The following is a 57,671-nucleotide window of genomic DNA, read 5'->3' as shown; positions in this document are numbered from 1 at the left end:
GGACTTCCTGGGCCTGAAAACTCTGACCATCATCGTGGACGCCCTGCGCCTGATCGAGCGCAACCACGGCGTGAAGATCGACATCGACGACATCCCCCTCGACGACGAGAAAACCTATGCCCTCTACCAGCGCGGCGACACCATCGGCACCTTCCAGTTTGAATCGGAAGGCATGCGCCAATACCTGAAGGACCTCAAGCCGACGAACATCGAAGACTTGATTGCCATGAACGCCTTGTACCGGCCGGGCCCCATGCAGTTCATCCCGAACTTCATCAACCGCAAGCACGGGCGCGAGGAAATAGAATACCCGCACGAGCTGCTGAAACCCATCCTGGAATACAGCCAGGGGATTATGGTGTACCAGGAGCAAATTATGCAGACGGCGCAGATCCTGGCCGGCTACTCGCTCGGCGGCGCCGACCTGCTGCGCCGGGCCATGGGCAAGAAGGACATGAAAAAGATGGCCCTCGAGCGCGAGAAGTTCATCGAAGGCGCCAAGAAGCTGCACGGCATCGCGCCGAAGAAGGCCAACGAGGTGTTCGACGTGATGGAGAAGTTCGCTGAATACGGGTTTAACCGCTCCCATTCCGCCGCTTATTCCGTGGTGGCCTACCAGACCGGCTACCTCAAGGCCAACTACCCGGCTGAGTACATGGCCGCCGTGCTCACCAACAACATGGGCGACATCAAGAAGGTGACCTTCTTCATTGAGGAAGCCCGGAAGCAGGGGGTGCCCGTGCTCGGGCCCGACGTGAACGAAAGCCTGCTGAAGTTCAACGTGAACCAGGAGGGCGCCATCCGCTTTGGCATGGGCGCCGTGAAAGGGGCGGGTGAACTCGCGGTGGAAAGCATGGTGGAGGAGCGGGAGAAAAACGGCGAGTACACCGATATTTTCGACTTCGCCAAGCGGGTGAGCCTGCGCACGGTGAACAAGAAAACCTTCGAAAGTCTGGCCCAGGCCGGGGCCTTCGACAACTTCGGCAAGCACCGCCGCTTATATCTCGATGCCCCGGCCGGCGACCAAAACCTCATCGAAAAGGCCATGAAAATGGGCCAGCAGCACCAGGCGGCGAAGGAATCGGCCCAGCACAGCCTGTTCGGTGCCGGCGCCTTCGGGGCGGTGGCCGCGCCGCTGCCCAAGATCCACGACCTGGAGCCCTGGAGTAAAACCGAGCAGCTGCGCCGCGAAAAGGAGGTGGTGGGCTTCTACCTGTCGGGGCACCCCCTCGATAGCTACAAGCTGGAGCTCGATGCTTACTGCACCTGCGGCCTCGACAAGGTGGACGAAATCAAGAACAAGGAAATAGCGGTGGCGGGCCTCATCACCAACGTCTTGTTTAAGACCACCAAAAACGGCCAGCCCTTCTGCACCTTCACCCTGGAAGACTACGAGACCAGCATCAACCCGGCGCTGTTTCGCGACGACTACACCAAGTTTGCCCCGCTCATCAACCCGCGCAACTACCCCAACGAGCAGGTGCCGCCCATGTACGTACGCCTCAAGCAGGAGCTGCGCCGCCATACCCAGGACCAGTGGGACCTGCGCATCCTCTCGATGCAACCCCTGGCCGACGTGGCCGAGAAGATGAGCAAAGGGGTGCGCGTGCGCCTGGACCTGCGCACCGTCACGGGCCCCATGCTCGACCGGCTGCAGGATGCCATCGACCACGCCCCGGGGGGCAAGCGTCTCGAAATCCAGTTCGTGGAGCCGCACGAGCATCTGTCGGTCGACATGTTCTCGCGCAAGTTTCAGATTGAGCCGAAAGGGTTTATCGAGAAAATGCGCGAGCTGGAACTGGAAGTGTGCACCCTGATTTAATGGTCAGCTTACGTAAACAAAGCCAACTGCATTCCTGAAGCAGCTGGCTTTGTTTGGTGCAGTTCACATTTTGGTCGGCTTCACCTCCCGAGTGGGCTCGCCTGACAGCCGCAAGGCCTATCTGGCATTAATTGAGGGGGCATAAACGCGCTTCAAAATCTGCCGGCCGACATGGGGGCGGTAGTGAGATTCTTCGTAATAGTTACCCACGAACGCGGTAAATTCATTCACGCCGCTAAAGTCATGAATTCGGTTGGCGCCAAAGGTGCGCTGTAGGATAGTCAGATCAGCGGGATTCAACTGCTGCTGTTGGTAAAGGGGACTAATTACAAAATGGAAATTGGTGCGATGCCGCTTGAAGATATTGCAGATGGCAATCAGTTCACGTAGCTGAGCCGCGCCGATGACTGCATGGGCAACACCGGGTTTACGGCCACGTAGCCGGGTGTTGTGGGCGTAGAATCCAAGCGAGTCGCGTTTGATTTCCGCATTAATGTCAGGCAAAGTCAAATCGTTGGTCACCGGGTCGTAGTCTATACGACGGTTTCCGAGCGCGTCGCCCATTTCGGGAACAAACTTGCCCGTAATACGGTAGCGGAGATATTTGTAAAAAAACAGGTCGGACAAATAGGCCTTTAGGAATGATAACTGAAAACTGAGGGGAAATTCGCCGGTAGTCCGGGGGTCCTTACGGAATATATGACCTTCTTCATCGCTCACTTTCTCTAGTAATTGATGGTCGACTACGAGTAGCACGTTCTTCAGAGTGGAGCCATGCTGCTCTAAAAAGAGCAGCTTGCGCCAGATTCCGTATAAAGACTCACCGGAGGCATCATAGTGAAAGGCCAGCGTGTCACCTATATAGGGTGTCCAGTCTCGAATCATAAAGCTCATCGTGCGCGAGTTGCCAAGGATGAAACTGCTATAAGGACGCTGCTTATAGGTGTTCAGGTACATCTGGGTGCTGATGTAATCCCGGTTGGGAATAACTATAAAGGGCTCATCAAACTTCTGGTAGCTGTACAATACGCGGAAGGGATCGAAGACAATATAGGTAGCAAGGACGGGGAGAAATGGTAAGCTAAGCAGTAGGGCCTTGATAAGTAGTCGACTACTGCCCCTATTTTGGGATAATGAGTTCATGCTAGAATTGGAAGTAGATGAACTGGACATGCTTGAACGCTCCTAGGAAGGCTGTATATAAAATGATACCGTAATAAATGGCCCAACGCACCGGGGTAGCTTGTTGCACCAGCCAAGTATTGATCGCAATACGATATTGAGCCTTTTCTATTAAGAATAGCAAAGCCAAGGCGCCGGAGAGGGCCAGCCATTCATGGGGCATGTAGAATACTTTAACGGTGGACAAGCCAGTATAGGTATTATTTTGCCAGGTAGACGAACTGCCTTCGAAGAGGTGCGTGATGACGTAGAGCGCATCATGCAGCGTATTTGCGCGGAAGAAAATCCAGGCAAAAGCTGCTAGTATGCAGGTAAAGGCAACGTTGAGGAGAGGACTGTTCAGAAAGTGCATATGTGTGCGCTCAATGAAGCTGTCGCGGCTTTTCCTGGTAAGCATCCCAATTACCAGATACAGGCCATGGATGGCGCCCCAAGCAATAAAAGTCCAATTAGCGCCATGCCACAGACCACTCACCAGGAATACAAAAAATAGGTTGAAACACGCCCGGGGCAGCGCTACCCGGTTGCCCCCCAGGCTGATGTACAAATAGTCCTTAAACCAAGTAGAGAGGGAAATGTGCCAGCGGCGCCAGAACTCGGAAATGCTCCGGGAAAAGTAAGGTCGATCAAAGTTTTTCATCAGCTCAAATCCCATCACCCGAGCTGCGCCAAGAGCCATATCGGAGTAGCCGGAGAAGTCACAGTAAATCTGGACGGAGAAGAAGATAGTGGCTACTAGTAGCGGCAGGCCATGAAAGTCATGCGGCTTGGTATACACCTCGTTCACCAGATAAGCCATCCGGTCGGCTATCACAACTTTTTTGAATAAGCCCCAGGCCATCAGACGAAGGCCGCTGGTTACCTGGTCGTAGCTGAACGACTTCTTTTCGTGAAACTGGTGAAGCACATTTTGAGGCCTTTCAATCGGTCCGGCTACCAGTTGGGGATAAAACATCACATACAGGGCATAAATCCCGAAATGGCGTTCAGCAGCCTGATTACGACGATATACCTCAATGGTATAGCTCATCGCTTGAAACGTGTGGAACGAGAGGCCGATGGGTAGAATAATGTTAAGGAGAGGTAGCGAGGCAGTTGGGCTACTGAGGTGGAGCAGGGTATTGACGTTATCTATAAAAAAATTATAATATTTAAAAACGGCAAGCACTCCAATATTGGCAACCAAGCTCATGGCCAGGTAAAGTTTGCGTTGGCTGCCAACGGCACTCTCAATGAGGATGCCCGCGTAGTAGTCGATTACAATAGTCAGGAATAGAATTAAAATGTAAACAGGAATGAAAGCCATGTAGAAGACGCAACTAGCTACCAATAAATGAAGCCAGCGGAACCGGTGAGGTAACAGGTAGAAGAGGACTGTTACGACCGGGAAAAAAATGAGGAACTCAAGAGAGTTGAATAGCATAAAGCGGGCTAAAATGAGATGCAAAACTAGCATCTACTGACCTTGTAGAAGTCAGTAGACGGCTCCGCAGGCCCTACGCGGTGACCCTCGACTCGACGGCTTGCACCCCATTACTGGCGTTATTACCTCAAACCTTTGGCAGAGTATTTTAAGGCGCTCGGATAGGGTGATGCGCTATTCACCGCAAGGATGCCTTGCCTAAACCATCCAACTGAACTTTCCCCTGGCCACTATGTTAACCATCCAATCTGCTACCTTGCGACCCCATTGGCCGTATACGCCAGACCATCATTAACCCAACCCAAATTGAAATGGGACACAAAGCAATTGAAATAACTGACGCCAACTTTGATGAGATCATCAACGGCGAGAAGCCCGTACTAGTCGATTTTTGGGCCGAATGGTGCGGCCCCTGTCGCATGGTGGGCCCCGTAGTGGAAGAACTCGCCGGCGAATACGAAGGCAAAGTAGTGGTGGGCAAAGTTGATGTTGACGCCAACCCCCAAACTTCGATGAAGTTCGGTATCCGCAGCATCCCAACCCTGCTCGTGTTCAAGAACGGCCAAATTGTCGACAAGCAAGTAGGCGCCGTGCCCAAGCACGTGCTCGCTCAAAAACTCGAAGCTCAGGTGACGGCTTAATTCTGTTACTGTTCCTGTGTAAAAGCCCCGGGCCAATGCGGCCCGGGGCTTTTTCGTGCCTGCTGAGCGGACCTGCCTGGTTGGCCTGCACTCGCTACGGGCCTTGGAATACGGCGCGAAGTCACGACCAAGAGCAGGATGCAGGCAATGCAATTCCTTCATTCATCAGCGAAGCCTCGGCCAGTGCTGGGCTTCGCTGATGAATGAAGGAAGTAGCCATTCGGTTAGGTCGGCTAAGTGTTATAGTGTTATAAGGTAGCGTGTACTAGCCTGGCGCCGATGCGTCAGGGGCCACTGGGCTTACACCTCACCTATCTCTTCCCTGCGCGGACTCGCAGAGTCCACGCTACAGGCTGCGGCTATTGGCTTTACTGTCCGCTTTCCACCCCAACGGTTGCCTGCCTAACTTGCGCCTCCCATCTCAACCCCACCCTCCGCATGCGCTACACTCCCCTGGCTCCCGAGCTTTTTGTTGAAAACCGCCGCCGCTTCCGCGAGCAACTGCCGCCGGCTTCGCTGGCCATTTTTCAGTCCAATGACGTGATGCCGACCAATGCCGACGGCACCCTGGCTTTTCGGCAAAACAATGATTTGTTCTACCTCAGCGGGGTCGATCAGGAGGAAAGCATCCTCGTTATTTTCCCGGATGCCCGCCTGCCGCAGCACCGCGAAATACTGTTTCTGAAGGAAACCTCCGAGCACATTCTCATTTGGGAAGGCTACAAGCTCACCAAAGACCAGGCGCGCACCAACTCCGGTGTACAAACCATTATGTGGCTCGATAGCTTCAAAACCGTGCTGCCTGCCCTCATGAACGAGGCCGAAAACGTGTATTTGAACTCCAACGAGCACATTCGGGCGGTGGTGGAAGTGGAAACCCGTGATGCCCGCTTCATCAAATCTTTGCAGAGCCAATACCCGCTGCACACCTACCGCCGCGCTGCACCCTTGCTGCACCACCTGCGCGCCATTAAGAGCCCCGAGGAAATCCGGGTGATGCGCGAGGCCTGCAACATCACCGAAAAAGCGTTTCGGCGGCTGCTGGGCTTCGTGAAGCCCGGCGTGTGGGAGTTCGAGATTGAGGCCGAGATTGTGCACGAGTTCATGCGCAACCGCAGCCGCGGGCCCGCCTTCGGCAGCATCGTGGCCAGCGGCAAAAATGCCTGCGTGCTGCACTACACCACTATCGACAACCAGTGCCAGGCCGGCGACGTACTTCTGCTCGATTTTGGGGCCGAATACGCCAACTATGCCGCCGACCTTTCCCGCAGCATCCCGGTCAACGGTAAGTTCAGCCCCCGCCAGCGCCAGGTGTACGAGGCCGTGCTGGCGGTAATGACCTTTGCCAAAACGCAGCTCGTGCCCGGCGGCGAAATCGAAGCCTACCACCGGGCCGTGGGCGAGTGCATGGAGCGGGAGCTCATCAAGCTGGACCTGCTCAACGCGGCTGACGTTCAACACCAGGACCCGGCCGCCCCACTCTACAAAAAGTATTTCATGCACGGCACCAGCCACTACCTCGGCCTCGACGTGCACGATGTGGGCTCCAAATACCGCACCTTCGAAGCGGGCATGGTGTACACCTGCGAGCCGGGCATCTACATTCCGGAGGAGGGCCTGGGGATTCGGTTGGAAAACGACATCCTCCTGACGGCCAACGGCAATGAGGACTTGATGGCCAACATCCCGCTGCAAGCCGATGACATTGAGGCGCTGATGAAGAAATAGGTAGGGGCCAGCCTTTGCTGCGGGTCACTCGTGCCATAGCGGCTGGTTCTACCAGTTGAGGCGGCCCGCAGCAAAGGCGGCGCTCTACCTACTTACTCGTGGCCTGCACGATTTGTGGCAGGTATTTAGCAAATGCTTGCACTTGCGAGCGAGTGAAATTGCCATCGACGGCCACCAGCACGAAGGAGTCGGCTACGTCGGGCAGTTGGCCAATGGCGGCAAACTCCGAAACCTTGTCGCCGGATGCGCGCACCGAGACTTGATAATCGTTGCCCAGGGCCGAACCCGCCGAAATAGGCTCGTACTTGTTGCCCTGCAAAATGCCCGTGGCTTCCTGGCGCAGGCCCTGACTGGCTAGCTCGCGCGCGCCACCCGTGGTAGGAGCAAAACTAATGACCTTGGCCGCGCGGATGCTCGTAATGGCATCGGTTAGCTCGGAGCCGCCGAGGAGCTTGGCGGCTTTCACCAGGGCGAGGCGTTGGAGCAAGCCGGCCGACCACTCGGTCGTTTTGAAGCCCGGGCGGCCTTCGTACTTAGAGAAAAAGGAGCCTACGGTGCGGGCGGGCGTGCCGGGACCACCGGCGCGGCAACTCACCAACAACAAAAACAAGAAGAGGGCGGGGAAACGGAGTTTTAATATCATGGGGCAAAGTTGGCAAGAATCAAGAATTATAGCTGCCTTGTACGCAGCTACGTCTTGCCGTAGTTACTTGCCCCGTGGCCAAACCCAATAGGCCCACATGCTTCGGCTCGCTAAAAAACCACTGAATTAAGAAAAAAGACCTCGCGGTTGGGGCCGTGCTCCACCCGCACCCGCTGATAGCCCGTGGCCACAAATCGGCTGCCATACCACGGCAATAAGTCGGCCTGAGACGTTTCAATAGGGCGTTCCGCGTCGGTGTCGGCGGCCGACAGCACGGTCTGAATAGGTATTTCGTGATCGTTGGGCGACGACTCGGCGCGATTTATCAGCTTGTAGCGGAGCTTGTGTTCGTCGAGGTAGGCCAGCACGAGGCGGCCATCCGGAAGGGTTTGCAGGCGTACGGCTTCTTCCAGCTCGGACCGGCGCAGGTTCTCCACCACGAAGGTATTGTCCCAGACCAGGTTACCCGAGCGGTCAAAGCCGCACACCAGAGCGTGGGTGGTCTGGTAGCCGTCGAAGATGCGCGAGTTGATGGTGCCGGGGTAGCCGTATTGGTTGCCCAGGCTATTGAAGGGGCCGATGTAGCTGCCGTAGTTGTTGTAGCGGTAGTGGGGGTGATACACTTCGGCCACCAGCACGTAGCCGCCATCGGGCTGCGGCAGCAGTTCGTGCAGCAGCAGGCGGTAGTGCCAGCGCAGAGGGGGCACCGAGCGGGCAATCCGCCGCTCGGTCCGCAGCCGGAGCCGGGCCTGACGGGAAGGCTTAAGGTAATCAAAAAAGTGCTTCAGCCGCAGAAAATCGTAGAACCGCAGCGGCGGCTTGGTGCCGACCTCGGTCGTAGAGCGCAGGTTGGTAGCGAACAAGCCCTGGGCATAGTTCGCGTCGCGCAGCGAATAGGTGCCCATAAGCAGGCGAGCCGCCGTGTCCTGCGGCGGGGTAAGCTGGGCCGTAATCAGGCTGCGGTCGCTTTCGGCTTGCACAAACTCCGCACTGACCAGCTGGCCGCGGTCGGTGAGCTGCTTAAGCAGCAGGCGCGACTTGCGGCCGTTGGTCTGGCTCAGCACATATTCGGCGCGGCGGGTAGCGGCGTCGGCTACGAAGGTAAGCTGGGTGGGCAGCGGCTCGTAAATGGAAGAGATGTATTGCATTTGGCCGGTCGCCACGTCAAGAATCAGAGCCGTGACGTGAAGCTGGTCGTTCAGCAGCACGGTGGCAAACAGGCGCCCATCCAGGGCCTTTAGCTCCACAATTTCACGGCTCAGGCGGGTTTCGAACTGTTGGGTACGCACCTGGCCCAGGCGGCCGTTGTACGCCGCCACGTACAGCCGACCTGGTGTGCTGCCCGACGAGAACAAGGCGTACACCGTGGTGCCTTCCGCGCACATCCGCATAAAGCTGAACTCATCGGGTATTTCCAGCGGGTGCTCATTGCGCCGCTGCAAGGCGTGGTCGTACTGCTGAAAGGTAAAGGCGACCTTGTTGGAAAGGGGCCGTTCGCGGCCTACCAGCAGCACAACCGTACTATCGGCGGGTAAGGCTTGCACGTGTACTTCGCTGTTGGCCGCAGTCAGCGGCAGCTCGGTCCGGGCAGTTTGCACGGGGGCATTGGCGGGCGGGGGAGACTTACGGGGCTTCTGTGCGTGCGCCGCTGGCGCGTTGGCCAGTACCCCGAACGAGAGCAGCAGAGAAAGGTAGCGAATGTTCATGGCCTTACGCCGTTAATAGCAACTGAGACTGATTAGCCCCATGAGCGGTGGCTATTCGAAAGTTACACCAAAACCACGCGTTTCGTGCGGCCAAAGACCATTTTATTTAGGGCTGACTCAACGACAGGACGACGTCGAACTCTTCGGGCCGTACGGGCAGCACCGACAAGCGCGACTGGCGCAGCAGGGCCAGCTCGCTCAGGCGTGCGTCGGCTTTGAGCTGGGCCAGGCTCACGGGCCGGGGCAGGGCCTGTACGGGGCGCAGGGCCACTGCCACCCAGGGCGAGCCAGCTTCGGCGGTGGGGTCGGGTATGGCCTGGGCTGTTACTTCAGCCACGCCCACCACGGCCTTTTCGCTCACGCTGTGGTAAAACAGCACCAGGTCACCGGGCTGCATCAGATTCAGGTTGTTGCGGGCCTGGTAGTTGCGTACGCCGGTCCAGGCCGTACCGTCTTCCCGCACAAAAGTGGCCCAAGAGTATGCTTCCGGTTCTGATTTAACAAGCCAGTGCTTCATGTCGCGGAGTGATGAAGGAGAGCACAACAATGTTATAAAGTCCTGCAAACCTACTTCCGACCGCAGTATAACCTCAACCGCCGCCCCTGATCAAAGCCCAAACCCTAAATCGAAGCTTACGATATTGGCCGTGAGGTCGGTGCTGCGCTGGTAGTGGGCGTAGCGCAAGTCCACGGATTTGAAGCGCAGGAGGTGAGCCCGCCCTAACTGGTCGTGGCCCGGCACGTGCAAGCGGCCAATGCCGTACACGGGTGAGTAGCGCACGCCCAGGCCCAGTTTATGGGCCGTGAAGCCTGATAAGTCGTAGTCGGAGGTGTAATACTCCTCAGCCACGGAGTGGGCCAGATAGGGCGCGAAGTAGCGGGCCGCTGTCTGCTGATGGTAGCGATAGAAAGGGTAGAGCACGAAAAACGGCGTCACCTTGACCGGCAGCTCTACCTCCAGCGTGTGCGCTTGAATGCCAAAGTTGTCGTTGTAAAAGCGGTAGTACGTCCGGAGCTGCACCAAATCTGAAGCGTAGTAGCTAAGCCGCAGGCCCACCGGGTATTTGAAGCGAGAGCCCGGCAGTTTTTCTTGTTTGGGAGCCGATGGTGCCAGCTGAGAAAAGTCTTTCTCTACGGCGGTCACGGGGTTGGGGGTAGAGTTATCGAAAAAATAAACTCGGTGAAACGGCGTGCTCAGCAAGCCGTTTTGCTGCACCAGCTCCATGCTGAAGGCCATTTGCAGCCGCTTAGAAACCACTTGCGAATACGTAGCGCCGAAGTTGTAGCTCTGGCGGCGGGCCGTACCATAGGCCGACTTGTTGGGGCGGTTAAGGCTTCCACTAACGAACCCAGGCCGCAATTCGACGGGTGTAATGAGCGTCACTTGGTCCAGAAACACTTGCCCGGTGAGGCCCAGTTGCCGGTTGCCGTCTTTCGAGGTTTTAGCGAAAGAGCCCACCACGTTGGAAGAAAAGTAATCATATTCCTTCGACACGCCCGCTCCCAGGCCCCACTGGGTGCCACGGGCTTTTTGCGCGCGGGAGTAGCCAAAATCGGCGTGCAGGCGCTTGTCGTGGCTCGAAGGAGAGGAGAGCGCAAAGTCAATCCGGTCGGTGGAGGCGGAGGCGTAAAAGTCAGCCCCGATGTTGGCCGAGAGTCGGCTTGCGGTGTCCAGCGGAATGTTGATGATGATGGTGGGCGTAACGTCGGTGAGGAGCTCGGTGCCCCGGCCACCTTCTACCGCGCCGTGGGTGCCATCCTGCTGGTAATAGCTACCCAGGATGTCGATGGTGGTTTCATCGGCGGCGCGGTTTACGGGCACGGTCGCACCTACCGGCGCGCCGTAGCCATCTACCCGGTTGGGCAGCAGGGGAGTACTGACGGGTTGGGTTTGGGCCCGCGCCGGCGCGGCGGCAGCGAGGAGAAGAAGCAGGTAAAATTTCACGGCAATCGAGTTGAGATAGCATCTGAGGTATGAACCGGAGCGTACCTCCGGTGGGTACACCGGGCTCTCCCTTCCGGTAAAGGGCCGCCAGACGACTGCTGAAGCTGTTAGAATGCCTCGCTCCGGTAAGGAACGGGGAAGAACCCTAGTTGCAGCCGCAGCCGCCGCCTACTTTGCCGCTGTTGGCCCCGCCGGCGCCCTCGCGGTAGCTCTCGAAATTGGTTTCGGGAGTTTCCACGGTTTTACTGCTCAGCTTCATGTCCTCGTCGTTGAGGTATACTTTCTGGTAAGCCGCCACCGATACGCAACCGGGCAGCGCGGCCCCCAGCGGCAGCAGCCCCAGCACGAGGCGAGGGCCGAAGAAAAGCAAGTATTTTTTCACGGGTATTTTACGGTAATCAAGGGTGGGGGGCGGCCGCGCCGTGGTAATAATTCAATTTCATGCCTCGCGATGCGAGCATGCGATTATCGTCGGTGATGAGGGTGCAGTCAACCCCTTTTAGACCATTGATAAACGCTAAGCCGGCGCTAGGCCCTTTCACAAACACAACTTCGTCCAGGCCGTCGGCCAGTTCTACATCGGCGCACACAATGGTAACCGAGCGCAGCCCAACGGACGGGTAGCCGGTGTGGGGGTTGATGATGTGGCCGTACACTTGCCCGCCCACCGTAAAGTACTGCTCGTAGTTGCCGGCCGTGACCACGGCCACATCGGTTACGTCGATCCAGGCGGCTACGCTGTGCGGGTGGTCGGGGTCGCCGATGGCTACGCGCCAGAGCGAGCCGTCGGCCTGCCGACCCCAGCAATAGATGTCGCCCGAGCCATTTAATAGCCCACCCCGGATGCCCAGGCCGTCCAGCACCTGCTTGGCCCGTCGAATACCGTAGCCTTGCAGAATGCCCGCCAAGTTGATGCGCATACCTTTCTCGGGTAAGAAAACCGTGTGTTGCGCGGCATCGAGCTTCATTTTTTGCCAGCCGATACGGCGCACGGAAGCGCGCACAGAGGCCGAATCGGGTAGGCTGGGGTGAGCCTGGTGGTCAAACTTGTAGAGCTTGTCGGCGCTGGCAAAGGTGATGTCAAAAGCGCCGTCGCTGAGCTGAGAAAGGCGCAGCGTGCGACTGATCAGGTCAAAGGTCTCGGCTGATATCGCCACGGGCCGCACGCCAGCCAGCCGGTTGATGCGCACCACTTCCGATGTGGAGTCCCAGAACGACATGAGTCGGTCGATGCGCCGCACCTCGCCCAGGCCCGCCCGCAGGGCTCGTTGGCCCGTCGAATCGTCGGCCGCGACCACCGTGAAGGTGAAGGTTGAACCCATCAGGTGGGCGCTGCGCGTGAAGGTGTGGCGCTGGGTAGCTGGTGCAGGTTGGGCCGGACCGGGTAGCACCAAGCCCAAGAGGGGCAGCAAAAGCCAGCAGACCAGCGCAGGTTTCCGAGGTATTTTCATCCACTTGACACTCTTCGAGGCCGTCTTATCCGTTTACCAGCACTCCGCCTATTATTACCTAAAGCGTCGGCACTACTTTTTTCAGGTAGGCTTCGAAGGCGGCGGGCCCTCCGGAAATGTAGCCAGTTTTGGCCAGTACCCGGCCGTCGGGCGCAATCACAACGGCTAGTGGGAAGTCGCCTTCGCGGTTAAGCAGGGCCGCCGCTGTTTCGTTACGCTTCACCTGGGCGGCAGTGGGCTGGTTGCGTTTCTGGCGCGGAAAGTCGAAATGAGCCAGCACCAGCCGGTCTTTCGCGTAAGCCGCAAATTCGGGCCTGGCGAATACTTCCTGCTCGTACATGATGCAAGGCTTGCACCAGTCCGAACCCGAGAAAACGGCCAGAATGGGTCGGTTGGTAGCTTTAGCCTGCGCCTGGGCCACACTTAGATCGCTGAGCCAGCCCCCCAGCTCATCGGCCGGTGCCGACGCTACGGGCGCAGTAGGCGACGAAATCTGGGCTGATGTGGTCACCGCTCTGCTCCCACCCGTGCCGCTGGCTGCCCGGGGAAGGTTGGTTTTAACCGCCCCTTGTTGCGCGAGCGACGAGCCGGCGCTACCCAAAAACAGGCCAAGAACGAGCGGCCGTACGAAGCGGCCGGAACTTGCGAATGACATTCGAAGCAGGATAAGATAGGAGACCTCGCTAACGCAACTTAGAGCCAGCAGGTTCTAAGAAGCTGTTTAAGTTAATGTTTTGCTGCCACTCAGATTCTTACAACTTCATTTACCACTTTTTGGCGCGTTTGACGGCAAGCTGAATCGTTGTTTCAGCGCACGGCTAGGCTGAAAAGGGGGGCTAAGCGCCGGAAGAAGAAATAACTTAAACAGCTTCTAAGCGCTGATTCAAGCAGCCGGCAGCGCCACGCTCCGCCGATGACCATGTTACACTACCGAAATCAGTTGACTTGCCTCAGGGCTGCCGCCGTACCTTCAGAATTTTTGGGCCCTGGCTCAGGGAGAGGATTTCCAGGGTGTAATCGGGCTCCTGGCCTTCGGTGAGGTGGATGCGCAGGCGGGTGTTGCCGTCGGCCGTCCAGGTACCAGGGTGGCCGGCCAGACCATCGGTAGGGGCGATGTCGAACTGCTCGAAGCGGCCGGCAGGCCCAATAGCAAAGCCCGTGCGGCCCCGCGAGGGCGGAAATTTGTACGTGTTGGGCCGATATACGAGCGTGTCGCCGCTGTTCTCCTCGCGCGACACGAGCCAGGTGCCTTCTAACTGTTTCATCGAGGTGGGCATGAGAGCTGCGTTGGGGGCGTGCTGCTGGCAGGTGGCACCTAACAAGAGCACCGAGAGCGGCAGCAGCCGGGCGACAGCATATAACATAAGGTTTGGTTTGTCCAAAATTGAAAGGAACCGAAAGGTAAGATGAATCAATCAGCCCGGGCCCGGAACGGGGTTGGCCATTCGCTGCCCGGCCGCGTAAGCACTGATGTACGCTACATTCGTTCCCCAATAAAACTCTTACCGTGGATAACCGCGCCCTGACCCGTGCCTTCAAGCTGGCCGCCCAGCTCATGGAACTGCACGACGAGAATCCTTTTAAAATTCGCGCCCTCGAAGGCACGGCCAATGCCCTGGATGCCCTCAGCTTCCCGGTATCGGAAGTGGAACGGTCCGGCCTTCCCGACCGCACCGGGCTGAGCAAGACGGCCGCCGCCAAAGTAGCCGAGCTGCTCGACACCGGTACGTTTTCCGACTTGCAGCGCCTGCTCGACGTCACCCCGCCCGGGGTAGTCGAGATGCTCAAAATCAAAGGCATTGGTCCGAAAAAAATCCGCAGCCTGTGGCACGAACTCGGCCTCGAAAGCATTGAGCAGTTGCGCGAAGCCGCCGAAAGCGACCAGGTTAGCAAGCTGAAAGGCTTCGGCAAGAAGACCCAGGAAGCTATTCTGGAAGCTCTGGAGTTTGCTGGCCAGAGCAAAGGCAAGCTGCTGTACCCCCAGGCCGAAGCGCTGGGCGAGCAGCTTGCCCGGCTGCTGCGCGAAGCGCTCAAAACCGATAAAGTAGCCCTGGCTGGTGAGGTCCGCCGCCGCCTCGAAATCGTGGAAACGGTGCGCGTGGTGGCCGCCACCGACCAGCCCCTCAAAGCCCACGAAGTGCTCAATGCCCAGGGCGGCCTCACGGCGGACCCGCGCCGCTCCGGGCCGTTTGCCTGGCGAGGCACGGCCACCGAATCGGGCGTGCAAGTAGAGGTACTGCTAACCACGGCCGAAGATTTTGTGACCGAGCTGTTCCTGAACTCGGCGGCGGAAAACCACCTGACCGAGGACTTGCTCGGGGTCACCAGCTACGGGCCCCCTACCAGCCTGCGCCAGTGGGCCCGCCGCGAAAAATTCCAGCAAGAAGAAGCCCTCTACGAAAAAGCGGGCCTGCAATTCATCGTGCCTGAGTTGCGCGAGGGCCTGGGCGAAATTGCCTTGGCAGCTGAGAAAAAGCTGCCCCGCCTGCTCGAAGACGGCGACCTACGCGGCTCCCTGCACAACCATAGCACTTACTCCGACGGCAACCACAGCCTGCGCGAGATGGCGACCTGGCTGCGCGACCACCACTACGAGTACCTCGGGATCTGCGACCACAGCCAGGCGGCCCACTACGCCAATGGCCTCGGGCCCGAACGGGTGCGCCAGCAGCACGAGGAAATCGACAAGCTCAACGCGGAGCTCGCGCCTTTCCGCATCTTCAAGGGCATTGAGAGCGACATCCTCGGCGACGGCGCCCTGGACTACGCGCCCGACGTGCTGGCCAGCTTTGACTTCATCGTGGCCTCGGTGCATTCCAACCTGAAAATGGATGAGCGCAAGGCCACCGACCGTCTGCTGCGGGCCATCCAGAACCCTTATACTACCATGCTGGGCCACCCCACGGGCCGCTTGCTGCTGCGCCGCCAGGGCTACCCCATCGATTACAAGGCTGTTATCGACGCCTGCGCCCAGCACCAGGTCATCATCGAAATCAACGCTAATCCCTGGCGCCTCGACCTGGATTGGCGCTGGGTCCGCTACGCCCTCGACCAGGGCGTAATGCTCAGCATCAACCCCGACGCCCACCACACCGATGGCTACGCCGACATGCACTACGGCGTACTGATGGGTCGTAAGGGGCTTTTGACAAAAGAAATGACGTTCAACACCAAATCGGTGGAGGAAGCGGCGGCTTATTTCGAAAAGCGCAAAGCCGGTATCACCCCGCCACTGGAATACAAAAAGTCACTGTTTGAATGAGCGGCGGGCGGTTGCAGAGCTGGCAGCGGAACTGCGGAACTGGCCGCAGTCTGAAGCTGTCGCAGACTGCGCGACTGCGTGCCACGGGTACGGGGGCAGTCTCCGGACTGCCGTTGCGGGGTGATGGTTCCAGCAGTCTGGAGACTGCCTCCATGCCCGTGGCGCGCAGTCACGGTCGCTTCGCTCCCTTAAGACTGCGGCCAGGTAGGTAGCTTGGTATTGGTTATGAAAATTCTGGTTCTCCGCTTCTCCTCCATCGGCGATATCGTCCTCACCACGCCCGTGGTGCGGGCGCTAGCGCAGCAGGTGCCAGGCGCCGAAGTGCATTTTGCCACCAAGGCCGCCTACCGCAGCTTGCTGGAGCCTAATCCTTACGTGACCAGGGTGCATTGCCTCACCGGCCGCCTTCGCGACCTGGTGGAGGCGCTGAAAGCGGAACAGTTCGACTACATTATCGACCTGCACAATAACCTGCGCACGCGGATAATCAAGCTGCGCCTGGGCGTGAAATCAAGCAGCTTCGACAAGCTAAACTGGCAGAAATGGCTGCTGGTCAATTTTAAGCTTGATAAGCTGCCGCGGGTGCACATTGTGCAGCGCTACCTGGAAGCGGCCGCTCCGCTCGGCATCAAGGACGACGGGCGCGGGCTGGATTATTTCATTCCGGAGGGTCAGGAGGTCGACTTGGCCAGTTTGCCGCTGGCTTTCCAGCAGGGCTACGTAGCCATCGCCATTGGGGCGCAGCACGCCACCAAGCGCCTGCCGGTAGAAAAGCTGATAGCGCTGTGCGCGAAGCTGGCCCGCCCCGTGGTGCTGCTCGGCGGGCCCGAAGACGAGAGCATTGGGCACGTCATCGAGCAGGCTTTTGAGACGCATACCGCGACGGTCGAATCACCCGTCCCGTCGATTCCCGATAGCCCGTATTATTTCCCGGCCACGGCGGTAAGTACCCCAGCTCCCCAGGCCCTGATTCACAACGGCTGCGGGCGGTACTCGCTACACCAATCGGCCTCGCTGCTGCGGCAGGCGCAGTTTGTGGTAAGCCACGATACTGGCCTCATGCACATCGCGGCCGCCTTTGGCAAGGAGATTTTCAGCGTGTGGGGCAACACCGTGCCCGCGTTCGGCATGTACCCCTACCGCACCGAGTTCCAGGTGCTGGAAGTGCCCGGGCTGCCCTGCCGGCCATGTTCTAAAATCGGCTATGCCAAGTGTCCGCAGGGCCACTTCAAGTGCATGCGCGACCAAGCGCTGGACTTAGACCTGCCCCCGGCGCGCGATGGCCGCTAATACTAATCTGAGACGCCAAACGCGCATTCTGCCCACCCGAATCGCAGCAGACCTCAACGCTGCTCACCCAGGACCTGATACTGATGGTCAAAGATTTGGGTTTGGCATGGGAAAACCAGCCGCTATAGCTCCCGGTAGTGGTATCCCCTTTGGCGGATATACAATTTATGATGGTACGCGAGGAGAATAGGTACTCATTACTGTTTTGTAGAAGAAACCTGGTTCTAGTTCATCCACACCCTACTCCGGTTGCTTCAGCCGCTTTGAGAGCACTATCTCATCCGACAGTTCGGCAACTTTGTAGCCGTATTTATTTAGAGAGAAAGCATGGATAATTTAACAGTCGCTGGTATTTCGCTAGTGCTAATCCCCACATCTGAAGGTCCCCAGTTGAGTAGTAGGCAGCATCCAGATTTAAAGCCGCTAGCTTTGGTTGTCAATGCCGCAGCTACTGGTACATTCCGGGAACTGGCTGAAAGGTTGGAACGGGGGGAGGATGCGGGTAATCAGGCTTGGTATGCTGTTCGACCCGAGCCAGGTGATGATGTTACCGAAGAAAGCAATCGCTGGCGAGAACTGACAGGCTCAGATCCCGGTGAAGATAGCTATCTAGTGGGTACAACTTTCACTCGTTCTGCAATTCTCGTCCCGCGCAAGGCACTTCAGGAACTGATTTCTGCATTGCAGGTGCTGCGACAGCAAGGCACTGTTGTATCACCTGCACCTGAAGCTGGTACTCAAAGCGAACCTGGTAACAACAACGCTTCGCCAGACGCACAGTTACCTCAACCAACCCTAGATCCCCAAGTTGACGAAATCCTTTTGCGGGAACTGGAGGAACGTGCTGTTGCTCTAGATGCTTTGGAACAAGGCGAGCAGACGCTGGAAGTAGCTGCTACCATATCAGCCAAGCGTAGGTTTTTGCTGCTAGAATTAAACGAGGCAGGCTTGTTTGATGCCTCTAAAGCGCCGGATCGATGTTCACAGCTAGAGCGCTTGCAACTGCCAAACCTGCTTGCTTACCACACAGCCGCGATGGAACTCCAGTCCTACCTAGCAAGTCCTGCTAGAAAGCGGCTTTTCCCAGACTCGGGTTCGGAGTCAGTAATAGGTGCCTCTGTTTCCATCGACTGGTTTCGCCTGCACGAACCAACCCCTGAAAAATATCAGCCTTATGACTGGCTGGCGTTTTGCGAGTCAATCCTTCGTAAAGGTAACAATGGTGTCGCAGGCTCAGGTGAAATCTTTTCTCGTATCGGACAGCAGTGGTATGGGCTGTGTTGGAGAAGAGATGACGGCGTGACCCCTGCACTCGTTTCAGCAAGACCATATAGCACTGCTTCTTAATAATCCTCTACTGGAAGCTGTGTTTAAAAAGGCAGGCTAGGAGAGAGGTCTGGAAAAGGATAAGGTTGGCAATGCCCACCTTAATTACCAAAGAAAGAGGACGGTATTTTCAGTGCAACGATTGTAAAGCACAGAACCTTACTCAATCCGCTCAAACCCGCAATAATCCTGCAGCAACAGCGGCAGGTCGATGCCCGTGCTGGTTTGGTTGTTCTCCAGCAAAGCGGCTACAATGCGGGGCAGCGCCAGGGCCGAGCCATTGAGCGTGTGCAGCAGTTGAGTTTTGCCCCCGTCGGCGCGGTAGCGGCACTTGAGGCGGTTGGCCTGGTAGGTTTCGAAGTTAGACACCGAGCTTACTTCCAGCCAGCGGCCCTGCGCGGCACTCCACACTTCGAGGTCATAAGTAAGCGCGGCGGTGAAGCTCATGTCGCCGCCGCAGAGGCGCAGCACCCGGTAGGGGAGGCCTAGCTGCTGCAACAGGCTTTCGACGTGGGCCAGCATGGCGGCCAGGGCGTCGTAGCTGGCTTCGGGCGGCGTAATTTGCACGATTTCAACTTTATCAAACTGGTGCAGGCGATTGAGGCCCCGCACGTCGGCTCCCCAGGAGCCAGCCTCGCGGCGGAAGCAGGGCGTGTAGCCGGCCAAGCGCACGGGCAGCTTCTCCAACGGTACAATCTCGTCGCGGTAAATATTGGTCAGGGGGACCTCGGCCGTGGGAATGAGGTACAGGTTGTCCTTGGCGTCGTGGTACATCTGGCCGTCCTTATCGGGCAGCTGGCCGGTGCCGTAGCCGCTGGCCTCATTCACCAGGATGGGGGGCTGCATTTCGGTGTAACCGGCTTTCCGGGCCTGGTCCAGGAAGAAGTTGATGAGACCGCGCTGGAGGCGGGCGCCCTGATTTTTGTACACGGGGAAGCCCGCGCCCGTGATTTTATTGCCCAGCTCAAAGTCAATGATGTCGTACTTCTTAATCAGCTCCCAGTGCGGCTGGGCGTCGGGGCCGAGGGTGGGCTTGATACCCTGCTCGCGCACCACCTCGTTGTCGGCGGCGGTGCGGCCTTCCGGCACGCTCACGTGGGGCAGGTTGGGCAGCTTGTAGAGAAGAAGTTGCTGCTCTTTTTCAACTTGCGTCAACTCCGCGGCCGCCGCCTGGGTGTGCTGCTTCAACTCGGCGGTGCGGGCTTTAAGGGCTTCGGCCCCGGCCCGGTCGCCCGACTTCATGAGGCCCCCGATTTGGCGGGCCAGCTCATTGGCTTCGGCCTGGGCCGCGTCGTGGCTGGTTTGGAGCTGGCGGCGGCGCTGGTCCAGGTCGAGAATGGCGGCCACGTCGGCGGGGCCGGTGGCGTAGTGTTTTTTGGCGAGGCCAGCCAGGACCAAGTCGGTCTGGTCACGAAGAACGGAAATCTGCAGCATGAGCGGGCAAAGTGGAACGGGCGCAAATGTCGGAAGTAAAACCGGCCGGTGCCACTGCCCAACCGCCCCGCGTGAGGGTCTCAACTTATTTTGTGCTCTCGGGTGATAAAGTGCTATCCGCACGCATCCGATTTGGCAGTTTGCCCGTAATGCGCTAACATTGCGCTAGCAACCGGCCGCCGTGGCAGGAGCAGCGGGCCCCGGCGCCCGCGTCCAGCCCGTCATTTGCTAGATTTTCAGCGGTCCATTCTGCACTTAATTTCTTGCTTATTTCATTGTGCGCCGCGCGTTGCTATGCTACATAGCCCGCGTTTTCTGCCGATGCTCATCGCGGCTAGGCCGCTTCCGGGCCGCAGCTGACTTTTTGAGCTTCCCGCGCACCTCCTGGCCAGCCCCCTCGCCTTAAGCTGATGTTTCTCCCCTTATTCCCTCTATGCATACTATTAACGAGTTGAAGGACCGGCTGCTGTCCGACCTCAAAGAAATTGCCGAACGAATGAACATAGGCAACTTCAAACGGCTCAGCAAGCAGGATTTGATTTATAAAATTCTCGACCACCAAGCCCTGATTCCGGGCCCGGCCGAGCAACCAGCGGCCCCGGCACCCGCCCCGCCTGCTTCCCTCGCTGCTCCTGCCACTGCCACCAAGGTGGAGGCCCCGGCCGTTCCCACCCCGGCCCGTACCACTCCTGGTAAGCCTGCGGCTGATAAGCCCGCTACCCCGAAGCCCGCCGGTCGCCGGCCGGCCCCCAGCACCGTCGAGCAGCCTTTTTCGGACGTCGCGCCACCGGCGCCGAAATCTGCTAACGGCCGTGCCCCGCGGGAACTGCGCCGGGAAGCCCCGGCCGCGCCGGCCACGCAAGCGGCTTCTGGGCCTACCGTCGAAATACTCGACCCGCTCGAAGGATTGGCACTGGTGCCAGCCGGCGACGCTACCGGCGCCTCTTTGGCTAACGAGCCCGCGCCGGCTCCCAGCCCGGCGCCGGCGGCGGATACTACTCCCAGCGCGGACGAACAAATTAACGGTCCCACCCAGCCGGCCCCCCCCATCGCGGCCCGCCCCGAACGCCGGGAGCGCCGCGAGCGAGTCGACCGAGCCGGCCGACCCATTACCGAGCAGCGGGCGGCGGAAATAGCGGCCGAAAAAGCCGCGGCGGAGGCTGCGGCGGCCGAAGCTGCCGCGGCCCCCGCCGAAAACCCCGACCCCCGCCCCGGTACCTTCGACGACCGCCGCCGTGAATCCGGAAGCAATGGCTTTGCCGACCGCCGCGAAAACCGCGCCGACCGATTCGAGCGGGACAACCGGGAGCCGCGCGACCTCCGCGACCAGCGCCCTAACCGCAACGACCAACCCCGGGACCGGGATGGCCAAGCGCGCGAGCCGCGGAACGACCAGCCCCGCAACGGCTTGGAGCGCGACGGCCGCGACAATCGCAACCTCAGCCGTGAGGAGCGATACGCGCAACGCGACCAGCAGCGCCAGCAGCGCCCGCTGAACTCCGACGGCACGCCGCGAGTCGACCAAGCACCGCGCGAGCCCCAGCGGCCCGCCCGCCAGGAGATCGACCTGGTGGTAACCGGGGGCGGCACGTTTGAGATGATGCCCGACGGTGGCTATGGCTTCCTGCGCTCGCCCTATTACAATTACCTGGCCTCACCCGACGACGTGTACGTGTCGCCGCAACAGGTGAAGCAATATGCCATGAAGGCCGGCGACACGGTGGTGTGCACCATCCGCCCCCCGCGCGAAGGCGAGAAATACTTTGCCCTGGTGAGCGTGGAGAGCATGAACGGCCGCACCGTGGAGGAAGTCCGCGACCGGGTGCCGTTCAGCCACCTCACGCCCCTGTTTGCTGACCAGCGGATGAAGCTCAGCACGAAGTCGAGCCAAATCAGCACCCGGGTGCTCGACTTGTTCGCGCCCATCGGTAAGGGGCAGCGCGGGCTCATCGTGGCCCAGCCCAAAACCGGCAAAACGGTGCTGCTGCAGGAGGTTGCCAACGCCATCTCCGAAAACCACCCCGAGGTGTACTTGATGATTCTGCTTATCGACGAGCGCCCGGAGGAGGTTACTGACATGGCCCGCACGGTGAAGGCCGAAGTCCTCAGCTCGACCTTCGACGAGACGGCCGACCGCCACGTGAAAATCGCGGAAATGGCGCTCGACAAGGCCCGCCGCCTCGTGGAATGCGGCCACGACGTAGTGATTCTGCTCGACTCCATCACCCGCCTGGCCCGGGCTTACAACACGGTGCAGCCCAGCTCCTCGCGCATCCTCTCGGGGGGTATCGACGCCGGCGCCCTGCAAAAGCCCAAACGCTTCTTCGGCGCGGCCCGCAACGTGGAAGGCGGCGGCTCGCTAACCATCATCGCCACGGCCCTCATCGAAACCGGCTCCAAGATGGACGAGGTTATTTTCGAGGAATTCAAAGGCACCGGCAACATGGAGCTGCAACTGGACCGCAAGCTGGCCAACAAGCGGGTATTCCCGGCCATCGACATCCCAGCTTCCGGCACCCGCCGCGAAGACCTGCTCATGAGCAAGGACGAGCTGAGCCGCGTGTGGGTGCTGCGCAAATTCATGTCGGACATGACGGCCACCGAGGCCATGGAATTCCTCAAGGACCGCATCAAAGGCACCAAGGACAACGAGGAGTTCCTGATATCGATGAACGGCTAGTCAGTCATTATCTCCCCAGCAAAAAGCCCCCGGTAGTGTTACTGGGGGCTTTTTGTTGGGAGAATAGCAGATTCAGGGTTTAGCAGTGCGGCTTCAAAGCTATCTATTGCTGCACTATGATAAAAGCCGGTCTCAACTCGGCGAGATAGTTTTGACTTTTGCTTGTTCTAGTGCTTTCCGGCTAACAGGGGCCTTGCCGCCCTGCGCCAGCGTGAAATCTGCTGATTACCGCACTTCTAATTCCTATGCAGCCCCTCCCTACTAACCTGCCCGAATTACTTTATATCCACGACCCACTGTGTGGTTGGTGCTACGGCATGAGTCCCATAATTAACCGGGTGCAGCAAGAGTTCGCGGGCCGTATCGAGGTGTCGGTGCTGTGCGGGGGCATGGTGAAGGGCGACGACGCAGGCCCGATTGCCGCTAGTTGGGACTACCTCAGCTCAGCCTTGGACGAGGTGGAAAAAACCACCGGCGTGCGGTTTGGGGACGATTTTAAGGCCCTGGGTGCCGCCGGAGTGTACGTGTACGACTCGGAGCCGCCCAGCCGGGCCATCGTGGCCTTCCGCCAAATTACCCAAGCCCCGGCCCGGGCCGTAGCCTTTGCTCACGCGGTACAGGTAGCCCTGTTTCGCGACGGCCAAGACCTGAACGAGCCCAGCACCTACAATGCCTTGCTGAGCCCCCTGGGGGTTGACGTGGTTGAGTTCCAGCGTCGTTTTGCAGCTCCCGAAACGGCCCGCGCCGCCCAGCAGGAATTTGCGGCCGTGGCGCGTATCGGCGTGCAAGGCTTCCCAACTGCGGTGCTGCGGCTCGGTGAGCAAGGCTACGTACTGGCCCGAGGCTACCAGCCCTACGAGCAGCTGCGCCAGGGGCTGGAGCAGTTGCTGCGGGACGAAGCGGGGGCACAGCTACGGTAGCGGCCCAGAACGAGGCAGGGGTGCCGAGCCTGGGGTGGGCCTGACCTAGTAACGCCTCACTGAATCCGTACGACTTGTTGTTTCAGCGGCGACCAGGCAATCTGCTGCCGGTCTTCTTTGCCTTTCAGGTATTCGAAACGAATGGCATCGGGCCGCTGCCGCAAGTCGTTCCAGGTAGCCCGGTCGAGGTTGGCGAGGTGGGTTGGAAACGAGGCGTTCTTGGCGACCGCGGGCGTATAAAAGTGCGAGGGCAGAAAAAACTCGTCGAGGCGCCGCCGCACATATGTTTCACGCTCGGCGCGGGTGGCCGTGGGGGTCTTCAACTCATACACCAGCGAGGCTTCGAGGTCGGAGGCGGTCAGTACTTCGCGAAAAATGACCTGGCCACTGGCCGTGGTAATGGTAAATTCGCCGGTCCCCACCAGCATAGCCGGGCCCCTGAACACCAGCTGGAACGTATCGGTCGGGCCTCCGGGCTGGCTGAAATTATGCCGCTGCCGCACTACGCGCAGGGTGTCGCTGCCGGCTGATACGGCTTTGGTCCGTGTCGTATCGGGCGGCGGTAGGGTGGCCGAATCGGGCGTGGGCCGATTGGCGGTACGGGAACCCGTTCCCTCATTTACGGCCGAAGGAGTGGAGTTGCAAGCTGCTAGCAGCAACAGCGCGAGCCAAGTGAAACGCATCGGATGGAATGAGCGGGGAGAAGACAAGACGGCCATTACTACGCGGCAACCGGTGCCGCAGGTTACCGATTTAGACCACCCGCCCCGCCTAGTGCCACAGCAGCATGGTTATGAAAGCCGTGCTCAGACACAGCGACGACACTTGGTTCATGCGCATGGTGTGCTCGAAGTCAGCCGCCCCTTCATCGTGCCAAACCAGCCACGCCCAGCGGCTGAACAAGGCTACTACTGGCCCCGTGGCGACCAGGAAAATCAGCAGCGCCCGGGTTTCCTGCCGCTGCCAGTACGCCAGGGCCAGGGCCGCGGCCCCCGCCAGCAGCGCCCCGGCCGCAAACCCAAACGTGCCCCGGATGCCCAGCCGCAAGCTGAGGGTATGGTCGCCGCGCTGGGCATCTTCGGCATGTTGGTAAACTTGCGTTAGTGGGTAGGAGCCGCACAAAAACAGCGTGCTGACCAGCGCCAGCAGCAGGTTGGTTTTCTCCGTGAGCTGCGGGAGCAGAGCCCCGACCCCCACTTGCGTCATCAAAAACGTGAAGGCTCCCTGGAAGATGACGACCACCAGCGTGCTCAGTAACGGATATTTCTTTAGTCGAATGCCCTCGTAGCTGTAGGCTTTGGAAACTAATAAGTATACCGCTACCAGCCCGGCAAAAGGCAATGAAAGCAGCGCCGCGCCCGCCACGGCCAGGCCATCGAAGAGCCACACCAGATGCAGCAGCTCCGGCGTCACGGCTGGGGGCGCTTTTAACCCGCCGATGCTGCCTTCGTCCCGGTCGTAATAAGAGTTGTAGCCGTTCGACGCCGGGTAGGCCAGCAGGTGCAACACCACGAATACGCCTAGTGCCCGCCACCCACTCCACGGCCCCCGCAAGGCACTCAGCCCAAACCAGAAAATGGGCATGAGGTAAACCGAGAACGGGATGCGCAGCAAGGGCAGCGCCTTTTTATAGGCAGTAAACAAAGCCAGTGAGCAATTAACGGTGAGTAGAAAGAGCGTCCCGCAGAGCGCAATGAGCCGGCGCCGGCCTGGCCAGCTCTCCGCGTCAAAACTAGCCTAACGCCACCAATAGATTGGCTGGCGCGGTAAAGAGTACTTGGCGGTGCCGACCGTAGCTTAGGTCGCTCCGCAAGAGGTTGTTTCCGTGCGCGGCTAGCTCCTGCAAGCCGGCCAGCCCACCAGGTAGGTAACCTGCGGCCCCCACCAATGGCGCTTTTTACCAGTCTGCCACACGAACTGCCGGCCTGGGTCGGCCTGGTGAGCTAGGGCCAGTAGCTCTTTGGGCGAATACATGCGCAGCAGCGACACCGAGCCATCCCAAATGGTGCAGAGCGGGATGAGCGGAACCAGGTACGTAAACACGAGCCGGCTGAGGCGGAAGGGGCGGAAAAAAGGCGTGAGCAGCAGTTGGGCTACTGGTAGTACCGTCCAGGCCAGCAGCAACTCCCCCCAGTGTTTGCCAGCTCCCTCGAATACCCCAATGCCGGTGCCGGCCCGCACGGCATCGTGCAGCACCGCTTCGGCCACCTCGGGCGGAAAATGGTGGAACGCCGAAAAAATAGTCCGGTAACCAGTGAGGTGAGCGGGCACGGCCAGCGCATTCACGGGCTCGGGCTCGTGGCCGATGGCTCCCCCCGTGCGCTCCGCAAGGTCGGCCCAGGCGGCAGGCTGGGGGTAGAGGTCGGTTAGCATAACCGTTGCCGTGGGCTGGCCGTGGTCCTGCAAGGCTGCCAGCAAGGTTTGGGTGCCGCCCCCCGCCCCGGCGCCCAGTTCCAGCAGCCGGGTTTGGCCGGTGCGGCGCAGGCCCTCGGCCAGCAGCGGCACGATGGGCCGGTAAATGCCAAGCGCCGAAATCATAAACCGCAGATAGTCCATCATCCCGGCGCGGATGACGGCCGGAAACCACGGCAGGTCTTCAAACTCAAATAGACGAAGGCGGAAACGCATGGCATTAGGATACGGAAAAGCGCGGTGCTCCGCCGCTTTTTCGCTGGCTTACGTGGCTCGGCCGGCCGTTGCAGGTTGGAGCAACGACCGGTTAGTTGCCATAGCCATTAGCCCAGCGGCGAGGCCCCACGGCCCCGCACCTCCTGGTTCCAGCCACCTCGGCGGCAGCACCGAAACGCAGGCGGCCGCAATTGTAGCGGCGGCCAGATAGCACCTGAAGTATACGACACGCTGGTATGCGGCGTAAGAACGGGCAGCAGTCATTGCGGCGACAGTAGCACCGGCTACAGTCAAATAGTTGCCCTGGAGTGCTTATTCATTTTTCGTGAAAAGCCACGGACGATAAACCACGCCAACCGCCAAGAGAGCGGCTAGATAATAAGGGGAACTGAAGATAAGCGCATCATGCAAAATCCCCCTGACTAAGAATAAGACAGCTAGCAGCAGAGTCAGTAACCAAAGTCCAGTTATGGCAAAAAACACGAGCAGCCAACAATACTGTCGCGATGGTACTGATAAAATCTTATTGAATACAAACACTACTAGCGCGATAACCGGCGAGGAGAAAAGAGCAGCTATTCCTCCGATAATTAAGGCAATGACTAAGTTTTCAATGGCACTACTACCAAATAATGGTGCAGTGACGCAATAAAGTCCGACTAGCGAAGTGCCAACAAAATTGGTTAAGCACCACAATCGCAAGCTGTGAAGCCAGGGCGACGTAAGATCAGCCATTGTCGTAAAAATAAAATCAGGTCGATGGGGCAAACATACTAGTTATTTTCTTTAACTTTGCATTACAAAGCACTTCGATTCATATGAAGCCCGTCAACCCCGACCCGCTCGCCCAGCTTACCGAAATCCGCGCCATCATGGAGCGCAGTTCGCGCTTTTTGTCGTTGTCCGGCCTGAGTGGGGTAGGGGCTGGGGTGGTGGCGCTGCTGGGCGCAGCCACCGGCCATTTTTACTTGCAAAGCCGTTACCCTGATGGCTACCTGCGCCTTATCCAGTCATCGATGCCGGAGCGGCAGGCCGCCTTGCCGTTTCTGCTGCTGCTGGCCGGCGGTATGATAGGGGTAGCCTTGCTGGTGGCCTTTTACTTTACCCAGCGCCGCACCCGGCACAATGGGCAGCCGCTGTGGAGCAGGCCGGCGCGGCGGCTGGTGGCCGCCTTGGCCGTGCCGTTGGTGACGGGGGGCCTGTTTTGCCTGCGGCTGTTTTTGGGCGGTGACGCGGCCATGGTCGTGCCCGGCTTGCTGGTATTTTACGGCCTCGCCTTGCTGAACGCCAGCAAATACACCCTGGACGAAATCCGTTGGCTGGGCCTTACGCAACTTGTACTGGGCCTGGGGTGCCTGCTGCTACCCGGCTGGGGGCTGATTTTCTTCGCGTTGGGTTTCGGCCTCGGCCACATCGGCTACGGCCTGCTGATGTACAACCGCTACGAGCGAACGGCTACGGCCGGCCCCGATGCAAAAACCGTAGTTACTCAGTGAAGCATCTTATTCATACCCTCAACAAAGCCTTCGACCACCGCGTGCGGCTGGGCGTGATGGCCGTGCTAATGGCTAATGAATCAGTAAGCTTCAACGACCTGAAGGAAGTGCTCGACCTCACCGACGGCAACCTGGCCAGCCACGTGGCCGCCCTCGAAAAAGCCGAATACGTGCTGGTGAGTAAACAATTCATTGGTAAGAAGCCGCACACAACGTACTCCGCTACCACCGCGGGCAAAGCCGCGTTTCAACAACACCTGGCCGCATTGGAGAAATTACTACGAGGATAGAAGAAAAAGTACAAAGCATTGTCTGCATTTCAATTAGGTCCTACTGCAATGGCTCCACTGCTTGCCTTGGCTGGTAAACGCCCGCGTCGTTGGTTACGCTTGGTGGCATGCGTAGCGGCGGCCACGATGATAAGTGGTGGAGTGCTGTTTGCCGTCGGTGATTTCGGGCTCACGCAGCGCGTGCTCAACGGGGTTGAGCGTCGCGCCCTAGCCGGAGAGTCAACCCGCGCCGACAAATTGGGGTTACGACTGCTCTACAGTGCGTTGCAATTGGGTGGCCGGTTGGTTTATCCACAAGCCGCCGAAATGCTGTCATATTATTGCGCCGGAAGAGGCGATACCCTGCGCTTTGATGCACGTTCCTTGGTGCAGCACCCGGATGTTCGGCAGGCTCTCCGCTTGCACAAGCCAGGCATTACGTTTCGAAACCAAGTAAGCGCGGGCCCTTTTTACGTCGCCAGCCGCACAGACTGGGAACGGTATTACGCTTTCGATTTACTATACATCCGCCAAGTGCCGGGTGGGGTGGTGTTTCATGACAACTACTCTTTTCAGCCCCTTGCTCGGCGCTCTTATACCCGTTTCCGCTTTGGTCGCTTGCAGTGCAAGCTCAACGATGGCCTCATCCGGGTGGCATATCCGGAGGCAAAATCGTTTATTGTCTACGGCAAGGTAGTTGTTCCTCAACCCTTGAATACCAGTTTTAATTGACGTTGCGCTTTCTCCGAAGGTCTCTTTTTTTGCTTCTTTGCTTTGAAAAACAAAGTTCTTTAGTATGCGAGTAAAACTCATTTTGCCGGCCCTTACCGAAGCTACCAGTCCATACTGGCGGCCCATCAAGTACTCGCTGTTCCCTCCGTTGGGGCTGGCTACGCTAGCGGCCTATCTGCCCACCGATTGGGAGGTCGATTTGCAGGATGAGCACGTCGAAACCCTGCGCTTGAACGACGAGCCGGACCTGGTTATCATCCAGGTGTACATCACCAACGCTTACCGCGCCTACGCGCTGGCCGACCACTATCGCGCTCGTGGCGCCTACGTTTGCCTGGGTGGCCTGCACGTGACTAGCCTACCCGAAGAAGCGGCCCCGCACGCCGACAGCCTCTTTCTGGGCCCGGGGGAGGATACCTTCCCAGCGTTCCTGCAAGAGTGGCAGGCGGGTCGGCCCCAACCGCGCTACGTGTCGACCGCCGGGCGTACGCTGGTGGGCATTCCGCCCATCCGGCGCGACTTGATTAAGCGGGAGCGTTACCTAGTGCCCAACTCCATCGTGGTAACGCGTGGCTGCCCGCATCACTGCGACTTCTGCTACAAAGACGCATTTTTTGCCGGTGGCAAGTCCTTTTACACCCAAACCGTTGATGATGCCTTGGCCGAAATCAACCGCCTGCCCGGCCGCCACCTCTACTTTCTTGACGACCACCTACTGGGGCACACGCGTTTTGCCACGGGTTTGTTCGAGGGCATGCGCGGAATGGGCCGGCTGTTTCAGGGGGCGGCTACTGTCGACAGCATCCTGCGCGACAACGGGCTGCTCGAAAAAGCGGCCGAAGCTGGTCTGCGCAGCCTGTTTGTGGGGTTTGAAACGCTGAGCCCCGCCAACTTAAAATCAAGTAATAAGCCTCAGAACCTGGGCCGCGACTACGCCGCGGCCATCCAGCGGCTGCACGATTTGGGCATTATGGTGAACGGCAGCTTCGTGTTCGGGCTCGACGACGACCGGCCCGACGTATTCCGGCGCACGGTGGATTGGGCCGTGGGCCAAGGCATTACCACGGCCACGTTCCACATTGCCACACCTTATCCCGGCACGGCCCTCTTCCAGCAAATGGAAGCCCAGGGCCGCCTGCTGCACCGCCGTTGGGATGAGTACGATACCCGCACCGTGGTGTGTCAGCCCGGCCCGCACCTTACCGCCCGGCAGCTCAAGGATGGCTACGACCAAGCCTACCGCGATTTCTATTCCTGGGCCAACATCACCAAAGCCAGCCTGGTGCACGACACGCTACGCCACCAACTCAAGCACTTCGCCTACGCCGGCGGCTGGAAAAAATTTGAGCCCCTCTGGAATTTCATGATAAAGTCGCGCCATCTCGACACCATGCGCCCCCTGCTCGAGGCCATTCTGAGCAAAGTACAGGGCAAGGATGAGCGCGTCAAAGCCGGGCCGGCGTCGGCGGCTTCATCTGCCAACGAAATGCTGATTCCGCTGCCCGTGCTGCAATAATTAGTCACCCCTCCACCGGTGATGCTGACCGCGGGTAGGCAGCTCGCTTGCACCAGCAACTTGCATTGAAGAAGCGGCCTTTCTGAATTAAAAGCAAATCATGCACGCATAAGCTATTAGAAAAATTCCTCACTTCTGGGTGCTAGTGCTGGCCTTTGGTTAGAATGAAGGTCTCAATCTATTGGAGATCCGCAACCTGGGAAAGCAGATAATCAGAATATTAGTAATGACTTTCACCGACGTCAAAACCTACTTCCTGGGCAACCGCGCCCCCGCGGTCAACTTGAGCTGGTACGAGCTGTACCGCCTCTCACCGGCAGAAATGCGCGCAGTTCGCTCGTCCCTGCAAACCTTCCAGCGGGGCGAAGGTACCGGGGGGGACCACCTTTCTGCTTTGGCCGCGCGGTGGAACGAGCCAGGCTACGCGGCAGCCATGCGGCTCTTCGTCCAGGAGGAGGAAGGGCATGCCGCCCTGCTGGGGCGGTTTATGGACCAGCAAGGGATTCCTCGGCTCGAGACCCACTGGCTGCACGAGGTCTTCCGCAGCCTGGGCCGGCCGCTGGGCCTGGAGCACATGGTGCGCGTCATGCTGACGGCTGAAGTGGTGGCCACTGTGTACTACCGGGCACTACACCAGGCTACTTTCTCGGGGCTATTACGGCAGATTTGCCACCGTATTCTGCACGACGAGGAAATGCACCTCGTGTTTCACTCCCTGGCCATTCGGCAGTGGGAGCAGGGGCGGAGTCGGGTACGCGCCTGGCTGGGGCGGCAATTTTACCGCGGGCTGCTGGCGGGCACGGCGCTGGTGGTATACGCCGTCAGCCGCCACACCTTTCGCGCCGGCGGCTATGGGCTGGGCCGATTCGTGCGCGCCATTGTGGCCGAATACACCCGTGTGGAGCAGATGCAGCAACCCCAAGGCAGCCTAGCTCCGCGCGTGGTGCCGGACCATATAGGGCAACTGCTTCCAAGCAAGCGGTCTCTTTTTTACCTACAAACTTTGAAACACAGAGTTCTTTAAAAATAATGGAACCATCTCAAACATGGCCCACGGGCCTTCCCGCCGCTCGCGCTGCTGCGGCTAGCGTCCAGCCGACCGTTACTCCACTCACCTCCGCGCAAAGGTTGCTGCTGCTGCTGGGGGTGGGGTTGTTCGACTGGCTTTTCTGGCTGGAAAGAAGTGGGGTAAACATGCTGGTGTTCATCAGTTTCGGGGTGGCGGCGCAGTTTGTCCTGCTGCCCCGCCACGCGGCGGTGCGGCGCTCGGGCTACTTCTGGCTGGCCGTAGTGGGAAGCCTGTTTAGCGCGGTGATGATGGCCGTGTACGGCTCGGCCGTGGCGGCTCTGGCCTGCATTGCCTCCACGCTGATGCTGCTGGGCTACGTGAACCAGCCCCACCTGAAGCTGGCGCTGTACGCGGTGCTGACGGCCGCCGGCAGCCTTGCCCAGGCCAGCGCCCGGGTGATGCGCGGCCTACGGGCCCCCCGCCAGGCGGGCGTGGGCGTGCGGCGAAGCTGGTTTTACGGGCGCTTGTTTTTGGTGCCGGTGGGCATCCTGGGGGCCTTCCACGTGCTGTTTGCGGTGGCAAACCCCGTGTATGCGGCCCTGAGTAGCCGGGTGCTGGCGGCGCTGAGCCGCTGGCTGGGGCGGCTGCTACCCGAGATTTCGCTGGGCCACCTCTTGTTCTTCACGCTCGGCTTTGTGATTACGGCCGGGATAGTGGTAGTGGTGCCAGTGCACCTGTTTGCCGATCAGGAGTCGCGCTTCGGGGAGTTTATCCAGCGCCAGCGCGACCGGGTGGCGTCGTTCGCCGTGCGCCGGCCCGATTTCCGGCTGAAGGCGAGCCGGGCGCTCGACTTGCGCAAAGAATTCATCGTGGCCGCCGCCGTGTTTGGGCTCGTGAACTTGCTGCTGCTGGTTGTCAATGCCATCGATATCAACTGGCTGTGGTTTGGCTTCGTACCCAAGCCGGGGCTCGACCTCACGCAGTTCGTGCATGAGGGCACTTACGTGCTCATCTTCAGCATTCTGTTGGCCATGGGCATCGTGCTCTGGTTTTTCCGCCGCAACCTGAACTTCTACCAGCCGGGTCTGTCGTGGCTGCGCTGGGGCGCCACGGTGTGGGTGCTGCAAAATGCCGTGCTGGCCGTGTCGGTGGGGCTACGTAACTACTATTACATCCTGCATTGCGGCTTGGCTTACAAACGCATTGGGGTGTGCTTTTTTCTGCTGCTGACCATTTTCGGGCTGGGCACGGTGCTGCTCAAAATCTGGCAGCGTCGCTCGGCCTACAGCCTGGTGCGGCTTAATTCGCTGGCGGTGTATGGCGTACTGCTGCTGCTGGCAGCCGGCAACTGGGAGGTCTGGATAGCGCGCTACAACCTGCAGCCCCGTTTTCGCAGCATCGACATCGGGTTTCTGCTTGACATGCCCGGGCGGGTGCTGCCCGTGCTGCTGGCCCACCGCGACTTGCTGAACACTGCCCCCCAACTCACTGCGGAGGCCAGATATTATGGTGGGTATACAGTTATTACCGCTGCCGAGGCCCAGCGCCGCCTCGATGCCGCGGTGGCCGACTGGAAAGCCTACTACCAAGACCACCCCGACTGGCAGAGCCGCACCTACGCCAACTGGCAGACCTTTCACCAACTGGGGGGGCAGGACTAAGCTAAGCAGTTCCTGGCCCCCATATGCTGGCCAACTGGAACTAAGGCTAGGTGCGGCTGATGGCTTCCTTCATGGGCTGGCTTCCTTGTTGCCTGTAAATAGAAACCTGGGCCTAGCTATTCTGCGCGGGCTTAGGTAGTGGGCAGCGTCCTCTGCTGTAAGGCCGAATCGGATCAGGACTTTTCTCATTGGCGCTGCCAATAGAGAAACTCAATTAGGTGAAATACCGAGAGCAGCTTCTTGCTCTCGGTAGCCACTGACTTTCAATGTTTTGGATTTGGTTGGTTCTCCATCTGGGCATGCGGGTTTGAGCACGCATTGCCCTGGTAAACGCCAACGACTTATATACATCAACGAGAAAATGAACACTCTCCCTCAACTGGCCCTTACCTTCCTGGGCCTGCTTTTCTGCGCTGGCGATGTGGCCGCCCTCGGCTTCCTGCTCACTTGGCAGGAGCGGGCGTCATCGCCAGCAGGGCGCCGCCAACGCCTTGTGCGCGGGGTACTGCCCGCCGCCACGCTGCTGCTGAGCTTGCTGCTTTTGGCCCTCACTCAGCTTATGCTGCTGTGGTCTCAGCAGTAAACTACAAAGAGCCTTGGTATTCATTATAAATTAAAATCGCTCACTTAGCCGTGGGAGGAACCTTTTTTGCCCCAGGGTTTACGCTAACCCAGTTTGGCGTTAGGTACGGCCCACAGACAGCCTGCCTGGCGTATGTCGTAGCCGGGGGGCTGTTGTTTGCGTCGCTGGTTGCCGCCGGGGCTACGCTACGGGGTATTACTTATTTGGGATGGTGGATAGGCATCGGAATTGGCAATTACTACGTATGTGGTAAACCCGACAATCTACTGCTCGACTCCGTGAAAGGGTTGTTCATCGTGCTACTCACCCGGCGCTGCTAGGCCCGGGCATCACGAAACGACGTTATCAACGATAAATCAGCGTCTTGGCTTCGGGTTCGGCTTATCTTTTCCGTCTGCCCTATGCCTACCCTTACCTTACATCGGCCCCTGCCTACCATTCCGAAGCTCTCGCGCCTGGGCCGTTCCCTGGCGGCCGTCCAGGCCCTGAAGGAGACGATGAGCCTGATTTTTTTGGGTTTACCCCTCGTGAAGGAAGCACCGCTCGTGCTGCTTTCGGCGCTGCCGGGGGTGGTGCTTTACCTGCTACACTGGCACCTGGCCCTCGGCCGGCCGGCCCGCGTTTTCGCCGTTGCCGTTTGGGCCTTTACCCTGGTTGATGAGCTCTGGGGATTGTTGCTGTTCCAGGAGCTGGACTCGCCTACGCGGGCGCAAATGCGGATGCTTTACTGGAGTTACTTCCTCGGCTTAGGCATCATCATTCTGGCCCTGGGCGAGCTCGGCTGGTACTGGCAGCGCCAGCGGACCAACGGGCGGCGCCATGTTCACCACTCCGCCGTGCTCATGGCGCCGCGCCCCTAGCTCAACACCCAGGGCCCCCGGCGAATTTGCAGGTTAACAATTATGGCCGATGTTTGGGGCGAGGGACTGGTATATTTGCCCTCCTTCGCGGCGTAGCTTTAGCTTCGTCTCCCACCCGCTGCCCCGTATGGCCGACCTCAAACCGACCGTTTCCTCTCTCTCTCCTGATCCCAAACCGAGCGGACCGCGTCGCCGCTGGCCCCGGCGGCTGGTTAGCTGGGCCTGGGTGCTGTTTGGCTTGGTCATCGTTCTTTTTTTGGTGTACCCGTTCCTGGTAAGCACCAACTTCATGTTCCTGTTTGGCAAATCGCCGAGCTTGGCTGATTTGGAAAATCCTAAAGTTGAACAGGCTTCGGAGCTATACACCTCCGACGGCGTCTTGATTGGCAAGTACTTCCGCGAAAACCGTTCGCCGGTGCCACTCAGCCAGATGTCGCCCTGGCTCATTAAGGCGCTCATTGCGACCGAAGATGTGCGTTATTACAACCACTCGGGCATCGACTTAGTGGCCGTGCTCGGTGGCTTCTACTCCTCTCTGCACGGCGACAAGCGCGGTGGCTCCACCATCACCCAGCAGCTGGCCAAAAACCTCTACAAAATCCGCCGCCAGCAGAGCCGGGGGGCCCTGGGCTACATTCCGGTAGTGAGTACCATCGTGGCCAAAACCAAGGAGTGGCTGACCGCCGTGGAGCTGGAGCGCCATTACACTAAGGAAGAGATTCTGCGGATGTACCTCAACACGGTGGAGTACGGCTCCAGCGCCTTTGGCATCAAGGTAGCGGCCAAAACCTTCTTTAGCACTTCCCCCGATAGCCTCAAGCCCGAAGAAGCGGCCATGCTGGTGGGGGTGCTCAACAACCCTACCGCTTACAATCCGCGCTTCCATCCGGCCGCGGCCCTGCGCCGCCGCAACGTGGTGCTCGACCGCATGGGCCAGGCCAAGGTGCTGCCCCCGGCCCAGATTGCGGCCCTCAAGGCTACTCCTATCGTGCTCAACTACCACGTCGAGCGCCACATCGACGGGCCCGATACCTACTTCCGCAGCGCCATTAGTCAGTTCGTGGATGCCTGGTGCGATAGCACCGGCCACGACATGTACCGCGATGGCCTGAAGATCTACCTCACCATCGACTCGCGCCTGCAAGCCCATGCCGAGCAGGCCCTGCACGAACGCATGAAATCGTTGCAGCGCACCTTCGACAACTTCTGGCGCAACAAAGGCAAGAACCCTTGGGTCGACGACAAAGGCAACGAAATCCCCGACTTCATCGAAGTCCAGATGAAGCGCACCGAGAGCTACAAGAGCCTCGCCGCCCGCTACAAAAAACAGCCCCAGCGCCTCGATTCGGCGCTGAATGCCAAGCGGCCGATGAAAGTGTTCACCTGGAAGCATAAGGACAACGATACCACGCTCGTGATGTCGCCGCTCGACTCGCTGGCCTACTACAAACACTTCCTGCAGGCTGGAATGATGACCATGGACCCCTTCACCGGTCATATCAAGGCCTGGGTGGGCGGGCTCGACTACCGCTTTTTCCAGTACGACCACGTCAAGCAGGGGCGCCGCCAGGCCGGGTCCACGTTCAAGCCTTTCGTCTACCTCACGGCCCTCGACAACGGCTACTCGCCCTGCGACCGGATTCCGGATAAGCGCGTGACTATTAAGTACGTCGAAAATGGCCAGCCCATGGAGTGGCAGCCCGACAACGTGACCCGCGAATACACCGGCCTCAACATGACGCTGCGCCACGCCATGGCCCGCTCGGTCAACTCCGTTACGGCCCAGTTGACCGAGAAAGTAGGCTGGGATAACGTAGCTAAATACGCCCACAAAGTCGGCATCACCAGCCCACTGCTGCCGGTGCCCAGCATCGGCCTCGGCTCGGCCGGCGACGTGAGCGTGTACGAAATGGTGGATGCCTACAGCACCTTTATGAACACCGGCTTCCGCAGCGAGCCCCGCCTCGTTACGCGCATCGAGGACCGCAATGGGAACGTTATCAAACAGTTTGACCCCGTGCAAAAGCGCGCCATTTCGGCCGAAACGGCGTGGTTGATGACCTACATGCTGCGCGGCGGCATGGAAGAGCCCGGCGGCACTTCGCAGGCGCTCTGGGACTTTCCCGACCTCTGGCACAACAACAACCAAATCGGCGGCAAAACCGGCACCACTTCCAACTACTCCGACGGTTGGTACATGGGCATGACCAAGGACCTGATGACCGGCGTGTGGGTGGGCGGCGAAGACCGCAGCATTCACTTCACGGGCTCGCAGCAGGGTGAAGGTGGCCGCACGGCACTGCCCGTCTTTGGCAAATTTATGGAGAAGGTGTACAAAGACAAGGAGTTGGGCTATACTTACGGGCCCTTTCCCAAACCCTCGGTCAAAATCGTCAAGAAATACAATTGCGTCTCGCCCAGCGAGCGGCGCCGCCGGGCCGAAGCAGTAGATACGGTTGCCGCCGACAACCTACTCGAGCAGATGAACAGTGGGGGAGCCTTGCCCGATAGCCTGCACTAGCGTATGGAGAGTAAGTGAACACTTAGTATACCTAACCCACTTCTCTGACATGCTATAATAATGGTTACAGGCGCCTCAGATAAAGCTCAGTTTTTCCGGCCGTTCCTATCTCCTTGGTGGTAATAACTGTACAAATTATGGGAAGCTCTCAAGAAGGGAAAGTATGTAAAAGCAGAATCTTTAATTAGGTTGAACCGGGGTCTACAATCAAATTTCAACGCTTGAAAGATGTAGAAGCTTCTTCAAATTTTGCTTATATGAAAAAAATAGCTCTACCAGAAACAATAGTTGGGTTACCCCATCCGTGGTGTGTGAGCAGTGCTATAGAGCGCCATAAACAAATTGAAGCATTAAATCACAGTTTAGATGAGGTCGAAACAGTTCTTAATGTTCTGGAGCGTTGCCTGCAAGCTCAATCGAAGCTCACTCTGCCTACTGGAGACTCTATCCCGGAATCTCTGACCGAATATTGGAACTTTACAACTGAATGGTTTGCCGAAAAAATGCCAAAGGTGGATGACTTCGATTTAACTATAATAGAAGAAATCTTAAAAGGAGAGGAAATTGAATCTCCTTCAGAGCAAATGATTGAGAAGGTGGCGGAATTATGGCTTTGGTCAGTAGCGCAGGACATTGCCAACATCGCTTTAATATGGTTAGAGGATGCTCTTAGAAAGCCAAAGAATACTTTTTTAGTTTCACATCTTATTGCGATTGCCTCGCGTTACTGGCAACAGGTTGATTCACGTTTAGCACAATCTCTTTTAAGCCGAAGTGCCATGATTGGCAGGCAGGAAGCGCTACCCCTACTAAATTCTGTGGAAAGCAATACATCGGTTGCTTCAGCTATCAGACAAACGGCGCAAGATTATCGGGAATTCATACTGGATTCAAATAATAAAAATTGATGCGCAGGTAGCCCTTGTTTCACTTGTTGATAAGGCAAGCACTTTAACTGGGGTTTACTTTTTTTGGCTATTAGCTAAATGAAGGCTAAAATTAGGTCAGTGGTGACACTTACCAGGAGTTCGATAGTTTGAGAAATTGGCCAGACAATTCTGTAAAAACGCCCTGGGCATCTTTGATGGCTGATAAGGCGAAAGTCAGCCATCATGGAAACGATGTTATGCAGCCTATATTAAGCGAAATAAAGGCTGAGCTAGCGACCTAACCTTTTGACCAGCCGACCGATGGCTTCAGAACAAGACACTCCTTCAAAGCAGGATTCCTTTTCCGGCTCAGCCGCCCATTCTGAACAAGTAGCCAAGCTGATCCAATTGGTACGCTCCGGGGAAGAGGATAACATCCAATACGCCTTGCTGTTAGCCGAGGAATTAAGCAATCCTGCTCCTTTCCAACAGTACTTGGACGGATTGCGCCCGCTTTACCAACTTGCTTTTAGAAACAGTATGCTATTGCTGAGTGACTTTGTCCTCACTGAGCTATTCCAGTTTACCCACCTAAACATATCGAACAGGAACCTTGCCGCCCTGCCCGAAAGCCTGGGAGAGTTACGTAGCTTGAAAGAGCTCTACTGCAATATTAACCACCTGCGAGCCCTGCCCGAAAACATCGGGCAACTGCACAATTTGCAGTATCTCAGTTGCAATCGTAACGAGCTACAAGCCTTACCTGAAAGCCTGGGAGCTTTACAAAACTTGCAAGCACTCAAATGCGAAGGGAACCAGCTACGAGCTCTGCCCGAAAGCCTGGGACAGCTTCAGAAATTGCGACTGCTCGATTGCTCCTCTAATCAGCTCCGAGCCTTACCCGAAAGCTTGGGCCAGCTACGCAGCTTAGAGAAGTTAGATTGCTCTTCTAACTTCTTCCGGCTCCAAGCCCTGCACGTCCAAGCCCTACCCGAACTGCCCGAAAGCATCGGGCAACTGCACCAATTACGATTGCTCATTTGCCATAACAACTGGCTGCAAGCACTACCCGAAAGCCTGGGAGCGCTGCAAAACTTACAAGAACTCAGTTGCGCATGGAACTTGCTGCAAGCTCTGCCCAAAAGCATCGGGCAACTACAAAACTTACAAGTGCTCAAATGCGGTCATAACCACTTAAAAGCACTGCCTGAAAACCTGGGAGCGTTACAGAACTTGAAACAGCTCATTTGCCATGCTAATCGCCTACAAGCCCTGCCCGAAAGTATAGGAGCGCTACAAAACTTGCAAGTGCTTAAATGCGCTAATAACCAGCTTCAAGCCCTGCCCGAAAGCTTAGCCGAATTGCCCCACCTGACAAGGTTGGATGCCCGTAACAATCCCCTGACCCATATTCCGCCTGCCTTACGCCACAAGCCCGGATTGGAGTTACTGGTGGATGCGTGAATGAAAGTGCAAGCGAGTGGTAGATAAGTGGCTTTGTTAACCAGCAGGCACTAAATAACGGTCATCTATTCGGTCTGTAATGAGGGTCTTACTTAGTTTGATTCCTGATATATTTTTTGATAGTCAAGAAATTATTGAGACGATTTCTTGCGTGTTAACCATTGGTATGATTATCAGGAGCGCATTTGGAATTTAATCCTGGCAGAACACCTGAGAAGCGATGAGCCGGTTTACCCCGACCCATACAGGGCCTCCAGCGCCCCGCGCAGCTCCGGGTACTCAAACCGGAAGCCCTGAGCCAGGACCTTCCGGGCGCTCACGTTCTGGGAAGCCAGCACAATATCACTCATCTCGCCCATGGCTAGTTTCAGGCCGAACGCGGGCACTTTGGGCAGCAGCAGCCGTCGGTGCAGCACCTGTGCCAACACTTCGGTGAACTGTTGGTTCGTGACGGGCTGGGGGGCCACGGCGTTGTACGTGCCCTGCCAGGACTCCTCTTCCAGCATGGCCATGAAGAGGCGGCACAAGTCGTCGAGATGAATCCAGGACATGTACTGCTTGCCGCTGCCCAGCGCGGCCCCGGCACCCAGCTTCATTGGGCGAGCCATTTGGGGCAACGCCCCACCTTCAGTACTCAATACGATGCCGATCCGGGGGATAATCGTGCGGATGCCCAGCGCCACGATGGGCGCCGCGGCCAACTCCCACTGGTGCGATACGTCGGCCAGGAAATCGTGCGTGGGTACGGCCGGTGACGTTTCCTCGTCGACCAGTTGGTCGCCGGCATCACCGTAAATGCCGATGGCCGAGGCCGAAATAAAAGCCTTGACGTGGTGGTTAGACTTGGCCAGCTCGCGGTGCAGGAGCGCTAAGCCGTTCAGTCGGCTGGTCATGATGTCGCGCTTGCGCTCATCCGTCCATTTGCCGTCCGACACGCTGGCCCCCGCCAGGCTCACGATATAGTCGGCGTAGGCGATGGCCGCTTCGTCGATAGTCTCGGCCCGAGGATCCCAGCGAAAGCTGCGGTAGTGGCTGCTTTTGGCCGGCTCCCGGCTTAGCAAGGCCACTTCGTAGCCGTTGTCGATCAGCAGCTCGGCGAGGCGGGTACCAATGAGGCCGGTACCTCCGGTGATGAGGACTTTGCGAGAAGAATTATCGGTCATGGTTGTCGGTGCAAACAAAAGTAGGACGGCCACTCTGCGCTGCCACGGCACTGGCGAAGCGCCCCCAGCTCCGGAGCATGAACCTACGCAACGGGGCCTTACTTGCCAATCTGCCGCAGAAACTCGCGCCGTAGTGTTTCATCGGTGGCGAAGCGACCGCCGTAGTCACTGGTCAGCGTTGAGCTGCTGGTGTCGTTCACCCCGCGGCTCATTACGCATAAATGATCGGCTTCGATTAGCACGGCCACATCGTCGGTGCCCAGGCTTTGCTTAAGCTCCTCGGCAATCTGGCGGGTCAGGCGCTCCTGCACCTGGGGCCGGCGGGCGTAGTACTGCACTACCCGGTTCAGCTTGCTCAGGCCCACCACGTTGCCGCTGGGCAAGTACGCAACGTGGGCTTTGCCGATGATGGGCACGAAGTGGTGCTCGCAGCAGGAAAAAAGCGTGATGTCGCGCTCGACCAGCAGCTGGTGGTAGCCGTAGCGGTTGTGAAACATGCGCACTTCGGGCCGGTTTTTTGGGTCCAGGCCCTTGAACCATTCCTGTACGTACATTTTTGCTACCCGCCGGGGGGTGCCGGCCAGGCTGTCGTCGGTTAGGTCGAGGCCCAGCTCGCGCATGATGGCCTCGAAGTGGCCACTGATGGCCGTTATTTTAGCTTCGTCGGGGGCCTCAAAGGCGTCGTCGCGGAGAGGGGTGCGCAGGCCGGGGGGCAAATGCGCGTCGGGGGCCGGGGCTGGGCCCGTAGGGTTATCCATGATATTCTACAAAGTTGCGGTCCGTTTCGTAAAGCGTGACCGAAAGGGCTAGGTCGGCACCCAGGTGGGGGCGCAGGCGCTGCCAAATTACGACGGCAATGTTTTCAGCCGTGGGATTCAGGGTACGAAACTCCTCGGTATCGAGGTTTAAGTTGCGATGATCGTAGCGGTCCAGCACCTCTTGCTTGATGAGGTCACTGAGCCGCTTGAGGTCGTATACGTAGCCGGTTTCGGGGTCTACGGGGCCAGTCAGCCGGACGGTAAGATTGTAGTTATGACCGTGGTAGTTGGGGTTGTTGCATTTCCCAAACACGCGCTGGTTGTGCTCGGCGCTCCAGGCGGGGTTGTGCAGACGGTGGGCAGCGTTGAAATGCTCGGTGCGACAAACAGTAACTTGCATAGGTGCCTAGAACCTAGTTTAGGCTATCTTTGTTACAGCCCAACACCAGTAGCGGGACTAAGGCTCGTATAATTATAAAAATTAGTTTTGAATTTAAGTTATTAATAGCTGTATTAAATCAATAAAAATAGCCTTATCGTTAAAAAAATAGTTGATTGCATAAGTTGCATCGAAGAAAGACCTTAAATTTGAAAAGCCATACTACGGCGTTTTAGTTGAAAACCTTTCCTCTTGTCCTTTATTTGAAGCGCTTACAAGTTATACCATGAAAAGAAGCCTACTCCTCGTGCTCATTATATGCCTGGCTACGCTCGGCGTCTATGCTCAGAAGTCTCCGGTAGATGAGACTGATATGTCGATTAACAATATCCCCCGCAAAGGGCAGCGCGTAAGCATGCAGCTCGACAACCGCCGGGTAGAGGCCGCTTGGCTCAAGCAGCTCAGCGACAAGTACGGCAGCAAGCTGAAAAACAATAAGGGCGTGCTGACCTTGGACGGCGTGGTGATCGAAGAAATTGCTCCGACGCCCATCCGCGTAATCAGCAAAGTGGATGCTACCCCGACCGGCACTACCGTGTGGTGGAGCATAGACTTAGGCAACGCCTACCTGGCCAAGGATGCTACCCCCGTGCAGTGGAAGTCGGCCGAGAAGTATTTGAAAGACTTCGCTCGGATGATGTACCGCGAAGACTTGGTGATTCAAATCGCTGAAGCTGAGCGCGCCCTGGTGGCCTCGCAGAACAATCACGTGGCGGTAATCGAAAAGGCCAACACGATTAAAAAGGACATTGAGAAAAACAAGCTCCGCAAAGTTGAAATTCAGCAGATGCTAGCGGCCAACGCGGCCGAGCTTCAGCAGTTCAACAACCTCATCGATGCCAACCTGAAAGAGCAGGAGGCCGCCCGGGGCGACATTGTGAACATGCGCGTGGCCCTGGAGGCCGTGAAGGACCGGATGACCAAGATAGAGTAGCAGCCATTCGCTGGTTCTAGGCAAAAAGCTCCACTGGAAACGGTGGAGCTTTTTGTTTGGTGGGCCAACCCCACGGGGCCGAACTACGTTGGCAACAAAGGCTGCGCCCCTAGCGGCCGATTACGCCAATACCCTCACCCATGGAAAAGAAAGAAGTTCAGCACCAAGTGCACCTCGATAGTGCCATTCACCTGCTCTCCGGCAACCTCGCCGAAGAAACCGAACGCGCCGGGCTCGATAACCAGTTTCAGCGTTGGATCGAAGACCTGAAAGCGGCCAACAACCCGGCCTTCCACCAGCTGGTGGTCGACCTGCAAGCCTTAAAGGCCCACTTCGGCAGCGGGACGCTCGATGTGAACGTCATCGCCCCCTTGCTGGCCCGCCTGGGCACCCACACTGCGCAATCCGCCCACTTCGCCGAAAACGTGAACACGGCTACCCGCATCACTAAGCTGGCCGAGGTGCTCACCGCCGTCTCGCAGCAGCTGCAAGGCAGTCCGGTAGAAGTTGACGGCAGCTTGCCACAGGATTTCTCATCGCATAGCTAAACCGCTCCTAGCCAGTGGCAGCTATGTCGTTACCTGCATACGCATAACCCAAAAAAGCCGGCCCCATGCGTGGGGCCGGCTTTTTTAATTTAAAATGAGCAACCACCAAGTTGCGGCAATGCTTAGGCGGTAGCCTTAACTACTTGGTTCAGGCGACGCTCCTTGATGCGGGAAGCTTTACCCGACAGGCCACGCAGGTAGAACAGGCGGGCCCGACGTACTTTACCGCGGCGCACAACCTCGATCTTGTCGATGTTGGGCGAAAGCAGGGGGAAAATGCGCTCGGTGCCGATCTGGTTGGAAATCTTCCGAACCGTGAAGGTTTCGCCGTTGGAGCTGGGGTTGCGGCGCTGCAGCACTACGCCCTGGAACTGCTGGATACGCTCCTTATTGCCCTCGCGGATTTTTACGTGCACGTTGATGGTGTCGCCAGCGGCGAACTGGGGGAAGCTGGCGCGGCGCTCCTGCGATTCGGCCTGGATAAAGTCAAGTAGTACGCTCATGGCTGGGGAAATGCGAAAGACGGCGCCGCCGTCGGGATTGTTATTTTACAAAACGGAGCGCAAAGATAGCGCTTTCGGTTGAGGATAGCAAGTAGTTTGTGGCGCAAGAGCTAGCTGGCTACCTGATTTGCTGCTAATTCGGAGCAGGAACCGGCCCGAGCCGCTTTTCACGATAGCAAGTCGGGCCGGCGCGCCCGGGTGCGGGCCAGGGCCTGGTCGTGGCGCCACTCCTCAATTTTGGGGGTGTTGCCCGATAGTAGAATTTCCGGCACGCTCAGCCCGCGCCACTCCGCCGGGCGGGTGTACACGGGTGGAGCCAGCAGGTCGTCCTGAAAAGAATCCGACAAGGCCGACTCCTCATTGCCCAGCACGCCGGGCAGCAGCCGCACCACGGCGTCGACGAGAATAGCGGCCCCAAGCTCCCCGCCGCTCAGCACGTAGTCGCCCACGCTGATTTCGTGGGTGATGTACGTTTGACGGATGCGCTCGTCGATGCCTTTGTAGTGGCCACAGAGCAGGATAATATTCCCAAGCAACGACAGCCGGTTGGCCAGCGGCTGGCGCAGGGTTTCGCCATCGGGCGTGAGGTAGATGATGGCGTCGTAGGGCCGCTGGGCCTGCAGCTCATCGATCCAGGCGGCAATGGGTTCCACGCGCAGCACCATGCCGGCGCCCCCGCCAAACACGTAATCATCAATCTGGCCGTGCTTATTGACGGCGTGGCGGCGCAGGTCGTGCACGTGAATCGCCACCAGCCCCTTGTCCTGCGCCCGCTTCACAATGGAATGAGCAAAAGGGCTGACCAGCAACTCAGGCAGGCAAGTGAGAATATCAATACGCATGGCTGTAACGCGGACTCTGCGAGTCCGCGCGGAATGGGTTCGTTCGGCGGGTCGTTCACGCGCGGACTCGCAGAGTCCACGTTACTTATGCTTCGTCGCGCTCGCGGGAAGAGGGCTTGAGGTATACATCCAGCAGGCCATCGGGTAGGTTTACGTAAAGCTGCCGCTTCTCCTGATTGGCGTGGCTTACTAACTCTCCTACTACCGGAATCAGCACTTCCTGGCCCTGGTAGCGCATGGCCAGCATGTCTTGCTGGGGCAGCTCGTAGAAGTTCTCCACCGTACCCAGCTCGCCGAGGTTTTCATCGACCACGGTGAAGCCGATAACGTCGTGGAAGTAGAACTGGTCGGCGGCCAGCTCCGGCAGTTCAGTCAGGGGCAGGTACAGCTGGGCGCCGCGCAGGGGCTCGGCATCCTCAATGCGGTCGATGCCGCGTAGCTTCAGCAGCACCTTGGATCCGGCCTGGGGCTGCACCTTTTCGACGGGGTGCTCTGCGAGCTTGGTGGGCGTGGCCGCCGGGGCCAGGTGCACCAGCTTGAGCTTTTGGTAGGCCGTAACGTCGTCGACGTCGAAGTGGGCCACCACGTGCCCGCGCAGGCCGTGGGTTTTGATGATGTAGCCAAGTAGGAAGGCGTCGTCGAGGAGCATGGGTACGGGAGGGAATAACGAAAAAAAGTTTGGGGGTTGCCAGCCGGTTCGGCTCGCAACCCCCAAACCCTTGCGGTTCAGTAACCAGTGGCTACTCCGCGGAGGCTGCTTCGGCGGGAGCCTCGGTAGCTTCTTCGGTCGCCGGAGCGGGCGCGTTGGCGGCCAGCAGGGCAGCGGCTTTCTGCCGCTGCGCTTCCGCGCGAGCCTCTTTCACCTTGGTTTCGGCGGCGAAAGCAACCTTGCGGGCTTCCGCCTTGGCATCGATCAGGCCAGTGCGCTTGCCTTCGATTTTAGCATCTTTCTCCTCTTTCCAGGCATTGAAACGCTCGTCGGCAACCTCTTGGGTGATAGCACCCTTGTCGACCCCTAACTGGAGGTGACGACGGTAGAGCACACCGCGGTAGCTAAGCATGGCCCGCACGGTGTCGGTGGGCTGGGCGCCGGTCATCATCCAGTAGAACGCCCGGTCGGCGTCGTAGTTGATGGTGGCGGGGTTGGTATTGGGGTTGTAGGTGCCGAGTTTCTCGATGAAACGGCCGTCGCGGGGAGCGCGGGCGTCGGCTACTACGATGTCGTAAGTCGCGGCCTTTTTGCGGCCACGGCGGGCGAGGCGGATTTTAACTGCCATAAACCGGTGGGGTTTGCTGCGACGGAACTCGTCCGTCTGGTGAGGTATCCAAAAATTTGGAGTGCAAAGGTAGCGTTTGTTCAGGGGATTAGCTAGCACGGACCTAAAAAAAGCCCTGGCGATGAGGCTAGGGCTTTTCGATTCTCGGGAACGTCGGGCTTTAAGCGGGTACGGCCACGCGCTTGGCTACTTTCCGCTTGAGCTTGATGACGCCTACTTTGTCGAGGGTCCAGATCACCGAGTAGGTAGGATCCAGCTCCCACCACTTCACGCCGAAGTTGACGCGCATGGGCAGCTTGTGGTGGTTGTTCTGGAATAACTCGCCGAAAGCCAGGAAATCCAGGGCCAGGGTGTTCCTCGACTTATCGTTGTTGTCGAAGTTCTGGTAACCGTATTTGTGGCCCCCCCAGTTCACAATGGCCCCGTGGATGGGGCCCATCAGGAAGTGAATGGGCAGCAGCAGATACTGCCACCACGCGGTAGCGAAGTTGATGTAGAACAGCACGTAAGCCGTGCCCCAGCCAACGCGGGAGTACACCGTGCTGCCGAAATTATCCAGCCACTTCCACTCCGGAATGTCCCCATCGAAGCGGCGCGCTCCTTCGTGCACGTCCTTCAGTACGTCGTTGTAAATCACCTTAGTCTTCCACATCATATCGAATGCGTTGTTCGAGAAGTGGGGCGAATGCGGGTCCAGTTCGGTATCGGAATAGGCGTGGTGCATGCGGTGCAACAACGCGTAGGCCCGGGGCGAGAGGAAGCTGGAGCCCTGGCAGAGGTAAGTGAACAGGAAGAAGAACTTCTCCCAAAATTTATTCATCGTAAACATCTTGTGCGCCGCATAGCGGTGCAGGTAAAACGTCTGCGTGAACAGGGATAAGTAATAATGGGCAACAAAGAAAACGAGGATGGTCATAAAGGGGAAGCAAGCTGGACTGTCCGCACAAGCAAATAGCCGCTGGTAAGGTTCAGTGAGTGGGGTACAAAATTACGGCTAGGGTATACCGGATGCGCATTTTCGCTGTCGAAAGGCCAAAATGTTGCACACCGGGCAATTCCTGATTGCCCCTCCCGAGCCCAGGCCGGAAATTCAGGGCGCGGTGTTGGTTTGTGGTGGCATCGTATGCGTATCGGGGTGCGGGCGCGGGTTGGGCAACGATGCAGGGGTTGACAGAGCAGCCCAGCGCGCCACGTCCTCGCGAGTCAACTTAGGCTCGACAACGATGAACTGACCTTCGCTCTCATCGAAAAAGGTCTTGCCCGTTGGCTCTAGGAGGCTCCTTGCCAGCACAGTCTCGATAATGATATCCCTCGGTTCAACTGACTTACCGAGTACAGCGCGGAGAGAGCTGCGCATCTGTTCAAGTTCATCGGGAGGCTCCGGCGGATCTTCCCATTCCACATATGCGCGAATCGACGTGTAGTACGTGTGGTGAGGTCTGGCCACGAAGTCGCGGCCCACCTCAATGGGCTGCTCGACCTTGACTAAGCGAACTAACTCTGAATGATACCCGATCCACTGTTGCGCGGCTTGTACAAGGTCGGCAAACGGCTTGACCAGGGTAGTCGGGATGTCGGTGTCAAAGTGACGAACCATCACTCTAGGAGCGCCTGGAGCAGCCGGGACGAAATAGAGGGTACCCAGGGGACTATCGAGAAACTTCTGCAGCCCGATTTCACCTTGGATATCGGCAAATTTGCGCATAGGTCCTATTGCATATCGATGATCAATATTTTCTTTTTGTTCGGTGACCAGTGGATGTTTTTCGAGGGTGGTTCGCGCTGGATTCTATTCAACCCATCCTGGAGAATGGGGCCTTTGGTGCCCCTGAGCTCAGCAATGGCTCGTAGCTGAGGCGTTGGCATCGCCCACTGCTTGTTTTAACGAATATCGAGTCGGGACCGAAGCCGCGCAGCACCCTGTCGCTCCCCGTCTCGTGAATCTTCACAACTACGATGTCGTTTTTCGGCTCGGGATTGGCATCAACTGCACCTTTAGAACCTGTGAGCTGCTGAATTGATGTATCCATATCGGTCAGCCGCTTCTGGCACCAACGCTTGAGAGTAAGCAATGGATTCTTCTCGGGAAGGGGCGCCGCGAAGGCTGCGCTTCACTGGTAAAAGGCCCGGGCCGCGTCCCAGTGCGGGGCGTCGGGCAGGGGCGCGACGAAGGTCATGAGCTCTTTGGTAACCGGGTGCTGCAATTGCAGCTGGCGGGCGTGCAGGGCAATGCTCACGTCGGGTAGGGGAGCCAGGAATCCGTACTTGACATCGCCCACGATGGGAGTGCCCAAGCCGGTGGCCAGCTGAGTCCGAATTTGGTGCGGGCGGCCCGTGATCGGGTTTACCTGGAGCAGGTAGCGGTTGCCGGCCGGGCCCAGCAGCTCGTAATGCAGCTCGGAGCGTAGGCCCTGGGCGTGCTTTTCCGGGTAGGCCTTGGTCACGTTGCGAACGGCATCTTTCACCAGCCAATGCACCAGGGTGCCGTGCTCGGGCACGGGCGCTTTGCCGACGAGGGCCCAGTACGTTTTATTCACCAGTGAGTCGCGGAACATCTCGTTGAGGCGGCTGAGGGCCTTGCTGGTTTTAGCTAGCACCACCACGCCGCTCACCGGCCGGTCGATGCGGTGGGCCACGCCGATAAAGGCTTCGCCGGGCTTCTTGTACTTGAAGCGCAGGTACTCGGCGGCTTTTTTGGAGAGAGGCTCGTCGCCGGTGGCATCACCCTGCACGAGGAGGCCAGCCGGCTTGTTAATGACGAGGAGGTGGTTGTCTTCAAACAGAATTTCTCTGCCTTCGGACCAGATATTGGGACGATTCACGCGGCGGGTGCGGGCGGGATGTTGGCGATCAGCAGGAGGGAGCCCGGGCCCGTCAGGGGCTACCGCACGTCATCAGACCACACTTGCCGGGCGTTCCGCTCTTGCTCTTATGGCGGCGAAGATACGAACCTGCGCGGGAGCGTGGCCGAAACGGCTTAAGTAAGTCGTGTAGTGCCCGGGGCTTCGCGAGCGTTGAGAGCCGGATTGTACCAGCCCAATATTGCGCGCGAGTGCAGCCGTCCGTTGCGGGGCGGTCGTCGCCGCTGCGCCCGCGCGGGGTAAAGCGACGGTTCCGGGGCTCCTGGCTGGGAGAACTTTGGCTAATGGGATCGGCTTCAGCCGGTCATTCAACCACGCTAACCCAGATAAATGCGTAGTTTCAGCGCATGCAAAAGCTTCTCATCTTAGGACTTGCTCTATTGGCTGGCGCGGGCTGTAGTACACGATCTACTCCCACTAAAGAGGAGATGACCGCGGCGCCAGCGGCAACCAAGTATTCGGAGGGCCGCTTCAGCGGAACCTGGTACCAGCGTAACACCTCGCTGCGGTGCCTCGACGAGATGAGAATTGGCCATGATACGCTCGGTCGTTACAACATCAATGAAGTGCCTTGCGACACTCTCTATAGCATAGATGCCTACACGGGCTACACCAGCGGCGACTCGCTGCATGTTTATGGGGTGCCAGAACATCACTCCCCAGAGATGTGGCTGCACCTGGAGCAAGGGCGGCAATTGCTAATCCAGAGCTATGAGCTTGATCAATCCGCGGGTTTCCCAAAACAGCGGGCACCTAAGCTCGTGCGCGACACGTTCTGGCTGGACTCGGCACGAGTGAGGTGATAGCGGCAGCGTTTCAGGGTGAGCCAGGGTTCGTGCAGAGTTGACAAAAAGGTGAAAAAGCATCTTCACCCGCGGGCACTACGCCGCTAGTAACCTTCCTCCTTGCTGGGGAACTCGCGGCTTTTGACGTCGGCTACGTAGCGCTGCACGGCGTCGGTCATGACGTCGTGCAACTCGGCGTAACGACGCAGGAAGCGGGGCTTGAACTCTTTGGTGATGCCCAGCAAGTCGTGCACGACCAAGACCTGGCCGTCGACGTCGGGCCCGGCCCCAATGCCAATGACCGGAATGGTAAGCTCCTCGGCTACCTGCTTGGCGAGGGCGGCAGGAATTTTCTCGAGCACAATGCCGAAGCAGCCGATTTCCTGGAGCAGACGGGCGTCTTCGAGGAGTTTCTGCGCCTCGGCTTCCTCTTTGGCGCGCACGCTGTAGGTGCCGAACTTGTAAATGCTTTGCGGGGTGAGGCCCAGGTGGCCCATCACGGGAATGCCGGCCGTGAGAATGCGGATGATGCTGTCTTTGACTTCGGCGCCACCTTCTACTTTCACGCCGTGGCCCCCGCTCTCCTTCATGATGCGGATGGCTGACCGCAGCGCCTCCGACGAATTGCCCTGGTAGGAGCCAAAGGGCATGTCGACTACTACGAAGGCCCGCTTCACGGCGCGCACCACCCCCTGGGCGTGGTAGATCAACTGGTCGAGGGTGATGGGCAGGGTGGTTTCGTGGCCGGCCATCACGTTGGAGGCCGAGTCGCCCACCAGCAGCACGTCGATGCCGGCCCCATCCAGGATTTGGGCCATGGAGTAATCGTAGGCCGTGAGCATGGAGATTCGTTCTCCGCGCTGCTTCATGGCCAGCATTTGGTGGGTAGTAATAAGCTTGATTTCCTTGTGCTGAGACATGGGGAGCGGACTGAGAGAATGGCAGGTGAGGAAAGCCGGCGCGGGTAGGCGACGCTTTCGTGGGACAAAGCTGCCAACAATTTCGTTAGGGCCCACCATACAAGCAGCGCAACTGCCGCCCACCCTGCGGAACCAGGGCTACCCGGGTAACCCGCCGGGCTTAGATCCAAGTGAGTGGTGTCGATAGAACCGCCGTGGTCCGGCTGGCTGCTACCCTCGGGTGGGGCCTGCAATTTGGTGAGCGCCGCTACCAGTGTTACACCCCCTGCGTTGGCCGCGCCGCCTATTGATACTGCGCGTAGCGGTTGCGAGTCAGCTTCAGGTCCTGCAGCAGGCTGCTCTTGGCGGAAATGGTGAAGAGGTAGCCCCTAGTAACGCCAAAGGGAATCCAGGTGCCGTTGATTTGCCAGCAGTGCAGGTCGCGGAAGAAGGAGAGAACGGGGTAGGTAATGGTCTTTTGGGTGATGTCGTAGCCAAAATTATAGGTGAAGCGGAGGTTCTCAGTAAGTTTTACCGATCCGTCGGCTCGCACCGTATTCAGAGCCAGGATGGGCGGGCGCATTTCGCCTTTCTTCAATGGTACGGGGTTGGTGGTGTAGCCCGCCGCGTAGGACAGGTTAAGCTCCCAAGGAATATCGAAGTCGACATAATCGGCGTAGTAATTGGTCGGCCCCACGGTGCCTAGGCTAGGGTCGTTGGGCAGGGCCACGGGCCGGCGCACCACGCTCTTCTTTTTGCCGGTAGTGGGGTTGAAGGCATAAGTAGCCTGGAGGCTGGCGGAGGCCAGGCGCAGGAGCCGGCGTGGGCTGGCCTCAAACAAATACTTGTTGACAGCCCGGCCCTGGCTGTCGCGCTGGTAGGGCTCGAAAGAGGCATTGCTGTTCAAGTTCAGCTTGCGAGCCACCTGGGTACGGAAATTGACCCCCAAGGGCGACAAGCGCAGGGAGTCGGCCGCGAAATTGTAGCTGATGTTGAAATCAAGGCCGTCAATCAAACTAGCCTTGCGGAAAGGGTTGAGGCCAGTGGTGTCGTTGGGGTCGCGCACCTTCATCTCTACCGAGTTTTGCAGGGTAAACGAAACCTGGCTCTGCTTGGCTCCCCCCGGGGCTCCGTAGATAAAATTGTTGAAGCTGTTGAAAGGATAAGGATTACGGCCATTGACGGGCTGTAGCTGGCTGGGGGGAATCAGCTCGTTAAACTGGTTGCGCAAACCGTATAAATCGGGCTGCGGATACACGCTTTTTCGGGTGGTGAAATCCGGCGAGTAGGAGTAGGTCAGGTTTGGCGTGACTTTATGCCGAATGGCTTGAATTTTACGGGTGCCTTTGCGGACAACGGTCCCATAAAACGTCGTGTTTAAGCTAAGGGCGGCCGAGTAATTATTGATACGGTAAAGGCCGTAGGTGGTGTCGATTCGGATGGCCTGCGCCACCGGGCTGAAACTGTAATTGAGGCGCTGGGCATACCACACCTCGCCGTAGCTGACAGTCGGGGCGATCTGGAAGTGGTTAACGGAGTAAGAGCCCAAGCCAATGTTGAGGGTGTGCTGCATGCCGTTGCGGCCGTTGCGGAGCAGTTTGCCGATGTTGCTAAAGCTGAACGGAATCCTATTCTCGGCCGTGGTGCCCCCCAGCAGCGGCAGCCCGTTGCTGAGCGTACGCGGAGCAATAGTATTGCTGACCTCGTTGCGTGCCGTCAGGTTGTAGCTTAGGGTAAACTGTTCGTACACCTTGCCCAGCTTGCCGCCCGCGCCGGGCTTGATGCCGAACCACTGGTACGGGTACTGCCGGGCCACGCCCAGGCTGAAGTCGGGCAGGGTGAACGTCATCGTCCCATCGGTGCCCTGTGCTTGGCTGAGGCGAATGTCGTAGTTGACGGGCGAGTTGCGAATCTGCTTGGAGTAGCTGATGCTGGAGTTGAACTGCGTGGATAGGAAGCGTCGGGCATCGATGCTGTTAACGCGGTTGAAGCTGCTGGTACCGGCGTTCACACTGGCCGAGAAGCGCCCGCCCCCGGGCTTGGGCACGGGCGTATGGTTCCAGGTAATCCAGAACGCGTTGGCCGCGGGGGGCTTGATGTACACCTGACCGGTACTGACCGCGTCGTTGACCAGAATCTGGTTGCTGGGCCGGGTCGAGAACCGGAAGTTGAAGTTGCCCTGGAAGGTGTAGCGTTTCAGGTACGAGACGTCGGCCGTGGCGCCCCAGCCCCCAAAGCTCTGGGCGTTGCCCGCGTAAATGTCGCCGGTAAGGCGCACGCCGATGTAGTCGTTCGGCGCGAAGTAGTAGCCGCCGTTGGTGAGGAAATAGCCGCGGTCGGCCGCCTGCCCAAAAGTAGGAATGATGATGCCCGAGCCCCGGCTACGGCTGGGCATGGGGAAGAAGCCAAACAAGAAGCCCAAGGGCGTGGGTATGTCGCCAATCACCAGATTGAAGGGGCCGGTTATTACCTTATCGCCCGGAATCACCTTCATTCGCTTGGCCTGAATGTAAAAGTGCGGGTGCTCCAGGTTGCAAGTGGTGTAGCGGCCCTGCAGGCCGTTGATATCCCCGTCGGGCAGGCGCTTGATGACGGCGGCGCTCACGAAGCCTTCGCCCTGGGTGGTAACCGCCTCGCTCACGCGGGCTTTTTTGGTTTTGAAGTTGTAGGCGATGCTGCTGGCCGTATACAAGCCGCCCTTGTCCTTGAGCACGGGCCGGCCCTCCAGCTTGTGCTTAAGGGTGTCGAGCTTGCCATCGGCCAGCATGGTGTTGTTGCCGTAGTTAACCGTAATGAGGGCGGCTTTCAGGTCGGTGTCGCCATATTCCACGCTGGCTTTATTGTAGAGCCGGGCCACTTTCTGGGTAACGTCGAACTGAATGGAGTCCTTGGCTGCGTACTTTATGGTGGTTTCTACCTGGCCCTTGCGCTTGACGGAAAGCTGCAGGGAGTCGCCGGGGCCGCGGGTGATGCCGCCGGGGGCCAGCGTGTCGGGCACGGGTTTTTGCGAGGCCCCGGGCACGCGCGCCTGGCCGGCGTTGCGCGCACCGGGGGGCGGAGGCCCCTGGGGGTCGCGCGGGTCGGGCGAGATGTTGCGTACCGGCGGGGTAGGGGCGCTGCCGGGCCGCTGGCCGGGCCGGGCGGTGGGCACGGGCCGGCGGGGCGCGGCGCCAGTGGCCGTATCGGGAGCCGTCGGGGCCGCCAGGATGGCGCGGACCCGGGCTTTACGGGCTTGAACCTTAGCGGCACGAGTCGTTTTCTTAGTTTGGGGTTTTGGCTGGGCAGGCGTCACGCCCTGCCCCCAGGCTGAACCAGCTAAGATGAAAAGCGACAGAAAGAAAATTCCCAGCCAGCCGGAGCGGTACCAGGGGTGGAACCGGGCTTCAGAATAAAGGCCAAACCAAACAGACAAAGTATCGTAGCGTTTAATTCGTGTACTTTTGGGGATTCTACAAAGGTAGCAGTTGCTATCGCCCTTCAACGACTATCGTGCGGATTATTGTCTCATTAACTACTGGTTGTTGCTTGCTTGCTGCTAGTTGCTTGCTGACAGCCAGCCAGTCACCAGCGGCCGACTCTAATCGTGGGGGCAGCGTCCCTCATCACGCGGCCACGGATAGCTTTACCCGGAAGACTGCTGACTATGGGCTGGGAGACAATGGCTCATCCAGTGGCCGGTACCGCCTGCGTAAGGTGGTGCTCGACGCCGGCCACGGTGGCAAAGATCGGGGCTGCGCCGGGGCCTCGGCCCGGGAAGCCGACGTAGCACTCGGCATCGTCCTGGCCCTGGGCCGCGAGATCGAGCAAAACATGCCCGACGTAAAAGTCATCTACACGCGTAAGACCAATGTTTTCGTGGAGTTGGGCGAGCGCGCCGCCATTGCCAACCGCAACCACGCCGACCTGTTCATCTCCGTGCATTGCAACGCCGGCCCCCGGCAGAGCCACGGCACCGAGGTCTGGACCATGGGCTTGCACAAAACCACTGCCAACCTGGACGTGGCCCAGCGCGAGAACTCCGTTATCTTGCAGGAGAAAAACTACCAATCCCGCTACGACGGCTTTGACCCACGCTCACCCCAAAGCCACATCCTGTTTTCGCTGTTTCAGTCGGCCTACATCACGAACAGCCTGCGCTTTGCCCAGCGCATCGACCGGCAGCTGCGCACCAGTGTAAAACGGCCCAGCCGCGGCGTAAAGCAGGCCGGTTTCATCGTGCTGTGGAAGTCAACCATGCCCTCGGTACTCATCGAGTCCGGCTTCCTGACCAACCCCGCCGAAGAGCGTTACCTCAACGACAAAGCCAACCAGTCGTATATGGCGGCAGGAATCTACCGCGCCTTCCATGAATACAAGCGCGAATTGGAAGGCAATTAGCTTAAATATCGCGTACATCAATGAACACTGAATGTTAAGTACCCGCGGTCGTTGTGTTTACTAATCTGGTGCATTCCGCTTCCAACTGTTTGACATATAGAATTTAGCAACTAAAATTCACCCTTAATCTTCCAGCCCGTGACTAAAGAAATAAAAGTGGCGCTGCTCACTATCGTATGCATTGTAGCCTTGGTCTTCGGCTATAATTTTTTGCGGGGCAGCAATTTGCTTTCCTCCGACCGTACGTACTATGCTACGTACCCCCGCGTCGACGGCCTGAACGTGGGCGCTTTGGTTATCCTCAACGGCATCAAAGTAGGCCAGGTGAAGAGCCTGGAACTTCAGCCCACCAAAGGCAATATGGTGCGCGTGGCCCTGGAGTTAAGCAAAGATATTGTGGTGGGTGACTCGACTACGGCCAGCCTGGGCGGCTCGCTGCTGGGCTCGAAGGCCATCACCCTCACGCTGGGGCGCGATTCCAAGCAGTTCACCGGCGGGGAGGAGCTGCGCGCCACCGCGTCTACGGGCATTGCCGATGCGTTTCAGGCCCGCGCCCTGCCGGTGCTGACGACCATCGACTCGACGCTGACCCGCGTAAATGGCTTTCTGAACAAGGACGCTCAAACCAACATTCAGCAAACCCTGCGCGGGGCCCGGGGCAGCACCGAAGCGCTGCAGCAGCTCATCGTCGCCAACCAGGCCAACATCAACCAGATTACCCGCAACCTGGCCCAGATGAGCGCCGCCCTCAACAAGACCACGAGTAAGCTCGACCGGATTGCCGTAAACTTCGCGCAGCTGTCCGACTCGCTTAAGGGGGCCCCCGTGGCTCCGGCCATGCGCCGCCTCAACGCCACTATGGCCGAAGCCCAATCCACCGTGGCCACCCTCAACAAAGCCATGAACGACAATACCGGCACCATGGGCAAGCTGCTGCACGACTCGACGCTCTACAAGAACCTGGCCGCTACCACGGCCAGCTCCAACAGCCTGCTGATCGATTTCAAAGCCAACCCCAAGCGTTACGTACACTTCTCGGTATTTGGCGGCGGCAAGGATAAGACCAAGACGGAAACCACCAAAAAAACTGACGGCAGCACGGTTACGGAAGTAAAAAAGGTGGACGCGGCGTCGGTAGTTAAGTAAGTGGGAGGCCGCCTTTACGGCTCCGCGTTGCCCGAAAGCGGCCCGCCAAAAAATGGAATAGCAAAACGTACTGACGAGGACGCGGCAAAGGCTGCGTGCCGCTCGTACCTTTGGAATCCGCCTTCGGGCGGATTTTTTTGCGCTCATTCTCTCCCAATCCCACCCGCTCCTTATTTATGAACGTCGAGTTCAACCGCAACGAAGATCAACTCAAGCAGCTCAGTTTCACGCTTCGCCAGAAGCTTCAGAAAGTAGCCCTCGGTGGGGGCGAAAAGCGCATCGCCGCCCACAAGGCCAAGGGCAAGCTCACGGCCCGCGAGCGGATTGCCTACCTGCTGGATAAAAGCGCGCCCACGGTCGAAATCGGCGCTTTTGCCGGCGAAGGAATGTACCAGGAGGAGGGCGGCTGCCCCGGTGGCGGCGTGGTAGTCGTAATCGGCTACGTGCAAGGGCGGCAATGCGTGGTGGTGGCCAACGACGCCACGGTGAAGGCGGGCGCCTGGTTTCCCATCACCGCCAAGAAGAACCTGCGGGCGCAGGAAATCAGCCTCGAAAACAAGCTCCCGATTATCTACCTCGTCGACTCGGCCGGCGTGTACCTGCCCATGCAGGACGAGATTTTTCCCGACAAGGAGCATTTCGGCCGCATCTTCCGCAACAACGCGGTGATGAGCAGCCAGGGCATCGTGCAGATCTCGGCCATCATGGGCCCCTGCGTGGCCGGGGGGGCTTATCTGCCCATCATGAGCGACGAAGCCATGATTGTGAACGGTACCGGCTCGGTGTTCCTGGCGGGCTCCTACCTGGTGAAGTCCGCCATCGGCGAAACCATCGACAACGAGGCCCTCGGTGGCGCCAGCATGCACTCGGAAATCTCGGGCGTAACCGACTACAAGTTCGAAACCGACGAGGAATGCCTGGACCACATCCGCAACATCTTCGACAAGATGGGTGGTCAGGCGACGGCCGGCTTTAGTCGCGCCACCCCGGCCAGACCCCAGCTCGACGAGCAGGAAATCTACGGCCTGCTGCCCGCGGACCGCGCCAAGCCCTACGACATGATGCAAATTATTAACCGGCTGGTTGATAATTCAGAATTTGAGCCTTACAAGGACCTGTATGGCCAGACGCTCATCTGCGGCCTGGCCCGGATCGATGGCTGGGCCGTGGGCATCGTGGCCAACCAGCGCAAGATTGTGAAGAGCAAGAAAACCGGCATGCAAATGGGCGGCGTCATCTACTCCGACTCGGCCGACAAGGCCGCCCGCTTCATCATGAACTGCAACCAGAAGCGCATTCCCCTGGTGTTCCTGCACGACGTGTCCGGCTTTATGGTCGGCTCCGTCTCCGAGCAGGGCGGCATCATCAAGGACGGCGCCAAGATGGTGAATGCCATGAGCAACTCGGTGGTGCCCAAGTTCACCGTCGTGGTAGGCAATAGCTATGGGGCGGGCAACTACGCCATGTGCGGCAAAGCCTACGACCCGCGCCTGATCGTGGCCTGGCCCACCGCCCAACTGGCCGTGATGAGCGGCGCCGCGGCGGCCAACACCCTATTGCAAATTCAGGTAGCTTCCCTCAAAGCCAAGGGCGAAGTCATCACCCCCGAAGCCGAAAAGGAGTTGCTCGACCGCATCAAGGCCCGCTACGAGGAGCAGCTATCGCCCTACTACGCGGCCGCCCGGCTGTGGGTCGATGCCGTGATTGACCCGTTGGAAACTCGTAAGGTCATTTCCGAAGGAATCGCGGCGGCCAACCACGCGCCAATTGAAAAGGCGTATAACGTGGGGGTCATTCAGGTGTAAAAGCTTGTGCATCATCTCAAAACAAGATTATGACTACCGCCGAGCTGGCCCAGTACCTTGAGACAGAAGGATATAACCCGGCAAACTATTCTATCAATACCCGTGGTTTCGACGGGTTTTGCCTGGTGAATGACGGGCAGCAGTGGGTCGTATTTTACACGGAAAGAGGAAAAGACCAACCGGCAGTTTTTGCTTCTGCTAGGCTGTACGGACAATTATCTTTGGGTTCGTGAGCAATCTGGATGAAATCAGTGACCGGGCATGGGCGGCGTT

General features: G+C 58.5%; 53 protein-coding genes (1 of these 53 running past the window's edge). 26 read left to right on the top strand and 27 right to left on the bottom strand.

Going from position 1 to position 57,671, the window contains the following annotated elements:
- On the top strand, positions 1–1,822 hold the final stretch of the coding sequence (gene dnaE, locus IC235_RS05695) for a DNA polymerase III subunit alpha (RefSeq protein ID WP_191004201.1). The gene continues 1,862 nt to the left of window position 1, outside the view; 1,822 of the gene's 3,684 nt are visible here — the last part of the coding sequence; its start codon lies off the left edge, out of view; its stop codon occupies positions 1,820–1,822.
- A gap of 117 nt (positions 1,823–1,939) precedes the next feature.
- On the opposite strand, the gene IC235_RS05690 is transcribed toward dnaE, so the two are convergent.
- A complete protein-coding gene (locus tag IC235_RS05690; protein ID WP_191004200.1) occupies positions 1,940–2,965 on the bottom strand; it encodes a hypothetical protein in 1,026 nt (341 codons plus the stop codon).
- Position 2,966: 1 nt separating this feature from the next.
- Positions 2,967–4,310, bottom strand: a complete 1,344-nt coding sequence (locus IC235_RS05685; protein ID WP_394355243.1) for an MBOAT family O-acyltransferase — start codon at positions 4,308–4,310, stop codon at positions 2,967–2,969.
- A 428-nt stretch (positions 4,311–4,738) separates the two neighbouring features.
- On the opposite strand from IC235_RS05685, the gene trxA reads away from it, so the two are divergent.
- Together trxA and IC235_RS05675 are read left to right on the top strand one after the other, a co-directional pair.
- Positions 4,739–5,068, top strand: coding sequence for a thioredoxin (gene trxA / locus IC235_RS05680; protein ID WP_191004198.1), 330 nt, complete (start codon positions 4,739–4,741; stop codon positions 5,066–5,068).
- Positions 5,069–5,506: 438 nt separating this feature from the next.
- Entirely contained in the window at positions 5,507–6,796 is a 1,290-nt protein-coding gene (locus IC235_RS05675; RefSeq protein WP_191004197.1) for an aminopeptidase P N-terminal domain-containing protein, read from the top strand.
- Positions 6,797–6,884: 88 nt separating this feature from the next.
- Here IC235_RS05675 and IC235_RS05670 read toward each other — a convergent pair whose 3' ends face one another.
- The 8 genes from IC235_RS05670 to IC235_RS05635 form a co-directional block, all read right to left on the bottom strand.
- On the bottom strand, positions 6,885–7,439 hold the full coding sequence (locus tag IC235_RS05670) for a DUF4252 domain-containing protein (protein ID WP_191004196.1): 555 nt from the start codon (positions 7,437–7,439) through the stop codon (positions 6,885–6,887).
- A 110-nt stretch (positions 7,440–7,549) separates the two neighbouring features.
- The gene (locus IC235_RS05665) at positions 7,550–9,145 is read right to left on the bottom strand and encodes a hypothetical protein (RefSeq protein ID WP_191004195.1); all 1,596 of its coding nucleotides are present in this window, start codon (positions 9,143–9,145) and stop codon (positions 7,550–7,552) included.
- Between the two features lie 106 nt (positions 9,146–9,251).
- Positions 9,252–9,662, bottom strand: coding sequence for an EVE domain-containing protein (locus IC235_RS05660; protein ID WP_191004194.1), 411 nt, complete (start codon positions 9,660–9,662; stop codon positions 9,252–9,254).
- Positions 9,663–9,752: 90 nt separating this feature from the next.
- Positions 9,753–11,090: a DUF3570 domain-containing protein gene (locus IC235_RS05655; protein WP_191004193.1), complete on the bottom strand. Its 1,338-nt coding sequence runs from the start codon at positions 11,088–11,090 to the stop codon at positions 9,753–9,755.
- Between the two features lie 145 nt (positions 11,091–11,235).
- On the bottom strand, positions 11,236–11,472 hold the full coding sequence (locus IC235_RS05650) for a DUF4266 domain-containing protein (protein ID WP_191004192.1): 237 nt from the start codon (positions 11,470–11,472) through the stop codon (positions 11,236–11,238).
- A gap of 16 nt (positions 11,473–11,488) precedes the next feature.
- Positions 11,489–12,502, bottom strand: a complete 1,014-nt coding sequence (locus tag IC235_RS05645; protein WP_191004191.1) for an FAD:protein FMN transferase — start codon at positions 12,500–12,502, stop codon at positions 11,489–11,491.
- A 97-nt stretch (positions 12,503–12,599) separates the two neighbouring features.
- Entirely contained in the window at positions 12,600–13,196 is a 597-nt protein-coding gene (locus IC235_RS05640; protein ID WP_191004190.1) for a thioredoxin family protein, read from the bottom strand.
- Between the two features lie 295 nt (positions 13,197–13,491).
- Positions 13,492–13,905, bottom strand: a complete 414-nt coding sequence (locus IC235_RS05635; RefSeq protein WP_191004189.1) for a hypothetical protein — start codon at positions 13,903–13,905, stop codon at positions 13,492–13,494.
- A 143-nt stretch (positions 13,906–14,048) separates the two neighbouring features.
- Between IC235_RS05635 and IC235_RS05630 the strand changes: the two genes are divergently transcribed.
- The 3 genes from IC235_RS05630 to IC235_RS05620 all read left to right on the top strand — a co-directional run bounded on the left by IC235_RS05630 (position 14,049) and on the right by IC235_RS05620 (position 18,440).
- Complete coding sequence (locus IC235_RS05630) at positions 14,049–15,803, top strand: helix-hairpin-helix domain-containing protein (RefSeq protein WP_191004188.1); 1,755 nt, start codon at positions 14,049–14,051, stop codon at positions 15,801–15,803.
- Positions 15,804–16,028: 225 nt separating this feature from the next.
- The gene (locus tag IC235_RS05625) at positions 16,029–17,093 is read left to right on the top strand and encodes a glycosyltransferase family 9 protein (protein WP_191004187.1); all 1,065 of its coding nucleotides are present in this window, start codon (positions 16,029–16,031) and stop codon (positions 17,091–17,093) included.
- 327 nt (positions 17,094–17,420) lie between these two features.
- Positions 17,421–18,440, top strand: a complete 1,020-nt coding sequence (locus IC235_RS05620; protein ID WP_191004186.1) for a hypothetical protein — start codon at positions 17,421–17,423, stop codon at positions 18,438–18,440.
- 138 nt (positions 18,441–18,578) lie between these two features.
- Here the strand turns inward: IC235_RS05620 and serS are convergent, their stop codons facing one another.
- Positions 18,579–19,853 carry a serine--tRNA ligase gene (gene serS, locus IC235_RS05615; protein ID WP_191004185.1) on the bottom strand — a complete coding sequence of 425 codons (1,275 nt, stop codon included), beginning with the start codon at positions 19,851–19,853 and terminating at the stop codon, positions 18,579–18,581.
- A 433-nt stretch (positions 19,854–20,286) separates the two neighbouring features.
- Between serS and rho the strand changes: the two genes are divergently transcribed.
- Together rho and IC235_RS05605 are read left to right on the top strand one after the other, a co-directional pair.
- Positions 20,287–22,533, top strand: a complete 2,247-nt coding sequence (gene rho / locus IC235_RS05610) for a transcription termination factor Rho (protein WP_191004184.1) — start codon at positions 20,287–20,289, stop codon at positions 22,531–22,533.
- A gap of 245 nt (positions 22,534–22,778) precedes the next feature.
- The gene (locus tag IC235_RS05605; RefSeq protein ID WP_223847099.1) at positions 22,779–23,453 is read left to right on the top strand and encodes a DsbA family protein; all 675 of its coding nucleotides are present in this window, start codon (positions 22,779–22,781) and stop codon (positions 23,451–23,453) included.
- 56 nt (positions 23,454–23,509) lie between these two features.
- On the opposite strand, the gene IC235_RS05600 is transcribed toward IC235_RS05605, so the two are convergent.
- The 4 genes from IC235_RS05600 to IC235_RS05585 form a co-directional block, all read right to left on the bottom strand.
- The gene (locus tag IC235_RS05600; protein ID WP_191004182.1) at positions 23,510–24,136 is read right to left on the bottom strand and encodes a hypothetical protein; all 627 of its coding nucleotides are present in this window, start codon (positions 24,134–24,136) and stop codon (positions 23,510–23,512) included.
- Between the two features lie 88 nt (positions 24,137–24,224).
- Entirely contained in the window at positions 24,225–25,097 is an 873-nt protein-coding gene (locus IC235_RS05595; protein ID WP_223847098.1) for a UbiA family prenyltransferase, read from the bottom strand.
- A 189-nt stretch (positions 25,098–25,286) separates the two neighbouring features.
- On the bottom strand, positions 25,287–26,081 hold the full coding sequence (locus IC235_RS05590; RefSeq protein ID WP_191004181.1) for a class I SAM-dependent methyltransferase: 795 nt from the start codon (positions 26,079–26,081) through the stop codon (positions 25,287–25,289).
- Positions 26,082–26,393: 312 nt separating this feature from the next.
- Positions 26,394–26,816 (bottom strand): hypothetical protein, encoded by a 423-nt coding sequence (locus IC235_RS05585; RefSeq protein ID WP_191004180.1) that lies wholly within the window; start codon positions 26,814–26,816, stop codon positions 26,394–26,396.
- An 83-nt stretch (positions 26,817–26,899) separates the two neighbouring features.
- Between IC235_RS05585 and IC235_RS05580 the strand changes: the two genes are divergently transcribed.
- From IC235_RS05580 to IC235_RS05525, 12 genes are all read left to right on the top strand, one after another.
- Positions 26,900–27,577 (top strand): hypothetical protein, encoded by a 678-nt coding sequence (locus IC235_RS05580; protein ID WP_191004179.1) that lies wholly within the window; start codon positions 26,900–26,902, stop codon positions 27,575–27,577.
- A complete protein-coding gene (locus IC235_RS05575; protein WP_191004178.1) occupies positions 27,574–27,867 on the top strand; it encodes a winged helix-turn-helix domain-containing protein in 294 nt (97 codons plus the stop codon). The genes IC235_RS05580 and IC235_RS05575 overlap by 4 nt, the downstream gene beginning before the upstream one ends.
- A gap of 48 nt (positions 27,868–27,915) precedes the next feature.
- Positions 27,916–28,578, top strand: a complete 663-nt coding sequence (locus tag IC235_RS05570) for a hypothetical protein (protein ID WP_223847097.1) — start codon at positions 27,916–27,918, stop codon at positions 28,576–28,578.
- A 64-nt stretch (positions 28,579–28,642) separates the two neighbouring features.
- Positions 28,643–30,094: a B12-binding domain-containing radical SAM protein gene (locus tag IC235_RS05565; protein WP_191004176.1), complete on the top strand. Its 1,452-nt coding sequence runs from the start codon at positions 28,643–28,645 to the stop codon at positions 30,092–30,094.
- Positions 30,095–30,320: 226 nt separating this feature from the next.
- Positions 30,321–31,118: a ferritin-like domain-containing protein gene (locus IC235_RS05560; protein WP_191004175.1), complete on the top strand. Its 798-nt coding sequence runs from the start codon at positions 30,321–30,323 to the stop codon at positions 31,116–31,118.
- A 5-nt stretch (positions 31,119–31,123) separates the two neighbouring features.
- Entirely contained in the window at positions 31,124–32,764 is a 1,641-nt protein-coding gene (locus tag IC235_RS05555) for a DUF4153 domain-containing protein (RefSeq protein WP_191004174.1), read from the top strand.
- A 361-nt stretch (positions 32,765–33,125) separates the two neighbouring features.
- Positions 33,126–33,347 (top strand): hypothetical protein, encoded by a 222-nt coding sequence (locus IC235_RS05550; protein WP_191004173.1) that lies wholly within the window; start codon positions 33,126–33,128, stop codon positions 33,345–33,347.
- A 50-nt stretch (positions 33,348–33,397) separates the two neighbouring features.
- Positions 33,398–33,667, top strand: coding sequence for a hypothetical protein (locus tag IC235_RS05545; protein ID WP_223847096.1), 270 nt, complete (start codon positions 33,398–33,400; stop codon positions 33,665–33,667).
- A gap of 81 nt (positions 33,668–33,748) precedes the next feature.
- Positions 33,749–34,207 (top strand): hypothetical protein, encoded by a 459-nt coding sequence (locus IC235_RS05540; protein ID WP_191004172.1) that lies wholly within the window; start codon positions 33,749–33,751, stop codon positions 34,205–34,207.
- 127 nt (positions 34,208–34,334) lie between these two features.
- Entirely contained in the window at positions 34,335–36,728 is a 2,394-nt protein-coding gene (locus tag IC235_RS05535) for a transglycosylase domain-containing protein (RefSeq protein WP_223847095.1), read from the top strand.
- Between the two features lie 221 nt (positions 36,729–36,949).
- Complete coding sequence (locus IC235_RS05530; protein ID WP_191004171.1) at positions 36,950–37,636, top strand: hypothetical protein; 687 nt, start codon at positions 36,950–36,952, stop codon at positions 37,634–37,636.
- A 282-nt stretch (positions 37,637–37,918) separates the two neighbouring features.
- Positions 37,919–39,061: a leucine-rich repeat domain-containing protein gene (locus tag IC235_RS05525; protein ID WP_191004170.1), complete on the top strand. Its 1,143-nt coding sequence runs from the start codon at positions 37,919–37,921 to the stop codon at positions 39,059–39,061.
- A 230-nt stretch (positions 39,062–39,291) separates the two neighbouring features.
- On the opposite strand, the gene IC235_RS05520 is transcribed toward IC235_RS05525, so the two are convergent.
- From IC235_RS05520 to IC235_RS05510, 3 genes are all read right to left on the bottom strand, one after another.
- Positions 39,292–40,224 (bottom strand): TIGR01777 family oxidoreductase, encoded by a 933-nt coding sequence (locus IC235_RS05520; protein WP_191004169.1) that lies wholly within the window; start codon positions 40,222–40,224, stop codon positions 39,292–39,294.
- A 98-nt stretch (positions 40,225–40,322) separates the two neighbouring features.
- Positions 40,323–40,982: a GTP cyclohydrolase I FolE gene (folE, locus tag IC235_RS05515; RefSeq protein ID WP_191004168.1), complete on the bottom strand. Its 660-nt coding sequence runs from the start codon at positions 40,980–40,982 to the stop codon at positions 40,323–40,325.
- Positions 40,975–41,382 carry a 6-pyruvoyl trahydropterin synthase family protein gene (locus IC235_RS05510; RefSeq protein WP_191004167.1) on the bottom strand — a complete coding sequence of 136 codons (408 nt, stop codon included), beginning with the start codon at positions 41,380–41,382 and terminating at the stop codon, positions 40,975–40,977. Before IC235_RS05510 ends, folE begins: the two co-directional genes overlap by 8 nt.
- Before the next feature lie 265 nt (positions 41,383–41,647).
- Between IC235_RS05510 and IC235_RS05505 the strand changes: the two genes are divergently transcribed.
- On the top strand, positions 41,648–42,355 hold the full coding sequence (locus IC235_RS05505) for a hypothetical protein (protein WP_191004166.1): 708 nt from the start codon (positions 41,648–41,650) through the stop codon (positions 42,353–42,355).
- Positions 42,356–42,495: 140 nt separating this feature from the next.
- Positions 42,496–42,903, top strand: a complete 408-nt coding sequence (locus tag IC235_RS05500; RefSeq protein ID WP_191004165.1) for a hypothetical protein — start codon at positions 42,496–42,498, stop codon at positions 42,901–42,903.
- 122 nt (positions 42,904–43,025) lie between these two features.
- Here IC235_RS05500 and rplS read toward each other — a convergent pair whose 3' ends face one another.
- The 7 genes from rplS to IC235_RS05465 form a co-directional block, all read right to left on the bottom strand.
- On the bottom strand, positions 43,026–43,406 hold the full coding sequence (rplS, locus tag IC235_RS05495) for a 50S ribosomal protein L19 (RefSeq protein WP_191004164.1): 381 nt from the start codon (positions 43,404–43,406) through the stop codon (positions 43,026–43,028).
- 167 nt (positions 43,407–43,573) lie between these two features.
- A complete protein-coding gene (gene trmD / locus IC235_RS05490; RefSeq protein ID WP_191004163.1) occupies positions 43,574–44,248 on the bottom strand; it encodes a tRNA (guanosine(37)-N1)-methyltransferase TrmD in 675 nt (224 codons plus the stop codon).
- An 85-nt stretch (positions 44,249–44,333) separates the two neighbouring features.
- Positions 44,334–44,897, bottom strand: a complete 564-nt coding sequence (gene rimM, locus IC235_RS05485; RefSeq protein ID WP_191004162.1) for a ribosome maturation factor RimM — start codon at positions 44,895–44,897, stop codon at positions 44,334–44,336.
- Between the two features lie 91 nt (positions 44,898–44,988).
- On the bottom strand, positions 44,989–45,525 hold the full coding sequence (locus IC235_RS05480; protein ID WP_191004161.1) for a 30S ribosomal protein S16: 537 nt from the start codon (positions 45,523–45,525) through the stop codon (positions 44,989–44,991).
- A 160-nt stretch (positions 45,526–45,685) separates the two neighbouring features.
- Entirely contained in the window at positions 45,686–46,441 is a 756-nt protein-coding gene (locus tag IC235_RS05475; RefSeq protein WP_191004160.1) for an acyl-CoA desaturase, read from the bottom strand.
- Positions 46,442–46,615: 174 nt separating this feature from the next.
- Positions 46,616–47,230 (bottom strand): hypothetical protein, encoded by a 615-nt coding sequence (locus IC235_RS05470; RefSeq protein ID WP_191004159.1) that lies wholly within the window; start codon positions 47,228–47,230, stop codon positions 46,616–46,618.
- A gap of 406 nt (positions 47,231–47,636) precedes the next feature.
- A complete protein-coding gene (locus tag IC235_RS05465) occupies positions 47,637–48,347 on the bottom strand; it encodes an RluA family pseudouridine synthase (protein ID WP_191004158.1) in 711 nt (236 codons plus the stop codon).
- A 386-nt stretch (positions 48,348–48,733) separates the two neighbouring features.
- On the opposite strand from IC235_RS05465, the gene IC235_RS05460 reads away from it, so the two are divergent.
- On the top strand, positions 48,734–49,189 hold the full coding sequence (locus tag IC235_RS05460; protein ID WP_191004157.1) for a hypothetical protein: 456 nt from the start codon (positions 48,734–48,736) through the stop codon (positions 49,187–49,189).
- A gap of 86 nt (positions 49,190–49,275) precedes the next feature.
- Here IC235_RS05460 and panB read toward each other — a convergent pair whose 3' ends face one another.
- Together panB and IC235_RS05450 are read right to left on the bottom strand one after the other, a co-directional pair.
- Positions 49,276–50,091 carry a 3-methyl-2-oxobutanoate hydroxymethyltransferase gene (panB, locus tag IC235_RS05455; RefSeq protein WP_191004156.1) on the bottom strand — a complete coding sequence of 272 codons (816 nt, stop codon included), beginning with the start codon at positions 50,089–50,091 and terminating at the stop codon, positions 49,276–49,278.
- Between the two features lie 283 nt (positions 50,092–50,374).
- Positions 50,375–53,482: a putative LPS assembly protein LptD gene (locus IC235_RS05450; RefSeq protein WP_191004155.1), complete on the bottom strand. Its 3,108-nt coding sequence runs from the start codon at positions 53,480–53,482 to the stop codon at positions 50,375–50,377.
- Positions 53,483–53,613: 131 nt separating this feature from the next.
- Here IC235_RS05450 and IC235_RS05445 point away from each other — a divergent pair, with 131 nt between their 5' ends.
- From IC235_RS05445 to IC235_RS05435, 3 genes are all read left to right on the top strand, one after another.
- Positions 53,614–54,447: an N-acetylmuramoyl-L-alanine amidase family protein gene (locus tag IC235_RS05445; protein ID WP_317173533.1), complete on the top strand. Its 834-nt coding sequence runs from the start codon at positions 53,614–53,616 to the stop codon at positions 54,445–54,447.
- Between the two features lie 138 nt (positions 54,448–54,585).
- Entirely contained in the window at positions 54,586–55,593 is a 1,008-nt protein-coding gene (locus IC235_RS05440) for an MlaD family protein (RefSeq protein ID WP_191004154.1), read from the top strand.
- A 176-nt stretch (positions 55,594–55,769) separates the two neighbouring features.
- Positions 55,770–57,398 (top strand): acyl-CoA carboxylase subunit beta, encoded by a 1,629-nt coding sequence (locus IC235_RS05435; RefSeq protein WP_191004153.1) that lies wholly within the window; start codon positions 55,770–55,772, stop codon positions 57,396–57,398.
- The last annotated feature ends 273 nt before the right edge of the window (positions 57,399–57,671 follow it).

Origin of the sequence: Hymenobacter montanus (assembly GCF_014699115.1) — a bacterium.
Classification (GTDB): Bacteria; Bacteroidota; Bacteroidia; order Cytophagales; family Hymenobacteraceae; genus Hymenobacter; species Hymenobacter montanus.
This window is presented reverse-complemented; position numbering and strand designations above follow the sequence as displayed.

What these genes read in the sequence shown, in the direction of transcription:
- IC235_RS05690 (WP_191004200.1), bottom strand. Translation starts at nt 2,965, where the DNA reads ATGAACTCATTATCCCAAAATAGGGGCAGTAGTCGACTACTTATCAAG.
- IC235_RS05685 (WP_394355243.1), bottom strand. Translation starts at nt 4,310, where the DNA reads ATGGCTTTCATTCCTGTTTACATTTTAATTCTATTCCTGACTATTGTA.
- trxA (WP_191004198.1), top strand. Translation starts at nt 4,739, where the DNA reads ATGGGACACAAAGCAATTGAAATAACTGACGCCAACTTTGATGAGATC.
- IC235_RS05675 (WP_191004197.1), top strand. Translation starts at nt 5,507, where the DNA reads ATGCGCTACACTCCCCTGGCTCCCGAGCTTTTTGTTGAAAACCGCCGC.
- IC235_RS05670 (WP_191004196.1), bottom strand. Translation starts at nt 7,439, where the DNA reads ATGATATTAAAACTCCGTTTCCCCGCCCTCTTCTTGTTTTTGTTGTTG.
- IC235_RS05665 (WP_191004195.1), bottom strand. Translation starts at nt 9,145, where the DNA reads ATGAACATTCGCTACCTTTCTCTGCTGCTCTCGTTCGGGGTACTGGCC.
- IC235_RS05660 (WP_191004194.1), bottom strand. Translation starts at nt 9,662, where the DNA reads ATGAAGCACTGGCTTGTTAAATCAGAACCGGAAGCATACTCTTGGGCC.
- IC235_RS05640 (WP_191004190.1), bottom strand. Translation starts at nt 13,196, where the DNA reads ATGTCATTCGCAAGTTCCGGCCGCTTCGTACGGCCGCTCGTTCTTGGC.
- IC235_RS05635 (WP_191004189.1), bottom strand. Translation starts at nt 13,905, where the DNA reads ATGTTATATGCTGTCGCCCGGCTGCTGCCGCTCTCGGTGCTCTTGTTA.
- IC235_RS05625 (WP_191004187.1), top strand. Translation starts at nt 16,029, where the DNA reads ATGAAAATTCTGGTTCTCCGCTTCTCCTCCATCGGCGATATCGTCCTC.
- IC235_RS05620 (WP_191004186.1), top strand. Translation starts at nt 17,421, where the DNA reads ATGGATAATTTAACAGTCGCTGGTATTTCGCTAGTGCTAATCCCCACA.
- serS (WP_191004185.1), bottom strand. Translation starts at nt 19,853, where the DNA reads ATGCTGCAGATTTCCGTTCTTCGTGACCAGACCGACTTGGTCCTGGCT.
- rho (WP_191004184.1), top strand. Translation starts at nt 20,287, where the DNA reads ATGCATACTATTAACGAGTTGAAGGACCGGCTGCTGTCCGACCTCAAA.
- IC235_RS05605 (WP_223847099.1), top strand. Translation starts at nt 22,779, where the DNA reads ATGCAGCCCCTCCCTACTAACCTGCCCGAATTACTTTATATCCACGAC.
- IC235_RS05600 (WP_191004182.1), bottom strand. Translation starts at nt 24,136, where the DNA reads ATGCGTTTCACTTGGCTCGCGCTGTTGCTGCTAGCAGCTTGCAACTCC.
- IC235_RS05590 (WP_191004181.1), bottom strand. Translation starts at nt 26,081, where the DNA reads ATGCGTTTCCGCCTTCGTCTATTTGAGTTTGAAGACCTGCCGTGGTTT.
- IC235_RS05585 (WP_191004180.1), bottom strand. Translation starts at nt 26,816, where the DNA reads ATGGCTGATCTTACGTCGCCCTGGCTTCACAGCTTGCGATTGTGGTGC.
- IC235_RS05580 (WP_191004179.1), top strand. Translation starts at nt 26,900, where the DNA reads ATGAAGCCCGTCAACCCCGACCCGCTCGCCCAGCTTACCGAAATCCGC.
- IC235_RS05570 (WP_223847097.1), top strand. Translation starts at nt 27,916, where the DNA reads ATGGCTCCACTGCTTGCCTTGGCTGGTAAACGCCCGCGTCGTTGGTTA.
- IC235_RS05565 (WP_191004176.1), top strand. Translation starts at nt 28,643, where the DNA reads ATGCGAGTAAAACTCATTTTGCCGGCCCTTACCGAAGCTACCAGTCCA.
- IC235_RS05560 (WP_191004175.1), top strand. Translation starts at nt 30,321, where the DNA reads ATGACTTTCACCGACGTCAAAACCTACTTCCTGGGCAACCGCGCCCCC.
- IC235_RS05555 (WP_191004174.1), top strand. Translation starts at nt 31,124, where the DNA reads ATGGAACCATCTCAAACATGGCCCACGGGCCTTCCCGCCGCTCGCGCT.
- IC235_RS05550 (WP_191004173.1), top strand. Translation starts at nt 33,126, where the DNA reads ATGAACACTCTCCCTCAACTGGCCCTTACCTTCCTGGGCCTGCTTTTC.
- IC235_RS05540 (WP_191004172.1), top strand. Translation starts at nt 33,749, where the DNA reads ATGCCTACCCTTACCTTACATCGGCCCCTGCCTACCATTCCGAAGCTC.
- IC235_RS05535 (WP_223847095.1), top strand. Translation starts at nt 34,335, where the DNA reads ATGGCCGACCTCAAACCGACCGTTTCCTCTCTCTCTCCTGATCCCAAA.
- IC235_RS05525 (WP_191004170.1), top strand. Translation starts at nt 37,919, where the DNA reads ATGGCTTCAGAACAAGACACTCCTTCAAAGCAGGATTCCTTTTCCGGC.
- IC235_RS05520 (WP_191004169.1), bottom strand. Translation starts at nt 40,224, where the DNA reads ATGACCGATAATTCTTCTCGCAAAGTCCTCATCACCGGAGGTACCGGC.
- folE (WP_191004168.1), bottom strand. Translation starts at nt 40,982, where the DNA reads ATGGATAACCCTACGGGCCCAGCCCCGGCCCCCGACGCGCATTTGCCC.
- IC235_RS05510 (WP_191004167.1), bottom strand. Translation starts at nt 41,382, where the DNA reads ATGCAAGTTACTGTTTGTCGCACCGAGCATTTCAACGCTGCCCACCGT.
- IC235_RS05505 (WP_191004166.1), top strand. Translation starts at nt 41,648, where the DNA reads ATGAAAAGAAGCCTACTCCTCGTGCTCATTATATGCCTGGCTACGCTC.
- IC235_RS05500 (WP_191004165.1), top strand. Translation starts at nt 42,496, where the DNA reads ATGGAAAAGAAAGAAGTTCAGCACCAAGTGCACCTCGATAGTGCCATT.
- rplS (WP_191004164.1), bottom strand. Translation starts at nt 43,406, where the DNA reads ATGAGCGTACTACTTGACTTTATCCAGGCCGAATCGCAGGAGCGCCGC.
- trmD (WP_191004163.1), bottom strand. Translation starts at nt 44,248, where the DNA reads ATGCGTATTGATATTCTCACTTGCCTGCCTGAGTTGCTGGTCAGCCCT.
- rimM (WP_191004162.1), bottom strand. Translation starts at nt 44,897, where the DNA reads ATGCTCCTCGACGACGCCTTCCTACTTGGCTACATCATCAAAACCCAC.
- IC235_RS05480 (WP_191004161.1), bottom strand. Translation starts at nt 45,525, where the DNA reads ATGGCAGTTAAAATCCGCCTCGCCCGCCGTGGCCGCAAAAAGGCCGCG.
- IC235_RS05475 (WP_191004160.1), bottom strand. Translation starts at nt 46,441, where the DNA reads ATGACCATCCTCGTTTTCTTTGTTGCCCATTATTACTTATCCCTGTTC.
- IC235_RS05470 (WP_191004159.1), bottom strand. Translation starts at nt 47,230, where the DNA reads ATGCGCAAATTTGCCGATATCCAAGGTGAAATCGGGCTGCAGAAGTTT.
- IC235_RS05460 (WP_191004157.1), top strand. Translation starts at nt 48,734, where the DNA reads ATGCAAAAGCTTCTCATCTTAGGACTTGCTCTATTGGCTGGCGCGGGC.
- panB (WP_191004156.1), bottom strand. Translation starts at nt 50,091, where the DNA reads ATGTCTCAGCACAAGGAAATCAAGCTTATTACTACCCACCAAATGCTG.
- IC235_RS05435 (WP_191004153.1), top strand. Translation starts at nt 55,770, where the DNA reads ATGAACGTCGAGTTCAACCGCAACGAAGATCAACTCAAGCAGCTCAGT.